The 57,242-nt window shown below is 65.2% G+C and carries 53 protein-coding genes and 3 pseudogenes (2 of these 56 only partly in view); 41 read left to right on the top strand and 15 right to left on the bottom strand.

The features are described from left to right. Positions 1-672 carry the 3' portion of a glutamate racemase gene (murI, locus tag ASC87_RS00895; RefSeq protein WP_056655156.1) on the top strand. 150 nt of this gene lie to the left of the window's left edge, so the window shows 672 of its 822 coding nt (coding positions 151-822); its start codon lies off the left edge, out of view; it ends in the stop codon at positions 670-672. Here murI and ASC87_RS00890 read toward each other — a convergent pair. Then, complete coding sequence (locus ASC87_RS00890) at positions 644-1,642, bottom strand: AraC family transcriptional regulator (protein WP_082568311.1); 999 nt, start codon at positions 1,640-1,642, stop codon at positions 644-646. The two genes, murI and ASC87_RS00890, sit on opposite strands and share 29 nt — an antisense overlap. 209 nt (positions 1,643-1,851) lie before the next feature. On the opposite strand from ASC87_RS00890, the gene ASC87_RS00885 reads away from it, so the two are divergent. Together ASC87_RS00885 and ASC87_RS00880 are read left to right on the top strand one after the other, a co-directional pair. Continuing rightward, positions 1,852-2,883 carry an alpha/beta hydrolase gene (locus ASC87_RS00885; protein WP_056655153.1) on the top strand — a complete coding sequence of 344 codons (1,032 nt, stop codon included), beginning with the start codon at positions 1,852-1,854 and terminating at the stop codon, positions 2,881-2,883. 136 nt (positions 2,884-3,019) lie between these two features. Further along, positions 3,020-3,349 (top strand): cyclophilin-like fold protein, encoded by a 330-nt coding sequence (locus ASC87_RS00880; protein WP_200954274.1) that lies wholly within the window; start codon positions 3,020-3,022, stop codon positions 3,347-3,349. A gap of 29 nt (positions 3,350-3,378) precedes the next feature. Here ASC87_RS00880 and ASC87_RS00875 read toward each other — a convergent pair whose 3' ends face one another. After that, complete coding sequence (locus tag ASC87_RS00875) at positions 3,379-7,068, bottom strand: AsmA family protein (protein WP_255358869.1); 3,690 nt, start codon at positions 7,066-7,068, stop codon at positions 3,379-3,381. A gap of 459 nt (positions 7,069-7,527) precedes the next feature. Here ASC87_RS00875 and ASC87_RS31460 point away from each other — a divergent pair, with 459 nt between their 5' ends. From ASC87_RS31460 to ASC87_RS00845, 7 genes are all read left to right on the top strand, one after another. Then, the gene (locus tag ASC87_RS31460) at positions 7,528-7,713 is read left to right on the top strand and encodes a hypothetical protein (RefSeq protein WP_157603773.1); all 186 of its coding nucleotides are present in this window, start codon (positions 7,528-7,530) and stop codon (positions 7,711-7,713) included. 134 nt (positions 7,714-7,847) lie between these two features. Beyond that, the gene (locus ASC87_RS00870) at positions 7,848-8,360 is read left to right on the top strand and encodes a hypothetical protein (protein ID WP_056655147.1); all 513 of its coding nucleotides are present in this window, start codon (positions 7,848-7,850) and stop codon (positions 8,358-8,360) included. After that, the gene (locus ASC87_RS00865; RefSeq protein ID WP_056655144.1) at positions 8,357-9,319 is read left to right on the top strand and encodes a cupin domain-containing protein; all 963 of its coding nucleotides are present in this window, start codon (positions 8,357-8,359) and stop codon (positions 9,317-9,319) included. The genes ASC87_RS00870 and ASC87_RS00865 overlap by 4 nt, the downstream gene beginning before the upstream one ends. Continuing rightward, complete coding sequence (locus tag ASC87_RS32375) at positions 9,309-10,136, top strand: hypothetical protein (RefSeq protein WP_056655141.1); 828 nt, start codon at positions 9,309-9,311, stop codon at positions 10,134-10,136. The genes ASC87_RS00865 and ASC87_RS32375 overlap by 11 nt, the downstream gene beginning before the upstream one ends. A gap of 5 nt (positions 10,137-10,141) precedes the next feature. Continuing rightward, on the top strand, positions 10,142-11,392 hold the full coding sequence (locus tag ASC87_RS00855) for an HlyD family secretion protein (protein WP_162255113.1): 1,251 nt from the start codon (positions 10,142-10,144) through the stop codon (positions 11,390-11,392). After that, entirely contained in the window at positions 11,328-13,532 is a 2,205-nt protein-coding gene (locus ASC87_RS00850) for a peptidase domain-containing ABC transporter (protein WP_235581995.1), read from the top strand. The genes ASC87_RS00855 and ASC87_RS00850 overlap by 65 nt, the downstream gene beginning before the upstream one ends. A 202-nt stretch (positions 13,533-13,734) precedes the next feature. Then, positions 13,735-16,068, top strand: a complete 2,334-nt coding sequence (locus ASC87_RS00845; RefSeq protein WP_056655849.1) for a nitric-oxide reductase large subunit — start codon at positions 13,735-13,737, stop codon at positions 16,066-16,068. 185 nt (positions 16,069-16,253) lie between these two features. On the opposite strand, the pseudogene ASC87_RS30460 reads toward ASC87_RS00845, so the two are convergent. After that, positions 16,254-16,496: pseudogene (locus tag ASC87_RS30460) on the bottom strand (reverse transcriptase/maturase family protein); the annotation flags it as partial. A 611-nt stretch (positions 16,497-17,107) separates the two neighbouring features. Here ASC87_RS30460 and ASC87_RS00835 point away from each other — a divergent pair. From ASC87_RS00835 to ASC87_RS00805, 7 genes are all read left to right on the top strand, one after another. Beyond that, entirely contained in the window at positions 17,108-17,437 is a 330-nt protein-coding gene (locus ASC87_RS00835; RefSeq protein ID WP_056655845.1) for a helix-turn-helix transcriptional regulator, read from the top strand. A gap of 13 nt (positions 17,438-17,450) precedes the next feature. Then, entirely contained in the window at positions 17,451-17,933 is a 483-nt protein-coding gene (locus tag ASC87_RS00830) for an ArsI/CadI family heavy metal resistance metalloenzyme (protein ID WP_056655130.1), read from the top strand. 7 nt (positions 17,934-17,940) lie between these two features. Further along, entirely contained in the window at positions 17,941-18,435 is a 495-nt protein-coding gene (locus ASC87_RS00825; protein ID WP_056655841.1) for an arsenate reductase ArsC, read from the top strand. 16 nt (positions 18,436-18,451) lie between these two features. Further along, on the top strand, positions 18,452-18,958 hold the full coding sequence (locus ASC87_RS00820) for an arsenate reductase ArsC (protein WP_056655127.1): 507 nt from the start codon (positions 18,452-18,454) through the stop codon (positions 18,956-18,958). A gap of 2 nt (positions 18,959-18,960) precedes the next feature. Continuing rightward, positions 18,961-19,668, top strand: a complete 708-nt coding sequence (locus ASC87_RS00815; protein ID WP_056655124.1) for an MIP/aquaporin family protein — start codon at positions 18,961-18,963, stop codon at positions 19,666-19,668. Between the two features lie 94 nt (positions 19,669-19,762). Next, positions 19,763-19,951, top strand: coding sequence for a hypothetical protein (locus ASC87_RS00810; protein ID WP_056655122.1), 189 nt, complete (start codon positions 19,763-19,765; stop codon positions 19,949-19,951). Continuing rightward, positions 19,951-20,433, top strand: coding sequence for a GNAT family N-acetyltransferase (locus tag ASC87_RS00805; protein ID WP_056655120.1), 483 nt, complete (start codon positions 19,951-19,953; stop codon positions 20,431-20,433). The genes ASC87_RS00810 and ASC87_RS00805 overlap by 1 nt, the downstream gene beginning before the upstream one ends. A 43-nt stretch (positions 20,434-20,476) precedes the next feature. Here the strand turns inward: ASC87_RS00805 and ASC87_RS00800 are convergent, their stop codons facing one another. From ASC87_RS00800 to ASC87_RS00750, 11 genes are all read right to left on the bottom strand, one after another. Further along, the gene (locus tag ASC87_RS00800; protein WP_056655117.1) at positions 20,477-20,785 is read right to left on the bottom strand and encodes a hypothetical protein; all 309 of its coding nucleotides are present in this window, start codon (positions 20,783-20,785) and stop codon (positions 20,477-20,479) included. A gap of 51 nt (positions 20,786-20,836) precedes the next feature. Continuing rightward, positions 20,837-24,160: a hypothetical protein gene (locus ASC87_RS00795; protein WP_056655113.1), complete on the bottom strand. Its 3,324-nt coding sequence runs from the start codon at positions 24,158-24,160 to the stop codon at positions 20,837-20,839. Between the two features lie 366 nt (positions 24,161-24,526). After that, a complete protein-coding gene (locus tag ASC87_RS00790) occupies positions 24,527-25,051 on the bottom strand; it encodes a GNAT family N-acetyltransferase (protein ID WP_056655110.1) in 525 nt (174 codons plus the stop codon). Next, positions 25,048-25,320 (bottom strand): DUF1778 domain-containing protein, encoded by a 273-nt coding sequence (locus tag ASC87_RS00785; RefSeq protein WP_056655107.1) that lies wholly within the window; start codon positions 25,318-25,320, stop codon positions 25,048-25,050. Before ASC87_RS00785 ends, ASC87_RS00790 begins: the two co-directional genes overlap by 4 nt. Positions 25,321-25,736: 416 nt before the next feature. After that, positions 25,737-26,795 (bottom strand): DMT family transporter, encoded by a 1,059-nt coding sequence (locus ASC87_RS00780; RefSeq protein WP_056655104.1) that lies wholly within the window; start codon positions 26,793-26,795, stop codon positions 25,737-25,739. A 4-nt stretch (positions 26,796-26,799) separates the two neighbouring features. Continuing rightward, the gene (locus ASC87_RS00775; protein WP_056655099.1) at positions 26,800-27,189 is read right to left on the bottom strand and encodes a hypothetical protein; all 390 of its coding nucleotides are present in this window, start codon (positions 27,187-27,189) and stop codon (positions 26,800-26,802) included. Between the two features lie 68 nt (positions 27,190-27,257). Further along, the gene (locus ASC87_RS00770; RefSeq protein ID WP_056655097.1) at positions 27,258-30,413 is read right to left on the bottom strand and encodes an efflux RND transporter permease subunit; all 3,156 of its coding nucleotides are present in this window, start codon (positions 30,411-30,413) and stop codon (positions 27,258-27,260) included. A gap of 15 nt (positions 30,414-30,428) precedes the next feature. Further along, a complete protein-coding gene (locus ASC87_RS00765) occupies positions 30,429-31,571 on the bottom strand; it encodes an efflux RND transporter periplasmic adaptor subunit (RefSeq protein WP_082568274.1) in 1,143 nt (380 codons plus the stop codon). Beyond that, on the bottom strand, positions 31,568-32,038 hold the full coding sequence (locus ASC87_RS00760) for a hypothetical protein (RefSeq protein ID WP_235581994.1): 471 nt from the start codon (positions 32,036-32,038) through the stop codon (positions 31,568-31,570). Before ASC87_RS00760 ends, ASC87_RS00765 begins: the two co-directional genes overlap by 4 nt. Positions 32,039-32,187: 149 nt before the next feature. Then, positions 32,188-33,444 carry a TolC family protein gene (locus ASC87_RS00755; protein WP_056655091.1) on the bottom strand — a complete coding sequence of 419 codons (1,257 nt, stop codon included), beginning with the start codon at positions 33,442-33,444 and terminating at the stop codon, positions 32,188-32,190. 114 nt (positions 33,445-33,558) lie between these two features. After that, a complete protein-coding gene (locus ASC87_RS00750) occupies positions 33,559-33,912 on the bottom strand; it encodes a hypothetical protein (protein WP_056655088.1) in 354 nt (117 codons plus the stop codon). Positions 33,913-34,168: 256 nt separating this feature from the next. On the opposite strand from ASC87_RS00750, the gene ASC87_RS00745 reads away from it, so the two are divergent. The 21 genes and pseudogenes from ASC87_RS00745 to ASC87_RS00655 all read left to right on the top strand — a co-directional run bounded on the left by ASC87_RS00745 (position 34,169) and on the right by ASC87_RS00655 (position 53,679). After that, positions 34,169-34,513 carry a hypothetical protein gene (locus ASC87_RS00745; RefSeq protein ID WP_056655084.1) on the top strand — a complete coding sequence of 115 codons (345 nt, stop codon included), beginning with the start codon at positions 34,169-34,171 and terminating at the stop codon, positions 34,511-34,513. 331 nt (positions 34,514-34,844) lie between these two features. Continuing rightward, positions 34,845-35,267: a hypothetical protein gene (locus ASC87_RS00740; RefSeq protein ID WP_157603771.1), complete on the top strand. Its 423-nt coding sequence runs from the start codon at positions 34,845-34,847 to the stop codon at positions 35,265-35,267. A gap of 144 nt (positions 35,268-35,411) precedes the next feature. Then, positions 35,412-36,227 carry a TIGR04325 family methyltransferase gene (locus ASC87_RS00735; RefSeq protein WP_082568272.1) on the top strand — a complete coding sequence of 272 codons (816 nt, stop codon included), beginning with the start codon at positions 35,412-35,414 and terminating at the stop codon, positions 36,225-36,227. Between the two features lie 303 nt (positions 36,228-36,530). After that, entirely contained in the window at positions 36,531-36,989 is a 459-nt protein-coding gene (locus tag ASC87_RS31455; RefSeq protein WP_157603770.1) for a hypothetical protein, read from the top strand. 112 nt (positions 36,990-37,101) lie between these two features. Continuing rightward, positions 37,102-37,518 (top strand): hypothetical protein, encoded by a 417-nt coding sequence (locus tag ASC87_RS30455; protein WP_082568271.1) that lies wholly within the window; start codon positions 37,102-37,104, stop codon positions 37,516-37,518. After that, positions 37,515-38,960, top strand: a complete 1,446-nt coding sequence (locus ASC87_RS00730; protein ID WP_200954273.1) for a TolC family protein — start codon at positions 37,515-37,517, stop codon at positions 38,958-38,960. Before ASC87_RS30455 ends, ASC87_RS00730 begins: the two co-directional genes overlap by 4 nt. A gap of 14 nt (positions 38,961-38,974) precedes the next feature. Next, positions 38,975-40,387 (top strand): multicopper oxidase family protein, encoded by a 1,413-nt coding sequence (locus ASC87_RS00725; RefSeq protein ID WP_056655068.1) that lies wholly within the window; start codon positions 38,975-38,977, stop codon positions 40,385-40,387. 11 nt (positions 40,388-40,398) lie between these two features. Next, entirely contained in the window at positions 40,399-40,962 is a 564-nt protein-coding gene (locus ASC87_RS00720) for a Spy/CpxP family protein refolding chaperone (protein ID WP_056655065.1), read from the top strand. Between the two features lie 6 nt (positions 40,963-40,968). Then, entirely contained in the window at positions 40,969-41,499 is a 531-nt protein-coding gene (locus ASC87_RS00715; RefSeq protein ID WP_056655063.1) for a plastocyanin/azurin family copper-binding protein, read from the top strand. A 54-nt stretch (positions 41,500-41,553) separates the two neighbouring features. Continuing rightward, the gene (locus ASC87_RS00710; protein ID WP_056655060.1) at positions 41,554-41,880 is read left to right on the top strand and encodes a copper-binding protein; all 327 of its coding nucleotides are present in this window, start codon (positions 41,554-41,556) and stop codon (positions 41,878-41,880) included. Then, positions 41,877-42,263 carry a hypothetical protein gene (locus ASC87_RS00705; protein WP_056655056.1) on the top strand — a complete coding sequence of 129 codons (387 nt, stop codon included), beginning with the start codon at positions 41,877-41,879 and terminating at the stop codon, positions 42,261-42,263. Before ASC87_RS00710 ends, ASC87_RS00705 begins: the two co-directional genes overlap by 4 nt. 162 nt (positions 42,264-42,425) lie before the next feature. Next, positions 42,426-42,686, top strand: coding sequence for a heavy-metal-associated domain-containing protein (locus ASC87_RS00700; RefSeq protein WP_082568270.1), 261 nt, complete (start codon positions 42,426-42,428; stop codon positions 42,684-42,686). 39 nt (positions 42,687-42,725) lie between these two features. Beyond that, positions 42,726-42,893, top strand: a pseudogene (locus ASC87_RS00695) (2Fe-2S ferredoxin); the annotation flags it as partial. Positions 42,894-42,982: 89 nt separating this feature from the next. Next, a complete protein-coding gene (locus tag ASC87_RS00690; RefSeq protein WP_056655053.1) occupies positions 42,983-43,321 on the top strand; it encodes a DUF305 domain-containing protein in 339 nt (112 codons plus the stop codon). 282 nt (positions 43,322-43,603) lie between these two features. After that, positions 43,604-43,861, top strand: coding sequence for a DUF2933 domain-containing protein (locus ASC87_RS00685; protein ID WP_056655049.1), 258 nt, complete (start codon positions 43,604-43,606; stop codon positions 43,859-43,861). Between the two features lie 2 nt (positions 43,862-43,863). Next, positions 43,864-46,227, top strand: a complete 2,364-nt coding sequence (locus tag ASC87_RS00680) for a heavy metal translocating P-type ATPase (RefSeq protein ID WP_082568269.1) — start codon at positions 43,864-43,866, stop codon at positions 46,225-46,227. Between the two features lie 184 nt (positions 46,228-46,411). Further along, positions 46,412-46,810, top strand: a complete 399-nt coding sequence (locus ASC87_RS00675; RefSeq protein WP_056655045.1) for a hypothetical protein — start codon at positions 46,412-46,414, stop codon at positions 46,808-46,810. 140 nt (positions 46,811-46,950) lie between these two features. Beyond that, positions 46,951-48,174, top strand: a complete 1,224-nt coding sequence (locus ASC87_RS00670) for a TolC family protein (protein ID WP_235582007.1) — start codon at positions 46,951-46,953, stop codon at positions 48,172-48,174. A 4-nt stretch (positions 48,175-48,178) separates the two neighbouring features. After that, entirely contained in the window at positions 48,179-49,672 is a 1,494-nt protein-coding gene (locus ASC87_RS00665; RefSeq protein WP_056655039.1) for an efflux RND transporter periplasmic adaptor subunit, read from the top strand. After that, positions 49,669-52,842 carry an efflux RND transporter permease subunit gene (locus ASC87_RS00660; RefSeq protein WP_056655036.1) on the top strand — a complete coding sequence of 1,058 codons (3,174 nt, stop codon included), beginning with the start codon at positions 49,669-49,671 and terminating at the stop codon, positions 52,840-52,842. Before ASC87_RS00665 ends, ASC87_RS00660 begins: the two co-directional genes overlap by 4 nt. A 549-nt stretch (positions 52,843-53,391) precedes the next feature. Then, the gene (locus ASC87_RS00655; protein WP_056655033.1) at positions 53,392-53,679 is read left to right on the top strand and encodes a hypothetical protein; all 288 of its coding nucleotides are present in this window, start codon (positions 53,392-53,394) and stop codon (positions 53,677-53,679) included. A 42-nt stretch (positions 53,680-53,721) separates the two neighbouring features. Here ASC87_RS00655 and ASC87_RS00650 read toward each other — a convergent pair. Next, positions 53,722-54,635: pseudogene (locus ASC87_RS00650) on the bottom strand (IS5 family transposase). A gap of 469 nt (positions 54,636-55,104) precedes the next feature. Here ASC87_RS00650 and ASC87_RS00645 point away from each other — a divergent pair. The 3 genes in view from ASC87_RS00645 to ASC87_RS00635 are tightly spaced (each overlapping or abutting the next) and all read left to right on the top strand, a layout consistent with a single transcriptional unit that may run on beyond the window. After that, on the top strand, positions 55,105-55,566 hold the full coding sequence (locus ASC87_RS00645; protein WP_162255111.1) for a chemotaxis protein CheW: 462 nt from the start codon (positions 55,105-55,107) through the stop codon (positions 55,564-55,566). Further along, positions 55,563-57,071 carry a protein-glutamate O-methyltransferase CheR gene (locus ASC87_RS00640; RefSeq protein WP_082568266.1) on the top strand — a complete coding sequence of 503 codons (1,509 nt, stop codon included), beginning with the start codon at positions 55,563-55,565 and terminating at the stop codon, positions 57,069-57,071. The genes ASC87_RS00645 and ASC87_RS00640 overlap by 4 nt, the downstream gene beginning before the upstream one ends. Next, positions 57,068-57,242 carry the start of a chemotaxis protein CheW gene (locus ASC87_RS00635; RefSeq protein ID WP_056655023.1) on the top strand. It continues 392 nt past the right edge of the window, so the window shows 175 of its 567 coding nt (coding positions 1-175); it begins with the start codon at positions 57,068-57,070; its stop codon lies off the right edge, out of view. Before ASC87_RS00640 ends, ASC87_RS00635 begins: the two co-directional genes overlap by 4 nt.

The following is a 57,242-nucleotide window of genomic DNA, read 5'->3' as shown; positions in this document are numbered from 1 at the left end:
CCCTACGGCGAACGCGCCGACGAGTTCGTCACCGAGCGCACGCTGGCCGTGGGCCGGCACCTGGTTGATTCGGGAGCGAAGTTGCTGGTGGTGGCTTGCAACACCGCCACCGCCGTGGCCGTGGCCGCCCTGCGCGAACGCTGGCCCGGCACCCCTGTGGTGGGCGTGGAGCCCGCCATCAAGCCGGCCGTGAAGGCCTCGGCCTCGGGGCGCATCGGCGTCATGGCCACGCCCGCCACGTTGCGCAGCGCGAAGTTCCAGCGCCTGCTGCACGCCCACGGCGCGGGCGCCTCCATCGTGCTCCAGCCCTGCCCGGGCCTCGCCGGCCAGATCGAACGCGGCGACCTCGATTCACCCGAGGTGATCGCGATGATCGAGTCGTTCTGTGCCCCGCTGCGCGCGGCCGATGTCGACACCGTGGTGCTCGGCTGCACGCACTACCCGTTCGTGCGCCGCCACATCCAGGCGGCCATGGGTCCTGCGGTGGAACTGATCGACACGGCTTGGCCCGTGTCGCGGCAGGCGGCGCGGTTGCTGGGGGCAGTAGACAGCGACTCGGTGCCGGCCGGCCGGGTGCAATTGGAGACCACCGGAGACGTCGCGCATCTGCGAAGCGTGGCCGCGCACTGGCTCGACTTCGAGATCAACTCGGTCGCAGCGGCGCCTTTTTGAGGCGCGGCGAGGTTTCAGTGTGGTACTGCACCGGGCGATTCGCTGATTTTCCAGCGTCTCCCGTCTGTACCCGCAACACGGCAATGTCTCGCTTGGGCGGAAACCCGAACAAGCGGCTGTACTCGCGACTGAACTGGGAAGGGCTTTCATAGCCGACCTTGAAGCCAGCCGTGGAAACATCCATGTACTCGCTCAGCATCAGACGCTTCGCTTCGGTCAGGCGCAGCCACTTCTGATACTGCAGCGGACTCATCCCGGTGAGTTGTCGAAAGTGCTGGTGGAATGTCGGTGCGCTCATCTGCACACGCGTGGCGAGTTCATCGACTCGCACCGGCGAGGCGTAGTTCACCTTCAGCCAGTCGATGGCTTTTGAAATGCGATGCCCGTGCCCGTCAACAGAGGCGATCTGACGTAGCCTGGCCGCCTGGTCGCTCAACAGCAGACGGTAGTGGACCTCTCGCTGGATCATTGGCGCGAGTACAGGTATCGCTTCAGGTTCGTCCAGCAGCTCCAACAGCCGGCGGAACGGCGACAGGATGGCGTCGGACGCCACGCCTATTCCCACACCCGTGCCGACAGCGCGGTCCCGCCGCGGTGGGAGGCTGCCTTGTGCAATCAACTCGGCCAGGATGCGTTGATCCAACTTCAGCGTCAGGCCCAGGCAAGGGTGGTGTGGACTCGCCTGCGTCACTTCCGAGTTCGCCGGCAGTTCCAGCGACGTGACCAGGAATCGAGAGGAATCATAGGGATAGGCCTCGCCTGCGACCCACATCGTCTTGGCGCCCTGCGCCACCAGGACGATGCTGGGCGGAACCAGGCAGCTCACCGGCGGCGCCGGGTTGTTGCGTCGAAACAGACCCACGCCGGCAATCGGCGTCGAGAAGTCGCCCGTGCCGCTCGCGTGGGACTGGATGATGCGAGCCAGAGCGGCTTGATGCGAGTCAACTGCGATGTCTTGTCGGCGAGTCATGTGGGCTCCATCCCTCAGACTTTCACTGTACCTCTCGGTGGACAGGAATTCCTGCAAAACGCCGGCAGGTCCATCGGATCAGGCAAGTAATCCAGAGGAACGACCTAACAGCAAGCAGGTGGGCAACTCAACAATGAATTCCCAACGGCGACGTCGACTCTCGCTTCGCTTCGACAACGCCATGTTGCTGACCTGACCAGGACAAGATCATGAAAAAACTCGCTGTAGCGGTGGCCCTTGCCGCCAGTTCCCTATCCTTTACTGCCATAGGTCAAGACATGTCCAACGGTGCAAACAACTTCTACCGGAGTGCCGAGGTTTCTCTTCAGAAGGTGTCGTTCAAGAACCAGTTCCAGATGAAGATCGTCGGCAATCTCTTCACGCCGAAGAACTTCGATCCGAAACGCCGGTATCCCGCGATCGTGGTTGGGCATCCCATGGGCGCAGTGAAGGAGCAGAGCTCCAACCTCTACGCACAGAAGCTGGCCGAACAGGGTTTCGTCACCTTGGCAATTGACCAGTCGTTCTGGGGTGAGAGCGAGGGCCAGCCCCGCAACGCGGTAGCACCGGACATCTATGCCGAGGCCTTCAGCGCCGCGGTGGACTTCCTGGGCACCCGGGCATTCATCGATCGTGAGCGCATCGGCGCGCTGGGCATCTGCGGCAGCGGCAGCTTCGTCATCAGCGCAGCCAAGATCGACCCTCGCATCAAATCCATTGCCACCGTGAGCATGTATGACATGGGCGCGGCCAATCGCGACGCCCTGAACCACTCGCTGACGCTCGAGCAACGCAAGCAGATCATCGCCCAGGCCGCGCAGCAGCGTTACGCGGAATTCGAGGGAGGCGACATCGCGGTCGCGGGTGGTACGGACCTGAAACTGACCGCAGACACCCACCCGATCCAGCGCGAGTTCTTCGACTTCTACCGCACCCGGCGCGGTGAGTTCACGCCCGCAGGCGCGTCCGATCAACGGACGACGAAGCCAACGGTCACGAGCAACGTGAAGTTCATGAATTTCTACCCCTTCTCGGACATCGAAACCATCTCGCGTCCCATGCTTTTCATCGCCGGTGACCAGGCGCACTCCAAGGAGTTCAGCCAGGAAGCCTACCGGCTTGCGGCGCAGCCCAAGGAGCTGTACTGGGTGAAGAATGCCGGTCACGTCGACCTGTACGATCGTACCGATTTGATCCCGTTCGAAAAGCTCACCAGCTTCTTCCGGGCAAATCTGAAGTAAGCCGGCCTCAAACCCCAGACCGGTCAGAACTCATGAGATCCGATGTGCGAGGCGCCTCTTCGATGGCCAGTGCCCTGGCACTTGTATTTTCAGCAGGAACTGCAATGGCTCAGGAGCGGATCTCGATTTCCTCGGAATGGGGCAAGGTGACGGCCACTTTGGCAGACAACGACGCAACACGGCGCTTGTGAAGCAGTTGCCGGTCTCGATCGAGATGCATGACCACCTGCGGCAAGAGAAGACGGGTGGTCTTCCGGCTGGCTTGCCGCAGGCTCCTCGCCAACAGGATTTCTCGGCAGGCACCTTGGGACTCTGGGGGCCAGATCACTTCGTCATCTACTACCGCAGAGGCCGGGTTCCCCCGCCGGGGATCGTGATTCTCGGAAAGGTCGACGGCGATGCGGCGATCTTCGACAGGCCCGGCCCGGTGAAGGTGCTCGTGGCGCGAGCCTCCCGACCGGAATGATCCGACGCGTCAACAGGGAACCGGACATCCTAAGGCGCGGACGCGGACGCGGGCGAGAAAGGCCGCGTCCGCTGCGGCAACGCGTGGATCAGCATGTCGAGCGGATGGTTGGACTTGTCGGCGCCGGCTGCGATGCGCACGCAGGGGTTGTCGGTCGCTTCGAACTTGCGCCACAGGTCATCTGCCAGCAGCGACAGGCCCATCGTGGCCCATGCGGCGGTGCCGGCAACCAGCGCGCCACTCGGGTTGAGTTGCGCGGTCGGGTGCGAAATCGTGCCACCGATCTGCGCGAGCCCGCTGGTCAGGCCGAGCAGGCTGAAGCTGAACAGTTGGCGCCGCACGGCCCGGTAGCCAAACAGTATTTGCCCCGTTTCCAGATTGATCGCACCGCTTCCCAGGATGTCCATGGGCTTGAGGCGGAAGGCGATGCCGTCGGTGGAAGTGGCAACGCCGGAGGCGATCTTGAAATGGCCGGCCGCGCATTCGAGTTCGCGCAAATCGTTGTCCCTGCGGCCGGGCACCAGCACTTCGAGGATGTTGCCCGCCATTTTTGCCAGGCCTTGTCCCGATGCGTCGGGCAGGATGCCGGGCCCGGCGGTGATCAGCACATCGCCTTGGCTGGTGGCAAGGATCTCGCGCAGCCGGCCGCCCGCGCCGGCGACCTGCGCGGTGATCGACAGGTGCGGCGCCTTGCCGCTGGGCTGGCCGGTCGTTTCGGTGTAGAGCGCCTGCGTGTCCATGTCCTTGAGCGACAGGCGCAGTGCACCGGCGGGAATGTCACGGGCCGCATCGAGGCGCAGATCGGCCCGCAGGTTGCCGTCGGCTGCCGTGCCTTTGAAAACGACCAGCCCCGACTCGAGCGTGCCGTCGGCTTCCAGCTTGCCGAGCGTGTACCGGGGCAACACGAAACGGTCCGCGCGCAGATGCAAGCGCAGGTCTTGCGCTTGCAACGGCCTCGCGTCGAGGGGCCGGTCGAGCAGCGGGGTGCCGCCGGCCTCACTGCCCAGCCACTCGGTGGTGTCGATCAGCTTCGCGCTCAGTTCGGCGCTGATGCGCGGGCGGCCCTGCCACTGGACTTGCACGCGCCCGGTCGCGTCCGACCGGCCCACCTTCGCGGAAAGGCCGTCGACGGCCAACGTGCCATGGTCGATGGTCACACGGCCTCTGGCATCGACGGGTAGCGGGGGCAGGCCCTGCTGCCCGAACAGCGCCGCCGTCTGCGCCAGGTCGGCGATCTCCACGTGGGCGTCGAGCCCGGTCGCCGCAGACGCCGTCAACTGGGTCACGACGCCATCGAGGCTGGCCTGTGCACCGGGCATCGTCGCCTGCAGCGAGAGCGGCACGTCGCGCATGGCGACCAGGCGGTGCAGCGGACCGCTGCGTGCAGCGATCTGCAGCGACTGGCCTTGCAGCGCGGTGCTCAGCTGAGCCGTGATCGTGGGCCAGGCGCTGTCGGGGGCAAGCAACTCGGCCAGCGGGCCACCGGCGATCGCCAGTTCGATGGGTGAGTCGAACGCGTGGCCGCTGGCGCGGGCCAGCACCGGGCCGCCCGGTGCTGCGTCGATGCTGGCCCGATCCACCGTCAGAGGCTTGCGCTCGCCACCCCAGGCCAGAGAGAACGGCGCGCTGCGAACGGACAGCCGGGTCTGTGCGAGCAGCGCGCGCAGGGTCTGGCCTTGCGCATCCGCCGTGATTTGCAAATCGGGGATCACGCCATCCACCACGGGGCCTTGCTTCAGCGAACGCTGCACGGCCCCCAGGTCGACGCGCTCGGACTTCGCATCGACGGCAATACCCCATGCACTGCCGCTCGCGTCGAGCGTCAGGCGGCCTTGCACCGGCATGTCGGCGGCCTTCGCGGCGCCGAGCACGAGATCGAGCTTGCCGCCCTGCAGGCGGGCTTCTGCCGCGACGTCGCTCAGCGGCAGCGCCGCGCCGGTCACACGTGCGATGGCGATGCCGACGTTCGCGTCCAGCATGCGCAGCGGTTCCAACGGCAACGGTGCGTCGAGCACGCTGCCGCTCCCCGTCGTCGGCGTGCAACTGCGGCACGGCTTGGCGAGATCGATCAGCGCGACCTTCAGGTGGCCGTCGACCTGCGGCCGGCCCTGTGTCCAGCGCATGCTGGCGTCGCCGGTGATGTCTGTGTCGGCGACGCTGGCCGCCAGAGGCTCGAACTGCAGCACGCTGTTGCGCCACTGCAGGTCGGTGACGACGTTCTTCAGCGGCAACGGCAGACCGCCGGCGTCGGCGATGCGCAGCGACAGGGCCACCTCCAGCGGATGCTCGGAAGGCGCCGCCTTGGGTTCGACGGCGAACGCGGCCTTCAGCCCGGGGTGGTAGGGGTCCAGGCGGGCCACCGTCAGCGCGCCGCTGAGTGCGGGCCGCTGCCCGAGCACCAGGGCCAGATCGCCGGAAACTGCAGATCCGAGGGCGTGGCCGTGCAGGTTCTTCGCGGCGTAGCCACGGTTGTCTTTCGTCAGGCGTGCGGTCAGGTCGACCGGCAGCGCGGGGCCGGGACGAACGCCCGCCCACACCCGCGCCGGGGCCAGCGCGTCGCCAAGGGCATGCGCCGCCAGGTCGAAGGTCGCCCCCTCCCTCGTGAGCGCGAACTTGCCCTCGGCATTGAGCGTCAGCTGCGCCAAGGTGGCCTGCAGCGCAAGAGGTTCGCCGCCCGCGGACTTGAGCAACTGCGGCAACGTCGTGCTGCGCGCCTGCAGCGAGAACGGCGTGTCGCCCAGCTGGCCTGCGGCGCTGAACTGGGTGTCGGTCTGCTCGCCGATCACGGCCTTGCCGCTGCGAACCTCGAGCCGCGAGGGTTGCATCGGCAGCCCGGCCAGCGCGAGCTGCCAGTCGTCGACCTGCAGGGTGGCATCGGCATGGCGAACGCGGGCTGCCAGCCTGTAGGGCCCCCAGGCGGGCAAGGCATGTCCCACCAGGTCGGACCACACCTCGAGGTGTTCGCCTTTCAGCTCGAAGCTCAGGTCGGCGCCCGCCAGCGAGGTCAGCGACGGCAGCTTCGCCTCGACTGACAGCAACGCACCCTTGGGTTCGACCATGAGCAACAGATGCGGTGGCTTGCCGTTGAGTGCACTGGCCAGCGAGTCGTCGGCCTTGAGGGCGACGCGCAGCGCCGTGTCGCGGTAGGTCAGCTGTCCCCGTGCCGCGAAGGGTGCGCCCTCACGCACCGTGGCCTCGGCTCGGGCGACCTGAATCGCATCAATGCGCCCGTCGGCACGCCGCCATGCGATGCGCGAGCCGGTCACCGAGATGGCATCGAAGTCGGGCAGGTGCGACGGGGCTTTCTCGCCCGGAGGCGCACCGAACGCCCAGTTGTCCTTGCCTTGCGCGTCACGTTCCAACAGCAGGTCGACCCCCTGCAGGTGCACGGCCTGCACGACCACCAGGCCATGCAGCAGCGCGATCAGATCGATGCGCACGTCACCGCTCGCAGCAGTGGCGAAATCGGGGCGCGAAGTTCCCGGCGGGTTGGCGATGCGCAGGCCCTGCACGCTCAGCGTCGGCGCGAGGGAGAGCTTGACCGACATGCGCTCGATCGACACCGCACGCTGCAGCGCGAACGTGAACTGCCGCTCCAGCGCGCGCCGGTAGACGTCGGCATCGAGCGTGCTCAGGAACAGTGCGACAGCGGCCACGGCGGCCAGCAAGAGACCTGCGCACCACAGCCAGAACGAGGCCCAACGTCGGATTCGTGGCACAGGGAGAGAGGTGGGCACTGGGCGTTGCGGTAGTCGGTCGCGAGTTTCGCTCGCGGGTGGCGCAGCCGCAAGAGGCCGTCAGCGATGGTCGATGTGGCGGAGGCGCGCAACTGGCGTTGGCCCAGCCCGATGCCCTGGGCTGACGCTCGGTCAGCCAGTCGCCGAGCACGTCACGCGCGACGTCGCAGCGACCGGGAAACCCCATTCCCTGGGCATGCAAGTTCAGCGTCGCATCCTCCGATTGGAGTATTCAGTCTTTTGCCTGACGCGATAACCTTCGCATATTCCTTTTCCAGAAGCGCGGATGACACGAAGCTTATCGCCGGGATTGCCTTCAAGTTGACGGCTGCGCTTCCAGGCAAACACTGGAGAACAAGAATTTCCGCGATTGACACTTCGTCAGTCGCGGCAATGCAGGGGCGAAAGCCGACTATTTTTTTACCACACAGGAGAAATGCAATGAACCAGTCAACACCACGTCCGACCGAAACCGGATTGCAGACCCGCTTTGCCACGGCCGAGCAAACCGAAGAACTGACGCAACTCATCGAGCTTGCGCTGGAGGATGTGGAACAGGTGTCGGGCGGTCTTGCCATTGCGCAAGTCCCGACCTGCCAGTGCGTCAACTGCTGCAGCAATCATTGACGCGCCTTGAAAAGATAGTGCCTGCCTCCTGGAAAACGAGGAGGCACGAACACCACTCCCCTCCGTGAGACACGCGCCGGCGGCATTACACCCATGCCGGCGCGCCCCTTCCACTCTTGCCGATTCAGCCCACCATGATCACGAATGAGCAATTGCGCGAAGCATTCCTGACGCCGCAGATGAAATACTACTTCGACAAGAAGCTGTCGCCATTGCCAAGCGTCGAGGTGGATGCGCGGATCGAAGAGTTGTTGAAGTATCTCAACATGTCGGTTCACAGCCCCGGAGATATTCCTTTCAGCACGGAAATCGACGACGTCTGGCACTACTGGATCCTGCAGACCGAACAATATTCACAGCTGTGCGATCGCCTGTATGGGCGCACATTCCTGCACCACACATCGAACGACTATGTCGAATACGAAGATCCCGATGCCAAGCACCGAAGAATAGAACTGCGCAGAGGCGTCGCCATCCTTGCGTCTTATGTATTCAACTACGGCCCCTTCAGCATCGACAAGGTCCGCTACTGGCCATTGGCCGGCCGACTCATGGAACTCCTCCACTGGGACCTCGACCGCTTGAACCACTGGTTGCAGGCGCCGTTCGCAACGGCTGCAGACCCTGTCCAGGGAGCGCATCCATGAATTTCGCTCAACTGATCGCGCCGTTCGACGTGCAGCAGTTCTTCCAGGATCACTGGGAGCAGCGTCCGCTGTACTTGGCGCGTGACAACGGAGCGCACCGTTTTGACGATCTGCTCGGCATTCAAGACATGGACCGCCTGCTGGCCGAGCAGGTCTTTCGCGCCGACGAATGCAAAGTGGCTCTCGACGGCCAGATCGTCGGCGCTCACACCTACATGGCGCCCCCCGGCATGCGGGTGATGGGACGGGTCGCGACCGACCATGTGGATGCCGGAAAGCTCGTCCAGTGGTTCGCAAAGGGTGCAACCCTGGTGTTCTCGCAGTTGAATCACAAATGGCCATCGCTGCAGCGGCTGAAGCAGACGCTGGAACAGGAGCTGGTCGCCACCGTGATCACCAACGTGTTCCTGTCCAACCGGCAAGCCCAGGGCTTCTCCGCTCACTACGACAGCCACGACGTCTTCGTGCTCCAACTGCACGGCAGCAAGACGTGGTCGCTCCGTGGCAGCCCAATACGCCTGCCGCTGAAATCGCAGGCCTTCGGCAAAAGCGCGGTCGACCCAGGCCCTTTGACCGCCGAGTTCACGCTGCACGCGGGCGACGTGCTGTACGTGCCGCGCGGCGTCTTTCACGAAGCGCGCACCAGCGACAGCCTGTCCCTGCACCTGACACTTGGCGTGCACCCGCATCTTTGGGTGGACTACCTGGCAGACCTGCTCCAATCGGCCGCGCAGCGCTCGGTCGACCTGCGCCAATCGGTGCCCCCCGATTGGCTCCATCGGGACGCGGCCTACCGCATGGGGCATTTGCGCCGCATCCTGGCCGAAGTGGTGGAAGGGCCGCGCCTGGATGAACTGGCAACGCGCGCGTATGCGCAGGCCGTGCAACACAAGCGCGAATCAACGCTGTCTCCCGCGGCGGGTTGGTTGCTTTCGATGGAGCACCACCATGTGCCATGAATTCGATTCATTCGTGCAGTCGATCAATGCCACGCTGGACCAGGCTCCGGATGCGCGATCCCGCACGCTCGCCGTACGTGATCTGGTGGTCCGCGCGCTGCACAGCCGCGAGTTTCACCTGGCCTGCATCGAACGGCTGCTGGACAAGATTGCGCTGGGCGATGGCGTGCGCCTCTTCACGAGCCTGCATTTCGACAGGGACCGCCTGTACTCGGTGAGGATGGTGTTCTGGCGCGGCGGCCTGGTCGCCAACCCGCATCGCCACGATCACTGGACGGTCACCGGCGTCATGCACAACACGCTGCGCTTTTGCGTCTTCGAGCTCGACGCATGCGGCACGCTGATGCCGCGGCCCATCAAACAGTTCGACGCGGCGGCGGGCGAAGTCGGCTACATCTGCACGCCCTGCATCCACAACGTCGCCAACCTGGCCGAAGCAACGGCCGTCTCGCTGCACGTGTTCAGTCACCCACGCGCGGGCGAAGCCGCGGACACGGTGGTGTTCGCGCTGCCAGGCGGGGCACCGATCGCCGCGGCGGAGGATCTCGTCGCGTCCGCTGCCGCCAGAGACCGGGCACTGTGCGATTGCGCCCCCTTGCTGGAGGCGCTCGGTGGCGATCGGGCCCGCGTTGCGCTGGCACGCATCTTCCAGGCGGGTTCGCATCGCACCAAGTTGCATGCGGTCAGGGCACTGTTGGCTTTGGATCCCGCCACGGGCGCCGCGAAGGCGCGCGAGCTTGCCGACAGCCTGCCCGAGCCACAAGCTGTCCGTTTGCGCTCGCTCTGTCATGCGATGCAGTCCACCTTGTCGGTGTGAACGCGATGCGTCGCCCTGACCTCTTTCGCCGAGCCGCTCTCGACGCCCTGAACGATGCCGCCTTGGGTGGCCTGTTGTCGGCTCAAGGGAAGTTGCGCAACGTGTGGTGCGTGCTGGCCCTCGTGCTCGCGGCTGCCGCCGTGCTCTTCGTGTGGTACGGCCAATTCACGCGCAAGGCGCACGTCAGCGGGTACCTGGTGCCTACCCAGGGGATGGTCAGGATCGTCAGTCCGCAGGCCGGCACAGTGCTCGAGCGCCGCGCAGTCGATAACCGCACCGTGCGGCAAGGCGATGTGCTGCTCGTCATCAGCAGCGAGCACGCCAACGCGCTCAGCCCGGCGCCGCAGGCAGCAGCCATCGACACCCTGCGCAGCCGCCGCGCAAGCCTGCAGCGCGAACAAGACAAGCTCGCGCAGATCGATCACCTGGCCCAGCGCGCGATCGGCGAGCGTCTGCAGGGACTGAAGGCGGAACTGGCCGAAGCACAAGCGCAGCAACAATGGCAGCGCGAGCGCGTCGCCATTGCTGCGCAGTCTTTGCAGCGCCAGGCCGACTTGGTCGCGGCGGGCTTCGTGGCCGACGCCGCGCTGGAAGCCAAGCGCAACGACGTGCTCGAGGCCCGGCGCCAGCTTGCCGGCTTGCAGCGTGACATCACGGTCTTGCAGCGCGATATCGCCGCGGCGCCCATCGAAGTCGCCGCGGGCGCGCTCAAGCAGGCCAACCACAGCGCCGCGATCGATCGCCAGATCTCCGAAGTGGACGAGCAGCTGTCGCAGACGGATTCACGGCGCATGGTCGTCCTGCGTGCCCCGGTGGACGGCACGGTGACCACGGTCTTGGCCGACGTCGGGCAAGCCGTCACGCCCGGCACCACGCTGCTGTCCATCCTGCCGCAAGGCGCGCAGCTGCAGGCACGCCTGCTGGTGCCCACTCGAGCGGCCGGCTTTCTGCGGCCGCACCAGGAGGTCGCGTTGCGCTATCCCGCATTTGCGTACCAGCGCTTTGGTCATCACATCGGCGATGTGGTGGAAATCAGCCGAAGCGTCGTGCGCCCCCAGGAAGCGAACCTGCCCGTCGCCATGGATGAGCCGGTGTACGTCGTGACGGTGAGCCTGCGGCAGCAAGCCGTTCGGGCATATGGCCGGGAATTTCCCTTGCAGCCGGACATGACCGTCGATGCCGACGTGCATCTTGAGCGACGGCGCCTGCTGGATTGGGTCCTGGACCCGGTGCAGTCCGTCACCGGTCGACTTTGAACATGCTTCAGGACCGCCCATGAACATCGAGTTCTCCTGGCGCCGCCGCGTCCCCGTGGTGCTGCAATCCGAGGCCGCCGAATGCGGCTTGGCCTGCCTGGTCATGGTGGCGGGGTATCACCAGCTTCGCACGGACCTGCCGAGCTTGCGCGCGCTTTACTCGATTTCGCTCAAAGGCACCACGCTCGCCGACTTGGCACGATGCGCCGCCAAGCTCGAGCTCGTGCCACGCGCCGTGCGCCTGGAGCTGCCCCAGTTGGCACAACTGCGCCTGCCGTGCGTGCTGCATTGGGACTTCAATCACTTCGTGGTCCTCGAACGGGTGCGGGCCCGAACGGTGACGATCGTCGACCCTGCGCGCGGCAGGCGCGAGCTCGCCATGGACGAGCTGTCGAAACACTTCACTGGAATCGCCCAGGAACTCGTGCCGGCCCATGATTTCAGGCCCGGCACGCGGCAGCATCGGATCAGCCTGAGCCGGCTCATCGGCCCGCTACCCGGCGCAGCCGCCGCGTTGGCGCGGGTGTTGCTGCTGGCGCTGGCGCTGCAGGTGTTCACCGTGCTGGCGCCCTTTCACCTGCAATGGGTGGTCGACCAGGCGCTGGTCTCGCAGGACCGCGAGCTGGTCATCGTCCTGGCGATCGGATTTGCATTGCTGGCAGTCGTCCATACCAGCATCAATGCACTGCGAGGGTGGTTCCTCGTGGTGATCGGGACCACGCTCAACCTGCAGCTGCAGTCCAACTTGTTCCGCCATCTGCTGAGGTTGCCCCTGAGCTGGTTCGATCGGCGCCACACGGGTGACGTGGTATCGCGCTTCGATGCGCTGCAGACGATTCAGCGCACGCTGACCGGCGGGTTGGTCGAGTCGCTCGTCGATGGCGTGATGGTGCTGATCACACTGGCAATGATGCTGCTTTATTCCGTGCAGCTCACCCTGGTGGCCATGCTGGCTGCCGGCCTGTACGCGCTGCTGCGCCTGGCGTTGTACCGGCCGCTGCGTGAGGCGACCGAAGAGCAGATCGTGCGGGCTGCCCGGCAGCAGACGCACTTCATCGAAACGGTGCGCGGCATGCAATGCCTCAAGCTGTTCGGACAGGAAGACCAGCGCTTGTCCCAATGGAAGAACCTCGCGATCGAGCGCTTCAATGCCGGCATCAGGGTGCAGCGCTTCGGCGTGCTCCACCAGGCGTTGAACGGATTGTTGTTCGGCATTGAGAATATCGTGACGGTGTCGCTGGCTTCCGGCGCAGTGCTCGATCGCTCCGCGCACTTTTCGGTGGGCATGCTGTTGGCCTTCGTGGCCTACAAGACGCAGTTCGTGCAGCGCATCAGTGGCCTTGTGGAAAAGGGGCTGGAGCTGCGCATGATGGGCCTGCACACCGAGCGCGTGGCCGACGTGGCGATGTGCCCACCGGAAGCGGTCCACGAGGCAGGTGCGTCCGCCGCGGCGCCTGCGCATTGGTCGATCACATTGACCAACGTGAGCTTTCGCTATGCTGAGGCAGACGCGCTGGTGATCGATGACTTGAGCCTTCGCATCGAAGAGGGCGAATCGGTGGCGTTCGTCGGCCCGTCGGGTTGCGGCAAGACCACGCTGGTCAGGTTGATGCTGGGTCTATTGACACCGACGTCGGGCAGCGTGGAGATCGGCGGCGTACCGCTGCAGCGGCTTGGCCTGGCGCGCTACCGCGGCGCGGTGGCCAGCGTGATGCAAGACGACCAATTGTTCGCCGGCTCCATCGCGGACAACATCTGCTTTTTCGACGCACGTTCCGATCAACAGCTGATCGAGGCCAGCGCGCGCGCTGCAGCGGTGTTCGACGACATCGCCGCCATGCCGATGCAATTCAACACGCTGGTGGGCGACATGGGCACGGTGCTGTCAGGGGGGCAAAGGCAACGCATATTGCTGGCGCGCGCCCTGTACCGCAAGCCCAGGATCCTGATCCTCGACGAGGCCACGAGCCACTTGGACATCCAGCGCGAACGAGCCGTCAACGAGGCGGTCAAGGCGCTGCGGCTGACCCGCATCATCGTCGCGCATCGGCAGGAAACGATTGCGAGCGCCGAGCGCGTCATCGTGTTGTCGAAGGGGCGTGTGGTCAACAGCCTGACGGTGGTCGAGGGCGCTGCCTGACTTCTTGCTGGCGGTGTTCGACGTGCGGGTCGGCGCACCGGTGGCGATGGTCAGCGTGGTGCTGCGGTTCAGCGAGCTGCGCAAGATGTCGGATCGAGCCCAACACCGACGCGTCAAACGGCCGCGTATGTCTGCTGGCGCACATACACAAGGCTGACGGGCGCGCACGATGATCGGCAATGTCCGCTTGCTGGGATCCATCATGAGTGAAGCTGCGCTGCCTCTGACCGACGACGACGACGGCCCCTTGTCGCCATGGTGGGTCCGCGCCGTGTTGATCGTGATGGCGCTCGGCTTTGCCGGCCTCATCGCGGTCACGTTGCTCGCCTACCGCAATGCACCGCCCATTCCCACGCAGGCGACGGACCCTGCGGGTTCGTTGCAATTCAGCGGCGACGACATCGCAGAAGGCCAGGCCGTGTTCCTGAAATATGGGCTGATGGCCAACGGAAGCATCTGGGGCCACGGCGCCTACCTTGGGCCGGACTACGCGGCCGAGGCCTTGCACCGGATGGGCGAAGTCACGGCGCAGTCCATCGCGCAGGCGCGTCACCAGCAGCCCTTCTCGGACCTGACGCCGTCTCACCAGGCCGCGGTGCGCGCCGAGGCGGCGGTCGAGCTGAAGACCAACCGCTACGACCCCGACACCGGGGTGTTGCGGCTGACCGCCTCGCAAGCCGCGACCCATCGAGCGCTGATCGAGCACTGGACCCGCTACTTTCACGACCCGGCGCTCAATGGGGGGCTCTCGGCCGACCTGATCACAGACCGCACGGAGCTGAGGCAGTTCACTGCCTTCGTCAGCTGGGCCGCATGGGCTTCCGTCGCCGCGCGGCCAGGCGAGGACTATTCCTATACCAACAACTTCCCCTACGACCCGAGCGTCGGCAACCGGCCGATCGCCGGGGCTCTCTTGTGGAGCGCCCTCAGCCTCACCGTGCTGCTGGCCGGCATCGCTGCGGTCCTCTTGGCCTTTGGCAAGTTCGACTATCTCGGCTGGATCACCCGCGGCCACAAGGTCAGGCCGCAACTACTGCCGGGCCAGTCCAGCGCCGGGCAGAAGGCGTTGGTCAAGTTCTTCGTCCTGGTCGCCGTGCTCTTGCTGGGGCAAACGCTGGTCGGTGGTGGTGTCGCGCACTACCGCGCCGATCCGGGCGGCTTCTACGGCTTCGACCTCGAACGCATCTTCCCCAGCAATCTGCTGCGAACCTGGCACCTGCAACTGGCGATCTTCTGGATCGCGACGGCCTACGTCGCCGCGGCGCTGTTTCTCGGGCGGTCCTTGCGCAAGGACGAACCCCGCTGGCTCGCGCCGCTGACGCACTGGCTCTTCGCTGCTTTTGCCCTGGTGATCGGCGGCAGCCTGATCGGAGAATGGCTCGGCATCTCGCAGGTGCTCGGCGATTGGTGGTTCTGGTTCGGCAACCAGGGCTGGGAATACCTGGAACTCGGCCGCGTTTGGCAATACCTGCTGGTGGCCGGTCTCCTCGCGTGGTTTGCGCTGTTGTGGACCCTGGTGCGGCCCCACGCGCTCGCGAACCCCGCCGCGCGGCCGATCGTCAGGATGTTCCTGGTCGCCGCCATCGCGATTCCGGTGTTCTACATCCCGGCGCTGTTCATCGGCGCCAAGGCCAACTACACGGTGGTTGACACCTGGCGCTTCTGGATCATCCATCTGTGGGTCGAAGGCTTCTTCGAATTCTTCGCCACGACCGTGGTGGCGCTCACGTTTTTCCAGCTCGGCCTGGCTCGCCGCAACGTGGCCTTGCGCGTGATCTATCTCGACGCGATCCTGTATTTCCTCGGTGGCCTGATGGGCACCGGCCATCACTGGTACTTCAACGGCCAGAGCACGTTCAACATGGCCTTGTCGGCCTTGTTCTCGGCCCTTGAGGTGGTTCCGTTGACCTTGCTGACGCTCGACGCATGGGACTTCGTGCGCACAACGCGCGGCCAGCGAGACACCACGGGCAAAGCCATCGAGATCCCGCACAAATGGGCCTTCTACTTCCTGATGGCGGTCGGCTTCTGGAACTTCGTCGGCGCGGGAATGCTTGGCTTCCTGATCAACCTGCCGATCGTCAGCTACTACGAAGTCGGCACGCTGCTGACGCCCGCCCATGGGCACGCGGCCATGATGGGTGTGTTTGGCATGCTGGGGATCGCGCTGTTGGTCTTCGTGCTGCGCCAAACCAGTGACGACACACGGTGGCCCGCGATCGACAGGTATGTCCGGGTCGCGTTCTGGGGCACCAACGGCGGCTTGGCACTGATGGTGGGCCTGAGCCTGTTCCCCTCCGGGCTCCTGCAACTGTGGGACGTCCTGAACCACGGCTACTGGCATGCCCGCAGCCTGGACTACATCGGCAGCGACCGTTCGCACCTGCTCGAATGGATGCGCATGCCGGGCGACGTGGTGTTCATCGTGTTCGGGGCCGTTCCGCTGGTGATCGCATCGATCAAGGGGTACCTCGGCGTGCGGGAGGACGCCAAGTCGCCACGCCCGATACTCGTCCCGGCGAAGCTGCCGGTGTAGTGCTTGCGCTTGCGATCGCACTTGCCCTGCCCGCAGTAGCAGCAGGCGCCGCTGGGGCGCTTGGGATAGGTGCCCGTCGCTGGCACGCCACGATAGACGGGATGCACTTGTACCCGGGACGGGAACACCGGAGTGAGTATCGGCGAGGGTTTTCGTGGCGTGAGCGGGATTCACGCGGGCTGCATGACCGCGTCGAAGAAGCCCGCGACATCCGCGTCGAGAATCCAGTTCACTTTCCTGCGCCCGATCCCTACCGCGAGCGCATCCAGCGCATCGTGCTGGCCGCGCCCCGGTCGGAAGTCATAGGAGAATCCCAGGAAGTCTTCTTCGTAGACTGCGTTGAGAACTTCAACCAATGCGCGCTGGACGATTTTATCCTCCAGTGCAGCGATGCCCAGCGGGCGTTGCCGCCCATCAGGCTTGGCGATGACTCCATACCGCGAAGGGCCAAGCCGGAGATCTCCCGGTTCCCGTCCCTGGTTGCGGGTCGGCCAGGAAGCGCTGGTAGACGAGCAGATCCTCATGGGTAAGCGAAGACAGTGGTTTGCCGGCCTCGACGAGCGACCACAACAGCAAGCGCTCCAGCTCTCGGCTGCAGTTGGCCAGCGTGTTCGGGCTGTCGGCGCTGCGCGCCAGCCAAGCCAGCAAAGCCTCGCGGTCGGTGTCTGCGCCGATCTGGGCGGCCTGGTGAGCGGTTGGTGCCCCCGCGGCCGGACAGTTCCTCCGCGACCACGAGGCTTTCGATCGGCTCGGGCCGGATCAGCCGGACGGCTGTGGTTGAACGCTTGGCGGGCATGGATGATGGCGGTTTTGCGGTGTGGCGCATCAAGAAATCGAGAGGCGACCACTATTTTGAGTGGGCCGGGAGACCGGCATGGAGTAAGTGGTGCAAGTCCACCGCAATGAAGGAGTAGCGATCCACATTGGCCCCGAGCCGTGCTCAGGAATCCGCGATGGGTGTCGGCGAAGCGTCGGTAGGGGGACGAAAGAATCAGCGCTGCAGCTTGTGATACATCAATAGTTCCAATATCATCGTATGATGGAAATTAAGGACGTCACCCGATCGCTTGCCGCGCTGGCCCACGACCTGCGCCTGCAGATCTTTCGCGCCCTTGTGGTCGTTGGCCAGCAAGGCATCACACCCGGCACGATGGCCGAGCACCTGGAAGTACCGGCTGCCACGTTGTCGTTCCACCTGAAGGAACTGACGAACGCAGGCCTCGTTACTCAGGAGCGTCATGGCCGTAACTTGATCTACCGCGCGTCGTTCGCACACATGAACGCGCTCCTCGGCTACCTCACCGCCAACTGCTGCCAGGGTGAGGCCTGCCTTCCGGCCGCCACCACTTCCACTGCCTGTCAATGCTGACAAAGGACCCACGATGAAGCGCTTTCACGTTCATGTTCACGTCGACGACCTTGCCGAGAGCGTCGCCTTCTACTCCAAGCTGTTCGCCGCTGAACCCGCCCGCATCGAAGGCGACTATGCCAAGTGGATGCTGGAAGACCCGCGCATCAATTTCGCGATTTCCACGCGCGGCGCCAAGGCTGGCGTCGATCACCTGGGATTCCAGACTGACGACGCTACGGAACTGGCTGAGCTGAAGGAACGGGCCGAGGCGGCAGAAATGGCATTGTTCGACGAAGGCGCGACCAGTTGCTGCTACGCGCAGAGCGAGAAGCACTGGGTCACCGATCCGCAGGGCATCGCCTGGGAGCACTTCCACACGCTGGCCAACATCCCGGTATTCAGCGAGAAGGCGGCTGAACCGTCGCAAGCGTCCGCCTGCTGTGCGCCCACTCCGCGCGGCAAGCCGATTGGTATCTCTGTGACGGCAGCCAAGCCGTCTTCCTCCTGCTGCTGAGGTGTTTGTGGAAGACAACACCTACAACGTGCTATTCATTTGCACGGGCAACTCCGCTCGCTCGATCCTTGCGGAGGCCCTGATGAACCACTATGGCCGCGGGCAGTTCAAGGCGTATTCGGCCGGCAGCCATCCAACCGGTGTCGTGAATCCGTTGGCATTGCAGGAACTGGCGAACCTGCAGCTCCCGACCGATGGCTACCGCAGCAAGAGTTGGGAAGAGTTCGCTCGCTCGGACTCCCCGCAGCTGGATTTCGTCTTCACCGTCTGCGAGAACGCCGCTGGCGAAGTCTGCCCCACTTGGCCTGGCCAGCCGATGACCGCGCATTGGGGCCTGCCGGACCCGGCGGCCGTCGACGGCGACGAGGATCAAAAGCGCGAGGCCTTTAAGCACGCGGCGGTGCTGCTCGGCCGGCGCATCCAGCTGATGCTGTCGCTGCCAATGCAGTCGCTGGACGCGATGTCGCTGCAGCGTCAACTGCGCGAGATCGGCAACCAATGAATCGGAAAGACCCGTCATGACCACAAACCTCCTCATCCTCTGCACCCACAACTCCGCGCGCAGCGTGCTCAGCGAGGGCATGCTCAACCACTGGGCCAAGAAGCTCGACAAAGACGCGCGTGCCTTCAGCGCCGGCAGCGCGCCCAGCGGTCGCCTCAATCCCTTCGCGCTGGAAGCCCTCCAGAACGCCGGCGTGGACACCACCGGCTATCACAGCAAGAGCTGGGACGAGTTCAGAAACGACGGAGCTCCCCCGCTGTCCATCGTGATCACAGTCTGCGATAGCGCCGCGGCCGAGCAGTGCCCGGTGTTCTTCGGCGGCACAGGTGGCCAGCCGGTCAAGGTGCACTGGGGCTACCCCGACCCGTCGAACGCCGAGGGCGGCGACGAAGGCAAGCGGCGCGCGTTTGAACTGACCCGCCAGGCCATCGGCTACCGCATGTTGCAGCTGTTGCAACTGCCGCTCGAAACCATGAGCAAGGCCGAGCTGCAGCAGGCCCTGGGCGAGATTTCGAGAAGCTGACCATGGACCTGCCTCGCAAGCTCGCCGGCGAAGCACTCGGCACCGCGCTGCTGCTCGCTGTCGTGATTGGCTCGGGCATCATGGCGGAGCGTCTGGCCGGCGGGAACGTGGCCTTGGCGCTCCTCGCGAACACGCTGGCCACCGTTGGCGGGCTGTACATCCTCATCGAGGTGTTCGGTCCGATCAGCGGCGCGCACTTCAATCCCGCGGTCAGTGCCGTGATGGCTTGGCGCGGCGAACTGCCGAAGGCCGCCTTGCTGCCGTACGTTGTTGCGCAGTTGGTGGGCGCGATGCTCGGCGCCTGGTTGGCCCACGCGATGTTCGACCTTCCGATTCTGCAGTTCTCGGCCAAGGTGAGGACAGGAACCGGCCAATGGATCGCCGAGGCCGTCGCCACGGCCGGGCTGCTGCTCGTGATCTTGCGGGCGCCGGCGGGACGCGCAGCACCGATGGTCGCCTCATTCATCGGCGCTGCCTACTGGTTTACGGCATCGACGTCGTTCGCCAATCCCGCTGCGGCCTTCGGTCGCATGTTCAGCGACAGTTTCGCCGGGATCGCACCAGCCAGCGCACCCGGCTTTGTCCTCTCACAGCTGGTCGGCGCCGCTGTCGGCCTTGCGATTCACAATGCCTTGGAGCCGCGCCTGCATCCGGTCGGCCACCCCAACATCATTGGGGCGTCGGGGGACGGCGAACCTGCCACCAAGTGAGCCTGCCCAAGCCGAGCGTCACGAGCTGCCACAACCCAGCCAGCGGCCCCCACGCAAAACGCTGCCTGCCCGCATCTGAACGGAAGGATCCATCATGTCGCTGAAATCCGTTTCTCTTCGCAAGGCCGACCGTGCCGACTGGCCTGCCATTAAATCGCTGCTGCTGGCCAATCAACTCCCGTTGGATGGCGCGCAGGCCCATCTGTCGACCTTTGTGGTGGCCGAGAGCGGCACGGAGGTGGTGGGTGTCGCGGGTGCCGAGGTCTACACCAGATCGTGCTGATGCGCTCCGTGGCCGTCGCGCCCGGCCTGCACCGTCAGGGCATTGGCGAGGCGATGGTCGGCCTGCTGCTGCACGAAGCCCGGCGCAGCGGCATCGCCCATGTATTCCTGCTCACCACGACGGCCACCGACTATTTCCCGCGCTTCGGGTTCACCCGTCTGCCGCGCGAGCAGGCGCCTCAGGCGCTGCAGGCCTCTGCAGAGTTCAATGGCGCGTGCCCGGCCGGCGCGGTTTTCATGGGCGTGCCCCTCATCGAAATCGTTGCAGCGAACGGTTGCTGCGGCGGGCCTGCCACATCAGGCGCCTCCGCGTGCTGCGCGCTCGACGAGGAGAAGAAGGCTCAAGGCGAATCGGGCTGCGGCTGTGCCTCCGTCGCGTCGGCAGAGGCAACGCCGGTTCCGGCCGCCGCACCTGCGTCTTGCACGACAGAATGTGGCCTCCCTGGAGCGCGGCCCAAAGCGAAGGTCGGCTGCTGTGCTTGAAGCGGCCGTGTCTTCCGACGACAACGCCAGGTAGACCGCCCGATCAGTCCCTTGGTGCGAGATCGCGAAGGATCTCCAGCGGACGAACCCAGCGCTGGAGCATCGCGATCTCCGCCAATAGCAAGCGCTCGACGCCGAGCAGCCGGGTCACCTCGAGAAGCCGGCCAACGTCCGAACTTGTGCTTTCGCTGCGCAGCCGCAGCACCGAAGGCAGATCCAACGCATGCAGCAGGTCCCCGAGGTCAGTGCGCCGCGGCGGCCAAGCCGCTAGCGACAATTGCTGCACCACCAGGCTGTTGAGTGACCGGCGCTCGACGCTGGCCAGCTTCTGGAGCTGGTCGCGCAGGCCCACAGGCAATCGAAAGCCGACGTTGACGTTGTCGATTCGTCGAAGAGAACGCTCCTAGTCGATCTGGAACCGGGGTTGCGCGGAGCCAGCCTCCGCACCGCGCCAGATGACGTACAGAGACGACACCGTCCCGCCGCCGCCCACCGCATAGCCGTGGAAGGTCGCTTCGACCCGCACCGCACGATCAAGCACCCCTCCTTGCTCCACCGGAAGTGGCCCGAGTCCAAAACGGCTCTGCGCCGACTTCACGTAGCGCTTACGGATGTCGTTCTCGATTTCGGACACATTGGACAGCAGGTGCATGCCGCCGTCGCCTGGAAACGCCACCGCCGCAAGGTTGTTTTCGGCGGCGATCGTCATCGCCGTGGCAAAGAAGGCCTCGACGATGGAGGTGCTGTCGTGCCCCGCCGCATATCGGGCCACGGGGTTCAACGCCCGGATGACCAGCGTCGGCTGGATGGAATCGATCGCGGGGATGACTTCGACGTACAGCATGGCCATGCCTGCGAGGCATCTTTGCGTGGGATCAAAGACGAGGAGGTGAGCGTGCCGGGCTTCCTTCCACATGTGGACGTCATGGCGCGTGCACAGCCCGACCGCTTCCTTGGCGAAGAAGGCAGCGGGCGTCTTCGAGACCACGGCGTGCAGCACCGTCTCGGCATGCTGCTGGCCCACCTTGGGGAACTTGCCACGCTCACGGGCGTTCCACTTGAGATAGACCGGCAGCACGCGGCTGCGCGTGGCGGCCATCGCCTGCACCAGGCGGTCGCGGTCGAGCTTGATGTCAGGCTGAATCTTCACCCCCAGGCGCTGAATCAGTCGTGCAGCCGGCTCGCCGGCAAGCCGGCGCAAGCGCACCGGTGCCTGTGAATCGAGCGCATCGGGGAGGATCGTCTCGAAGAACGTTCGCAAGTGCTCCAACTCGCCGTAGGGCACGCTGCCGCCGAGCAATCCGTCTCGGCTATCCTGCCAACGGCACAGAGACGCCGCCACCTGATCATCGCCGGACGCAATGGCGCACAGGACCGCGAGGTGATGCAGAAGCCCGTCGACGTCGGCGGCGTCATCGTCGATGCGGCTCGGCCGCAGGCCCTTGCAGGCATCGAACATGTCCGACTTCCACCGGGCGTTGAACGCATTGACCAGGCTCGGAAGGCGCGCTATGGCGCCAAGCCCCTTCTCGTCGAGTCGTGCACCGTCGCGCAGGCGGCGATGTGCCTGGCGCCAGCGCATCGGGTAGTGGTCCGCCAGGGCTAGCGCGGAGAGGTCCTGCTCATGCCCGACAAGCTCCGGCCAAAGCTGTTCGACGCCGGCGGGCGAGATGCCATACACGAGCGCCACGGCCTCGGCCTCCAGTGGGCTCAGCTGCGGAACTGCGGGACCGCGTCCTGCGACCAGATCGGCCAGCAGCGGCTTGAAAGCCTCGAGTCTCGTCCGGGCTTCTTCGGCGCTCCCGGCGTCCAGCAAGCTGGTCAGCAGCACGCCGCCAGTCAGCAACAGCACCTCTCGCATCTGCTGCACCAGCGCCGCCCGCTGCTCGTTGATCAGCCGGTCCAATGTGCGGTTGTAGGCGTCGCAGGCAGCCCGGTCAGAGTACGCCGGCCGCGGTCGCAGCTGGGCGGCAGCCCGATGTCGCCCGGCGGCATAAGCGCAGCCGACGTTGTGATTCACAACGTTGAAGCGCCGGCGTTCGAAGGCATCATCCAGCATCACGCGTTCGATATCACCCAGAGGCCCCCACAGCTTGACCTCAAGCACTCCCGGTGCGTCGTGGTAGAACCAGCGCAGGAGCTTGTCGAGCGGCTTCACCCGCTTTTCGACGATCAGGTATCGCAGGACCGAGGCTCCCAGCGGCGCGACCGCCAACATCCGATCCAGATCGAGCAGCGTGCCCAGCCGCAAGAGATCTGCGGCCACCTCGCAAGCATCCACCTTGTCAATTCGAGCGGCGCGGTTTACCCAGTCGGCCAACTCAACCACGGGCGCACCTCCGCGGCACGCAACGCCGATGTCCAGCAGGCGTGCGAAGTTGTCGAGCGACATGCGGCGGTGGTAGCACCGCTCGAAGGCCAGCACCTCCTGCGGCGCAACGACCCCATGGCGTGCCAAGCAGTCCAAGAAGGCTTCAAGGGGACCATCGTCATGCGCAAAGTCGCGCACGCGTCCGAACTCACTGGGGGTGAACGAGAACGGTGGCAGGGATAGGCGTTCGAGCGCACGCACGGGCGCAGCCGGGTCCTCGGCACCAAGAAGCAGCACCTGCTGACAATCCGCCATGCCCCGCGGCGTAGCCTGCAGGCTCAGCAGTGCCTCCGCAAGGTCGGTATTCATCTCTGAATCGCGCCGGAGCAGTTCGACAAACAGCACCAAGTCCTCGGCGGCGCGCAACCGCAACACGTCAACCAGAAAGCGCCAGCGTTGCGGTGACGCGGCCCACAGGAACTTGCCAACCCCGGCGGCGACGGTCGGTACGCAGATATCGTGCTCTTCGAGGATCACCAGGTTCTCCAGCAGGCGAACGTGTCGAAAGTTGGGATGGTCGTCCTGGCAAGCCTTGGCGATAGCCGCGCGCGGAACGCCCAGTTGCATCAGACACTGGACCACCGCCCGAGCGGAGCCCATCTGGTCCGGTGCCACCCGACGAACATGCCCCGCGTAGTGCGGCCTCGCGGGCCAGGCTGCCAACTCCGCTGGCGCCTGGATCACCTTCTCGTCGACGAGCAGTTCGATCAAGGGACCGTCGTCGGAATCGCGACGCTGGCGGAAGCACTCGAGCAACGCCGGCGCCGTGCGAACGCCGAGCTTGTAGAACGCACGCACCCAATGGACGCTGCGCGGCTCGATCTCGCGCAGCTGTCCATGGGTCACCTTGCCCTCCAGACGGAGCAGGGCGAAGTCCAGCGCATCGGTGAGGCGCAGCGACTCGCCAGACACGAAGAAGCGATGCAGGACCGCCGAGAACAGCAGCCTCCGACCGTGATAGGTCCGAACGTTCTGGAGTTCACGGCGCGCGATGCGCATCATGAGGTGCGGCGGCGCGAACGCCCCGGCCGTACTCTGCAGCAACCGACGCGACAGGGGATAAGACAAACGCAATCCGCTTGGAATGCCAAGCGCGCGTCGCACATCCGCGCTGGGCTCTTCGCTCAAGCCGCGGTCGTTGCCATGGCGCCAGTACAGCTGCTCGCGCATCGCCACGACACGGCGTCGCAGACCCTGCAGCGGGTGGCATTGATCCGTCTCTTCATCGTCCTGCCGCCAAGCTAGCCAGGCTGGCTGCGGCTCCTGCGCAACGCTCTCCAGCAGTCGGCGGCGGAATGCCCGGTAGCGTTCTTTGCCGGACGGTTGAGCCATGACCTCGTTTGCGTAGCTGTCCATTGCTTTTCCTCCCGGCCAGTACGATGCCAATCAGTTTGGCGGCAAACAGCGGCACGGCGCAAGTCTGTGTATGAGGCCGACGTTGCTGGCCAGCGGCGTGCCGCTCGGGCCGCCCGGTTGCACGACAAGCAGTTGCCGCTGCTGTTCGAACTGCTGGCGCCGTTCCCGCCCCTCCTCGCCCTCCCCCCGTCGGGCGCACGGTTTCGCTGCTCGCGCCAGCCAGCTGCCCGGCGGGTCCGGCAGGTTCGGGTCTGGGCCCGCTGGCCAGCACGGCGGCGCCGCGGCTCCCCAGCGAACTACGGGCCGAACACCAGCGCGCGCACAGTGCACGCCTCCGAGGCGGTCAAGGACGAGCTTCGCGCACGCCTACAAGAAAGATGTAGTCCTCGTGGGGCTGTTTCGTTGCTGGTCGGCCAGGCGCAGCATCAGCGTCATCGGATGCAACGGTGACACCTGGAAGCCGTAGTGCTCGTAGAACTGCTTGGCCCTGTCGTGCAAGGCATGGACCAGCACAGCGCGAACGCCGGCCTGCTGCGACACGGCCAGACTTCGGCTCACGGCGTCTTGGAGCAAGGCAGCGCCGAGCTTAATGCCCTGCGCCCGATGGTCGACCGCGAGCCTGGCCAGCACCATGACCGGCACCGGATCGGGCATGTTGCGTTTGACCGAGCCCGTCGCGTCGTGATGGGACACCGCGCCGGCGGCCAGCGCGTAGTAGCCGAAAACACGCCCCTCCGGATCCGCCACGACGAAGGTGCGACTGGCGCCGCTCAAGTGATTGGACAGCGCGCGGCGCTTGAGCCAATCGTCCAGTGCGGGCTCTCCACACTCGAACTCGGCCAATTGGTGCGTGGCGGCCAGCGGCTGGGGAACCGACAACTGCAGGCTCATGCTTGGCCGGAGTGCCAAGGCGCCTTCACCGCCATCAGTCGCTCGAGCCCCGGATTGGCGGCAGGCGCGGCATCGAGCAAGGCCGTGAATTGCTGGAACTTGTCGTCGTCCAGAGCGAAGAAGACTTGGTCGAGCACCACGGCCTGCGCGCGTTCGCAAGCAACCTCCAGCATGAAGTCCGAACGGTTCTTGCCCAGCAAGCTCGCGGCGTGGTCGATCAGGTCGCGCTGCTCGGGGAGTGCGCGCAGGTTGATGGCGGCGTCACGCATGAGCTTCTCCTTGGTGGGTGTACAACAGCTACACATCATAACCGACGTATAGCTGTTGTCAATACATTGGCTTGACTGCTCTGCGGGGGCGTGCATCGTACGCACAAGCCATGGCATCAGGCATCAGTGAGCCGACCTTCACACGATTGATGCGTACGCCAGCCTGGGCAGCAGAGGCCTTGAAGTTAGGGGCGCCTCGGGGGCCACCCAGCGTGCAACTGCCGCGCGCCATCATGCGTCGGCACGGCGCCGGGGGCCCCGCCACCGGCCGCGGCATCGACGTCGGCGACTGGAGCGGCCAGTGACTCGTCGCGCTTGACCAGGTCGCTCGGGATCTCCCTGTCGACCTTGATGGGGCGCCGCAACCACCGCGGGTGAACGGATCACGGCTCGACGTTCATCTCACGATCAGCTGGTCAATGCTCGTGTCGATGATGGGCATCCGGCACGTGCGGATGCGCATGTCGCTGCGGCTCGTGCACATGGAGATGGCTGTGCTCTCGGTCCGGCATCACATCGTGTGTGTGGTCGTGGTGCCCATCATCATGCCGATGGGCATGCTCGTGCTCCAGCCGTCCGTGAGCATGCGGATGCTCGTGCGACTCCGCGAGGTGCAGCAGCACGCCCGTGGCCATCAAGGCGCCACCGGCCAGCAGCAAGCCTGAGCCGCCGCGGTCTCCGAAAGCGAACGCCACGGCCGCGCCGATGAACGGTGCGAAGGCAAAGACCGACCCCGTGCGTGCGGCGCCGAACGCCCGCTGAGCCAGAAGGTAGAACCGCAAGCTGAGGCCGTAGCCTGTGCCCCCCACCAACAGCAGTGCGACAACCGAAGTCGCGGCCGGAAGTGGCTCGGCCAACACCAGAGCGATGGCGGTGGACGCCACCGTGCCAACGGCGGCCTTGCCGAGCACGACTTGGCTCGGGTCGCGCTCGGCGAGCGCACGGGACAACGTATTATCGGTACCCCACGCGGCTGTGGCGAGCAGGACGGCAACCAATCCCATGGTCTGCGCAGATCCGGCCCGCCCTTGATCCAATACCAGAGCAACGCCGCCAAACAGCAGCAGCACCATCGCAAGCCAGACGCGGCGGTCCATCGTCTCCCGGTAGAGCCACCGAGCCAGGAGCGCCGTGAAAAAAGCTTCCAACGTGAGCATCAACGATGCGCCGGTGCCGCTGGTGTGCTGCAGACCCCACGCCATCAGCGCCGGGCCGAGCACCGCCCCGAAGCCGGCCATCGCCAGCAGGCGAGGCCAGTCGGCGGGCAGCAGACGGGCTTCCAGTTCCGATGGCCGGCGCGAGAACGCACCGACCGTCGCGGCCCCTGCGTACAGCAATGCCGCGGTGGTGAACGGTCCGAGCCCCGCACCGAACCGCTGCACCAGCGGCGTGCTGACCCCGAACAGCGCCGCGGCCAGCAGCGCGAGCAGGCCGCCCCGGTACGCGGGCCAGCGGTGCGAAGCCTCGGCGCTCACAGCGTCACTTCACCGTGAAACGAACCGTGATCGTCTTGCGGCCCGCCGTCTTGAGCGATGCGACGACCTTGGCGCCCTTGTTGAGCTTGAGCCCCTTCGCCTCGAGCTTGTTGCCGCCCGTGGCTTCCAGGTTGGCTTCGCTCTTGGCTTCCCCATCGAGCACCGTCAGCTTGCCGGAGAGCTTGCTGGCGTCGAACGGTTCGTCGTGGTCCGTCACGTAGACCACCGCGCCGGTCGCTGCGGTCACCAGTTCGAACGACAGGTCGGCTGCCGTTTGCACGATGCCCCCGTGCTGAGGCTCGGCCGCACCATGGGCCCATGCGGCTTGGCCGGACAAGAGTGCGGCGCTGGTGAGGAACGATGCGGCAATGAGAGAGAGCTTGTTTTGCTTCATGGTCGAACTTTCATGAAATGCGGCGCGCTTGGAGAGGCGGCGCCCGAAGGCCTTGAAACCAGGCGAGATCAGAACGCTTCTTGGAGCCCTTCCGTCGACGGAGCCCCGCCACCGTCTCTGGTGTCTGCGGACAACAGGCGCTCGGTCGACCTCCTGCCCACCCACGCGTAGAGGAGCGGGGTCAGCAGCGTGTCGAGCACGGTTGAACTGACGAGGCCGCCGAAGATGACGACCGCGACGGGATGCAGGATCTCCTTGCCCGGGGCATCGGCCGCAAACAACAGCGGTGTCAGTGCGAATGCCGCGACGAGCGCCGTCATCAGCACGGGGGTGAGCCGTTCCAGGGAGCCCCGGACGATCATCGCCTGACCAAAGCCCTCCCCCTCGAACTTGCACAGGTTGATGTAGTGGCTGATCTTCAGGATGCCGTTGCGCGTGGCAATGCCGGCGAGCGTGATGAAGCCCACCATCGACGCCACCGACAGACTGACGCCGGCAAGCCACATCGCCCCCACGCTGCCAATGAGCGCGAGCGGAATGTTCGCCATGATGACGCTTGCCAGCACAGCCGACCGGTAGCGCGCGTACAGCACCACGAAGATCAAGCACAACGAGACCAGCGACAAGCCGATGATGAGTCGCGTGGCCTGCTCCTGCGCCTGGAACTGTCCTTCCAGACTGATGAAGCTTCCCGGGGGCAGTTTAGTCTCCGCAATGGCCGCTCGAATGTCCCGAACGACACGCCCCATGTCGCTGCCATCGGTGTTGGCATACACCACGATTCGGCGGCGTCCGTTTTCACGGCCAATCTGGTTCGGCCCGTCGTTCTCTTCGACAGTGGCGAATGTCGAGACCGGCAGCCGACCGGCCGGCGTGTCGATCAGCGTGCGGGCCAGGTCCTGTGGACTGCGGGCCGCGTCCGGCAGCCGCAGCACCAGTTCGTAGCGCCGCGCACCATCGACGATCTCGGCACCGTGGGCGCCGTCGGTCAACGCGCGCAGCAGGCGCACCGCCTCGCCCGGAGCAAGGCCCGTCTGCGCAAGCTTGCGCTGATCGATCCTCACGGTGATCTGAGGGATCAGCACCTGCTTTTCGACCGTGAGGTCTACCAGCCCCGGTATCGTCGCAAGGCGCTGGCGCGTCTGCTCGCCCAGGCCCCGCAGCGTGTCGGTGTCGTCCGCGAAGATCTTCAGTGCGATCTGGGCCCGCACGCCTGACAGCAGGTGGTCCAGGCGGTGCGAGATCGGTTGACCGATGGCTACTTGCGCGGGCAGCACTGACAGACGCGCACGGATGTCGGCCATGATGGCTTCGCGGCCGCGCTCGGACCGCTTCAAGTCGACGTCGATCTCGGCCGCGTGAACGCCTTCGGCGTGTTCGTCGAGTTCGGCGCGCCCCGTTCGGCGCCCCACCTGCGTGACCTCGGGCACCTCGGCGATCAGCGTCTCGGCCAACGATCCCATGCGGTTGGCCTCGGCCAGCGCCGTCCCCGGGTTGAAGACCATGCCGAGCACCAACGATCCCTCATTGAAGGCGGGCAGGAACGCCCGGGGGAAGAACGGAACGCTGGCCGCGGCGAGCACCACGGCCGCGGCTGCGCCACCAATCAACCATCGGGCCCGCGGGAACGACCAGTTCAGCACACACTCGTCCAAGCGCTTGAGACGAGCCACGAGGGGGCTGTCGCCGTGCCCGATGCGCTTCATGCGCGGCAGCAAGTAAAAGCACAGAACCGGTGTAACGGTCATCGAAACCAGCATGGACCCGAGGATCGACACGATGTACGCGATGCCGAGCGGCGAGAAGAGCCGACCCTCGATGCCCGGCAGCGCAAAAAGGGGCACGAATACCAGCACGACGATCACCGTGGCATAGACGATCCCGGAGCGCACCTCGACGCTGGCTCGCCTCACCACTTCCAGGATTGGCAGTGGGTCGGCAGCGGTGCGATTCTGCTTGAGCCGCCTCAGGATGTTCTCGACGTCGACCACCGCGTCGTCCACCAGTTCGCCCACCGCGATGGCTAGACCACCCAAGGTCATCACGTTGATCGACTGCCCGAGAAGTTTGAACGCGATAGCCGCAACAGCCAGGGACAGGGGGATCGCGATCAATGAGATGAATGTTGTGCGTGCAGACAGCAGGAACGCGAACAGCACGATGGCCACCATGATCGCCCCGTCACGCAGCGCTTCCGCCACGTTGCCGGTGGACGCTTCGATAAAGTCGGCTTGACGGAAGAGCACCCGCGGTTCGGCCAATCCGGCCGGCACCCCCTGCCGGAGTTCCTTGAGTGCCGCTTCGATGGCCCCGGTGATCTGCACCGTGTCCGCCGCAGGTTGCTTCTGGACGCTCACGATCACGGCCGGCAGGCCGTTGTAGCCTGCGTCGCCTCGCTTCATCGCCGCGGCGAAGTTCACCTGGGCCACCTGCTCGAGCAGGATCGGTCGACCGTCCTTCCATGACACCGCGATGCCCCGCAGGTCCTCAACCCGGCTGGTGCGGCCCACGTGCCGGATCAGGAACTCACGGCTGTTGAGGTCGATGAATCCGCCGCCCGCATTGCTGGAGAAGCCACGAAGGGCCTGCTCGACCTCGGTCAGGGAGACGCCGAACTGCGCAAGGCGCGCCGTGTCCGGCTCCACACGCAATTGGCGCACCTCACCCCCGATCGGGATGACCTGCGACACACCCGGGATAGACAGCAATCGAGGGCGCAACGTGAAGTCAGCGTACTCCCGCGCCTGCATCGGCGTGGCCGCGGCGCCCTTGCCTTCTGCGCTGGACAACGGCAACGCGATCAGCATCACCTCACCCATGATCGACGACACCGGCCCCATCACCGGGGTGATCTCGGCTGGCATCTGCTCGCGCACCACCGCCAGGCGTTCGGCCACGAGCTGGCGGTTGCGGTAGGTGTCGGTGCCCCAGTCGAATTCGGCGTAGACGATGGACAAGCCCACGCCAGAGGTCGAGCGTACACGGGTGACCCCAGGCATGCCGTTCAGCGCCCTTTCCAACGGAAAGGTCACCAACTGCTCCACTTCTTCAGGCGCCATGCCGCCCGCTTCCGTGAGCACGGTCACCAGCGGCTTGTTGAGGTCGGGGAAGACGTCGACCGGCGTGCGCCACGCCGTGATGCCGCCGTAGACCAGCAGCAGCGCCGCGATCGCCAGCACAAAGATGCGGTTGTGCAGGCTGGTTCGGACAATCCAGTTGAACATGTGGTCGTTCCCTGTTCAGCGGATCTGGGCGATCAGCGCGGCGCCTTCGACCACGACTCGATTGTCCGCGCCGAGACCAGTGGTCACCACCACCGTGCCTGCATCGAGCGCGCGATACCGGATCGGCTGCGGGATGTAGCGCTCGGCGCCCGATTTGATCCAGACGACCGATTCGTTTGCACTGTTGCGCACCACGGCCTGCGCTGGCAGCACGAAACCCTTGGTGCGGGACTTCTGCATCGCCACCACCGTGACCGGTTGGCCGATGGCGAGCACCGGCGCCTCGGGTTTGGCCGCCGCCTGCGCACGGAACGTCAATGGCAGCACGCCGTCGCGAAGACTGCGAGCGGCACCCAACAGCTGCAGCTGCACGCCGGGTACGTCGCGGAGCGTTGCCGTGCCGAGCGTGGCGGCCAATGATGGGTCGGATGTTGTGGCCTCGATGAGGACACGGGCCGGATCCACCACCTCGAACAACACCTCGCGAGCATCGACGATCTGGCCCAGCGTTGCATCCACCCTGGACACGACCCCTGACACCGGGGCCACGAGGGGCTCCCGCGCGCCAAGGCTTCCCCCAACCGCCTTCTCCTGCGCAAACAGGCCCTGCAGCTCCAGACGCGCGGTATCGATCTCCTTGCGCGGAACCGTTCCCTCCAGTGATTCCAGGCGCTGCACCCGGGCTTCGGCGATCCGCCGATTGCTCTTGAGTTGCGCCAGTTGGCCGCGCTGCGCTGCTTCGGCATACGGCTCGGCGTGGTGACGGACGTACGCAAGTACCTCACCTTGCTTCACCGGTTGGCCCGCGACGGGCAAACCGCGGGCGCCGGGCTCCAGTCGTCCCCCGTGCACCGACTGCACGCGCCCGCCGGCGTTGGGGTCGACGACCACGCGTCCGGCCAGTTCCACCGTGGCGGCAGCGTCACCTTCGGGGATCAGCTTGGTGCGGATGCCCAGGCGACGTTGCGCCAGCATCGGGATGTTCACGCTGCCGTCGGGCAATCGGGCCAGACCCGACATGGCAGGTGCCACAGCGCCGTCGAGGTGCTCGCCGTTCGGACCATGGGCACCTGGCGAAGCCCTGGCGCCCGCATAGACCGCGAGTCCCACGAAGAACGCCACTGCGGCTGCTCGGCAGCGGATCGAGGTCGTGTTCATTGCACACCTCCGGCGTGGCGAGTCGCGCGGGCGCTGAAGCGGCCCGCCATGAAAGCGATGGCCAGCGCGGCGACCCCGCCGAGCGCGAACCACCAGCGGCGATCGTGTTCGTGGCCATGGGCGCCGTGGTCGGCCTGGGCACCATGGTCGTCCCCGGCGGCCTCCGCCCCCCGAACCAACAGCGTTCCGTCGAGCAGGTCCGTGTCCTTGCCCGCGATCACCGTGACGACGATCGGGTGCTCGCCCGCTTCGCCCAGTCGCTTCAGCATGGCCGCGTCATCGACGGCATAGTCGCCCATGTCGGCGTGGAACTTGGCGGGGGCCTTGAGGTCGCCGGACTCGATCTCAACCTTTGCCTCCAGCACCGGCTCGTTGGTTTCGAAGCGGTTGATCAGCATCGACAGTTCGCCGCCCTGCAGGCGACCGACGAGCTCGAACGTCTCGGATTTCGTTTCGAAGCGGGGCACGTTGCCTCCTGCTACTTGCGCCTGGCCAGGCGCATCTAGGTGTTCGCCATTGGGGCCATGAGCGCCCGGCGAAGCCAAGGCGGCGTGCATGGCCGCTGCAAGGAACACGAGCCACGCCTGGCGAGGACGCAACTTGAGAGAGAAGAGATTCATGGGAGGATTCCGAGAGCAATATGATGCTTGGCCAGGGCTTGGCCAAGGGCTGACGTCAGTCGCGCCAGCTGCGCGTCCGCCAGCGCGGCGGACTGGGCGGCACGCAGCACGTCCGGCAGCGACGCCTCGCCCGCCTTGAACGCTTTGTCGAGCAGTCGCGAGCGTTCGCGAGAGGCTTGGGCTCGGGCCCGTGCGTGATCGAGTTGCACGGAAGCGCCTTCGAGGGTGGAACGCGCCATGCGCTCGTCGGCGACGAGTCGCTCCCTCACGCGTTCGAGCGCGAGCTCTGCTTGGTTCAAGTCGCCCAGCGCAGCCGCCTCGACTGGCTTGCTCCGAGCGTCGGTGCCGAACGGGACGCGCAGGCCGATGCCGATCCCGCGTTGCGTGGCCTCGCTGGAGCCCGAGGACTCCTGACGGTATCGCACGCTGACTTCGGGCGGGTCGCGCCGCGAGGCTTGCACGACCTCCAGCCGGCGGCGGGCGGCCTCGAGCGCGACTTGCGCGCGGACCGCTTCCGGGTGCGACGACACGTCGAAGGCGCCTACAGTCCCGGGCGGCGGAGAAGACTCCGGGCCGATTGGGCACGTCGGCACGCCCGTCAGAAGCGTCCAGGTGGACTCGGATGCCTGGGTCCGGCGTGCCGCTTCATCGGCGAGCGAACGCGCCTCCAAGGCGTCGGCGCGCGCCGCCAATGCGTCGGCCGGCGCCAGGTCTCCGGCTTTCACCCGGCGTTCGACGTCGTTTCCAAGCTCCGCGAGAAAGCGGTGCCGCGAGTCGGCCACCTGTTGGTCCGCCACCGCGGCCGAACATGACCAGCCTGCGTCGATGACCTGGGCGGCCAGACGCAGGCGGGCAGCGTGGGTGGAAGCCTCGGCGAGTTGCAGTTCGGCCTCGGCCACCGCGGCCCGCGCGCTTCGTTGACCGGGCCACCACACGGGCACGACGACGCCGATCTCGGCTTCCTTTCGGCCCGTGTTGTTGTGCCACCGGTCATCGAGGGTGTTCACCTCGAGCGCGGCGGCTTCCGGTGTCCAACTCGACGCGCCTTGTTGTTCGGCCCGTGCGCGGCCGGACAACGCGGCGGATTCGCGGCGCTGCAGGGAGCGCTGCCAGGCGCTTTCGAACGCGGCACGGTAGGGATTGGCGGCCGGCGCGCCATCGGCTGGCGGCACAGATTGGGCATGGGCGGCAACTGCCGCCGCGGCCCAGCAGGCCGCAGCAATGCGGCCGAAGGTCCATCTGAACGGGTTCACGGAACTCCTGACTGAACGTGGGTCGACCAGCTGCGGCCCTCACGGGCACGTGACGGCAGTGGCAGTCGACACGAGAGCGGCTCACGGGCAAGCGCGCCCGCAAGAACGACGTGTTCAGTCGAGTTGTCTAGGAGGTCGTCTGGGTCCGTCGAGGACGGGGGCTTCGACCGGCTTGTGGTCGGTTCCGACCAGGGTGGTGACCAGAGGAAGCACCGCAACCGACGGCGGTTCCGTCCAGAGCACGTAGGTGCTGAGCGACGCGTCGGCCATCAGGTGCTGGATCGACTCATCCGAGTCGTCCTGGGACAGCGAGCCATCGTCGTGGTGGTGGTGCGCTTCGCCATGCCAGTGCATCAAGGCGTGTTCGGCGTCGTCCTGGCTCTCGAACGCAGGGAGTTCACCGGCCATGGCAACGCTCTGCCAGAAGGCAGACAGCATCAGCATGACGATGATCCAGGTGCGGTGCATGGGCCCGAAGTCTAGCCTAGTGCGCAAGAAGCTTGACCGAACGGGACGTCGTGGTCCGGCTCGGCGCCGAGCGGGCGGCTCGCATCATCGAGTGGTTGATGCCGTTGGCCAACCTCCTCGGGCGGCTGCTGCAAGAAGTTTCCACCGCGCCTGCAGGCCCTCCAATCGCTCAATCTGCTTGACCGCGGTCACCACGCCCCCTCAAGCCGGTGATTCTTTGTCGTGCAAGCCTCAGTACACTCGCATGATGGCTCGCATGTTCGTCATCGTCACTGTGATATGTCTCTTCTGGCAAGCCATGGCTTTCGCCGGCACCCGCGTCGTCGTCGCCACAGATGCTGCGGAGATGCATGAGTTCATGCATTTCGCGAAGGCGAGCCATCACCACGACGCACACAGCGACGATGTCCACCAAGACGAGTCAGTGGCGTCAATGCAGCATGCGTTGGCTGATTGCAGCGCATTTCCGAGCGCGCTGACCGCTCTGCCCGAGCCCGTCGGCAAGCCCGAATCGTCTCCTCCGTTGGTGCCCGTGGTCCCATCGCTCGTTGGGACCGTTCGCGTGGGCGGGCTGGACCGCCCTCCCCGAAGCCTCACGTGAACCGGCGAGGTCGTGGACCTCGCCGGTCTGTCCACGTCGAGTTGCACGGAGTTCCCGTGGCAGTGGAGCGCTGAGCCCGCTGCCGCGGCCCCCATTTTCGTGATCTTGTCATCGGCTGTTTCCTCACGGACTCACGGCCGTGCCGGTCACGTGACCATGAGGCAATCCGCATCCTCGACGACGGACACAACGCAGTCTGAACGGACCTCCGCTCAACAGAGGTCCTGACGAAGGCGCGGCTCGTTGTGAACGGATGAATCGCCGTCGATGCTATGGCCTCCCGGCTGGCTGACCTCACGACGATTCGCCCGCGATTTAGGAACAGTGGCAAATGAAGAATCCAAAGAGGAATGTGGTGCCTTCGCGCGATGGAGTCGAAGGCACGGACGCAGTTGCATGGCCGGAGGTGTTCCGGCGCGTGATGGAGGAGCAGAGGCACAACGGCTGCCTGTGTGTCGTCTCTCGTGTCTCCCAGGACGTCGAAGGTGTCGTGACACACGTTGAGTGGGGCGTCATCGACAAGTGGCTGTGCGACTGGCTCGCCGGTCCGCAGGTCGCCGAAGTTGGCGAGGTCCTGCAGGCCGTGGAAGACGGCGGCCGGGTGTCGACGTTGTTCGCCACGGCGACAGGATTCGCCCGGGGACCGAACGTTGCCGTCGACCACACGCGCCAGTTCGCGCTGGAGCGTGACGCCCCGGCGGAGTGGAACGTCCACATGCTTGCAAGGCTGCAGCTGGCGCGTCGCCTTCATTGATGCGGCGCCCGTCCCGGACACGTACAGCCAACAAATAGCCCACAGATTGCCGTAGCGCGATGGGAGCACCGGCTCCATGTCGTGTGGACAGGCACGCCCAAAGACCGGCGCCCGACCGAGGCCCGAACTGCCAGAGGAGCTTTTATGAGTCTTGTTCAGCGCATTCATACGGCGATCGAAGTGGGTGCACGGGCACCCGTCGTGCGTCGATTCGTCGAATCATCTTTCGAACGAGAGTTCGTTGCCAATAGGGATCGCAACATGTTCTGGGGCGTCTTCGATTCCTTCGAATCGGCCGCCCGCAAGGCCGAGTGCTACGGAGTGTCTGGGTATGACAACGAGGCATCCGCCGATATGTACCTCACCCACATGAGACCGGATGCATTCGACTATCCCGCGATGTTCTGGCTTCGGAAGTCTTTTGACGCAGGCCTACGTCGCGTGTCCGATGTCGGCGGAAGCGTGGGCATCAAGTTCTATGCGTACCGCAAGTCCATTCCGCTGCCGCCTGACGTCGATTGGACTGTCGTCGACGTTCCGGCCGTGGTGTCCAGAGGCAAAGCATTGGCTGCCCAGAAGGGTGTCGACCCGGCACTGCACTTCACCGACGACCTGACACATCAACTCGACTCCGACATCCTGTTCGCCTCTGGGTCGTTGCAGTACCTTCCCAGGACTCTCGGCAGCTACTTGCGCAGCTGGAATCGACGACCCAACCGCGTGGTGATCAACATCACGCCGATTCACCCCGACAGCGCGTACTTCACGGTCAACAGCATTGGTACGGCGTTCTGCCCCTACCGAGTTCAGACCCATGCAGGGTTGATCGCGGAGCTGACCCAGCTGGGCTACTCGCTCAAGGACACATGGGCCAACCGGGGCAAGGCTCTTGAGTTGCCGCTTCGCCCCGACCTTTCGCTCGATCACTACAGAGGGTTCTGCTTCGATCTTGCTGGCTAGATCTGTGACCACAGGAAGATGCAGATCACGGCGATCAGTGCCGCCACCTACAAGACCATCGTTCGGGGTCATCGAACGCGGCGAGACCCAGCCGGCGCCGTACGTGGTCCTCAAGGTGGCCGGAGTGCTCTGGATGGGAGGCTATCAGCTCGTCCGGCGCCCCCGAGCAGGCCCTCGCTGAGGGAACGGCCTCCGACCAAGGGGAACGTTCCTGAGCCGCCTGGTCTGCAACCTTCCCCCATAGCAACGTTGGCGAAACGGCCATGCGGGCCTTACGCAAACCTCGTCGAATACACTTTTCGTATGTCATCCTGGTTTCGCACCGCCCTGATGTGGTTGCTGGTCGCTGCTCTGCCCGTGCAGAGTTGGGCGGCCGCGACCATGGTCAACTGCGGTCCGAGCCACCACCAGATGGCCAGCGAATCAGCGACTCATGGTGCGGTGCCCGGCCCCCCCGCATCGGGCCACGATTCGATGAAATCGCACTCCGGCCATTCACACGAACACCATGCGGAGGCAGGTGTGTCCGCTGCCGATGTGGATGGCAGTCGAACGGCCGACACTGATTACTCCCTGCAGAAACTGGGCAAGTTCAAGTGCAGCGCCTGTGCCTCTTGCTGCCTTGGCGTGGCTTTGCCGAGCCCCGTGCTCTCCTTTGATGCCAGGGTGTCCTCCGACACCATTGTTGCTGGCATGCCGCAAGCCGTCTCGGTCTTCCTCACCGACGGCCAGGAACGACCTCCCCGAACCATCCTCGCCTGACGCGTCCCCGACGCAGCCTTGGGCGCCCGAGCGCCTGAGCGTCGCTGCTTGCGGGGAATTCCGTTTCCGGAAGCGCTGACCCATTTGGTCGCGCGGCCTAGCGAGGATTTCCATGACGATCCATTCCCGCAGCGTCATCGCCGCGGCCCTGATATCGACCGCATCCTGGTCGGTACTAGCGCAGGCTCCTGCGCCAACCCGGCCGGCGTCCGACCCTGCCCCGAGCGCTTCTGCTCCCCAGCCCGCCGGCGGTTCAGGTTACCGCTCCGCCTTCGACGGCTATCGCCGCTTCGAAGAGCAGAAGGTCGTGCCCTGGCGCGAATCCAATGACTTGGTCGGCCGCATCGGTGGCTGGCAAGCCTACGCCCGCGAAGCCGCGGGTGGTGAGGCCATGCCGGCCGGTCACGACATGCACAAGCCGGCAACGCCTGGTGGCGTCGTTCCCGCGGCTCCCGTGCCCGCTCCGGCGGCTTCCAACCCCACGCCACCCCCCCACCACGGTGGCCACACCCCGCCCAAGACACCATGAACCCCTTCCGACATCCTTCCCGTGGTCGGCTGGGCCCCATGCACCGCCTGGCGGTGCTCGCCATCGCGGCGGGCCTCGCCGGCTGCGCCAGCACCGCGGTCAACGACAACTACGCCCAGGTTCAGGCCATGACCCGGCAGAGCGTCGGCTCCGAAGTCAAGTGGCTGACCAACGACGACGTCCGGCGCGAGGCGCAGGCGGACACCGATCGTCTGCTCTCCAAACCGCTTTCCGCCGATGATGCCGTGCGCATCGCGCTCGCCTACAGCCCGTCCCTGCAGGCCATGCTCTACGAGAGTGCGGCAGAAGCGGCCGAAACGAGCCAATCCACTCGTTTGCCCAACCCGGTGTTTGCGTTCGAACGTCTGGTGCGCAACGAAGCGGGCATGAGGGAGATCGAGATCGGCCGCGTGCTGAGCTTCTCGGTGCTGGACCTGCTGTTGCTGCCTTCGCGTCTGCGCGTGGCCGACTACCGTTACCAGGCCACCCGCCTTACCCTGGCGAGCAACGTCGTGCAGTCGGCCACGGACGCGCGGCAGGCGTGGGTAAATGCGGTCGCATCGCAGCAAGTGCTGCAGTACGCCGAGCAGGTCAAGGCCACGGCAGACGCCGGGGCGGAACTGGCTCGTCGGATGCAAGCGGTAGGAAATTTCAGCAAGCTGCAGCGGGCGCGGGAGCAGGCCTTCTCTGCCGATGCGGTGGCGCAACTCGCACGCGCACGCCAGGCTGCCCGAGCGAGCCGCGAGACCCTGGTGCGCGCGCTTGGGCTCAATGACACCCAGGCCAGCGCGTTGACGCTGCCGGAACGCCTGCCGGACTTGCCGGCGGCGCCCAAGGACGAAGCTGTCGTGGCGCAGGCTTCCCTGGACGAGCGCCTGGACGTCCGCATGGCTCGCGCCAGCCTGGAGTTCACGGCGCGCGAACAGGGTTTGACGCGCGTCACGAGCTTCGTGAACGGGCTCGAACTCGGCATCGTGCACAACAGCGAGACCGGCCGGCCACCGCAAAAGGGGTACAACTTGGAGTTGCCCTTGCCGATCTTCGATTTCGGAGACGCCGGCCGAAGCCGCTCGCAGGCCACCTACATGGTGGCATTGAACCGCACCGCCCAGCTGGCCGTGGTAGCGCGTTCCCAGGTGCGCGAAGGCTACGCCGCCTACCGCACGGCATACGACCTGTCGCGCCACTACCGCGACGAAATCGTGCCGCTGCGCAAGACCATCGCCGAGGAGAACGTGCTTCGCTACAACGGCATGCTGATCGGCGTGTTCGAACTGCTCGCCGATTCGCGCGAGCAGATATCCAGCGTCATGCAGGCCATCGAAGCCCAGCGCGACTTCTGGCTGGCTGACGCCGCCTTGCAAGCCACCCTCATCGGCAAGCCGGTCGGCGGTCCTGCCTTGGAAGCATCCTCATCCAGCAGCGCGGCTCCCGCCCACTGACCCCCCCACAGAACATGACAACCAATCGACGCAATTTCCTGATGGGCAGTGCCGCCGGCGCGGTCGTCGCTGCCAGTGTGAGCAAGGTGGCCATGGCGGCCTTGCCCGAGCCGGTGCTGCAGACCACGCCCAACACCATGCCCCCGCTCGTGCCCAACACCGGCCGGCCCTACAACCCCGTCGTCACACTCAACGGGTGGACGCTGCCTTGGCGCATGAATCAAGGCGTGAAAGAGTTCCACCTGGTGGCTGAACCGGTGGTGCGCGAGATGGCACCGGGATTCAAGGCGCACCTCTGGGGCTACAACGGCCAGTCGCCGGGTCCGACCATCGAAGTGGTCGAAGGCGACCGGGTGCGCATTTTTGTCACCAACAAGCTGCCCGAGCACACCTCGATCCACTGGCATGGCCAGCGCCTTCCCAACGGCATGGACGGTGTCACCGGGCTCACCCAGCCTGGCATCCAACCCGGCAAGACCTTCGTCTACGAGTTCGTCGCGCGCCGGCCTGGCACTTTCATGTACCACCCGCACGCCGATGAGATGACGCAGATGGCGATGGGCATGATGGGTTTCTGGATCACGCACCCGAAGGCCAAGCATCCACTGATCGACGAGGTCGACCGCGACTTCGTGTTCCTGCTCAATGCCTACGACATCGAGCCGGGGGCGTACACGCCCAAGATCATGACGATGCTGGACTTCAACCTGTGGTCCTGGAACAGCCGCGTGTTCCCCGGCATCGACTCACTCAACGTCCGCAAGAACGACAAGGTGCGCATTCGGTTCGGCAACCTGACCATGACCAACCACCCGATGCACCTGCACGGGCATGAGTTCCTGGTCACGGGCACGGACGGAGGACCCACGCCGAAGTCCACCCGCTGGTACGAGGTGACCACCGATGTGGCGGTCGGTCAGATGCGGCAGATCGAGTTCCTCGCCGATGAGGAAGGCGACTGGGCGTTCCACTGCCACAAGAGCCACCACACGATGAACGCAATGGGGCACGACGTGCCGACCATGATTGGTGTCGAGCACCGCGGCGTGGTCAAGGAGGTCAACAAGCTGATCCCCGACTACATGGTGATGGGCGAGCGCGGCATGGCCGACATGTCGGAGATGGACATGCCCATCCCCGACAACACGGCCAAGATGATGGGCGGCGAAGGCCCCTTCGGCTCGGTCGAGATGGGCGGCATGTTCAGCGTGCTCAAGGTGCGCCGCGACCAGAAGCGCGGCGACTACACCGATCCCGGCTGGTTCAAACCCCCGGCCGGCACCAACGCCTTCGAATGGACGGGCGCGTTGCCCGAGCCCTCGCGTTTTGCTTCCGAAGGCGGCCAGTCCATGCCCTCGCGAGCCAAGCCGAAGCAAGACATCGAGGTTCAGATCCGCAAGCCCGACGGCCACAGCGGTCACCACTGAAAGGTCTATTCATGAAACCCCACTATCCAGGCCTTCTGGTTGCCGCCGTTGCTGTTCTGTCAGCCGTGGGTGCCCAGGCCGATCCCGCCGCCGCCAGCTATGCCGGCGAGCATCAGCGCGCGATCAAATCCCTCTCGGACACTGATGTCGCCGGCCTGCTCGCAGGGCGCGGCGCCGGCTTCGCCAAGGCCGCCGAACTGAACGGCTATCCCGGCCCGGCGCATGTGCTTGAACTGGCAAAGGATCTCCACCTCAGCGATACCCAGGCGAACGCCACCCGTGCCCTGATGGACCAGCACAAGCGCGAGGCAGCACGGCTGGGTGCAGCCCTGTTGGACGCAGAGCGCCAACTCGACGGCCTGTTTGCGCAACGGGCGGCCACGCCTAGTGCGGTAGACCAAGCCACCGCCCGGGTCGGTGAGTTGCAGGCACAGCTGCGTGCTGAGCACCTCAAGACCCACATCACTCAGACCGCGTTGCTCGATTCCCACCAGATCGCGCGCTACGCCATCCTGCGCGGCTATGCCCCCGCTGCTGGCGCTTCCACTCCGCGTCATTCAACCCATTCGCACTGAGCCACCATGAAGACACTTCGCACCGCATTCACCCTCGCCGTTTTGGCGATGACCCACACGGTCTACGCCGGCGGCAATGCCGCCGACGGGCATTCACACGGACACGCAGACGCCATCGGCGCGCCGGGCAAAGCCGGCACGATCAGCCGCACGGTACAGGTCGACATGACCGATGCCATGCGCTTCAACCCGGCCAGCGTGGCTGTCAAACGTGGCGAGACCATACGCTTTGTGGTCAAGAACTCCGGGCAACTCAAACACGAGTTCGTGCTGGGCACCGAGAAGGAGTTGGAGGAGCACTACGAGGTGATGAAGAAGTTTCCGGAGATGGAGCACGCCGACCCCAACATGGTGACCGTGGCTCCCGGCAAGACCGGCGAGGTGATCTGGCAGTTCACCAAATCCGGCACCGTGGACTTCGCGTGCCTGCAGCCAGGCCACTACGACGCCGGCATGAAAGGCGCCATCAAAGTCTCCGGAGGCAAGGTCGCCTCCAAACCCAAGTCGACTGATGGTCACGCTGACCACAAGCACTGAGCCGCCTCACCCCTCCAATCCGCCACCCTCATTTTTTTACGACAGGAGTTCCTCATGAACAAGATCCTCATAGCTCTCTCGACTTCTTTCCTCCTCGCCGCCGGCGCTGCAGTGGCCGCCAACGATCAACCGGCAGCCACGCCAGCCGCCAGCTCCGCCGAAATGACCGACGGTGAAGTGCGCAAGGTCGACATGGAGGCAAAGAAGCTCACCTTGAAGCACGGCGAGATCAAGAACCTCGGCATGCCGGGCATGACCATGGTGTTCCAGGTCAAGGACGCGTCCATGCTGGCGAAGGTCACGAGCGGCGACAAGATTCGCTTCACGGCCGAGAAGATCAACGGCGCCTTCACTGTCACGACGCTGGAAACAGCGCAGTGAAGCACTTTGCGTTGCGGACCGCGGCCGCGATCTCGCTTGCAGTCTTGTCCTCCACGGCGAGCGCCGGGGTAATCGACATCACTTGGAACGCACAACAAGAATTCAGCCGCAAGTTGGAAGTTGCGCCCGCAAAATTCGTCGAGGTGTGCGGCAAGATGGCCGCGCCAACGACTGTGGCGTGGCAGTTCGAAACCAGCGCGGCGCTCAACTTCAGCGTGCACTACCACGAGGGCAAGGACGTGCGCTTCCCCGCGAAGCAGGATGGCACGGCCAAGCTGCAGGGCGAACTCAAGATCGAACGCGATCAGGACTACTGCTGGATGTGGACCAACAAGGGCAAAACGCCGGCGAGCTTGTCCTTCGCGTTCAAGCAGCAGTCCTAGCCGTTGCGGCCGCGCCCCGCGGCAAGGTGGCTGAATCGATGTCCCGACCCGAAGCATTGCCACTACCTGTCCGAGGGATTCTTTGCGATACCGCTTGACATTGCCACGGTGGGAACCTTCACAGTTCCAATCACCCCATTTCTTCCTGATGGAGCTTTGAAGATGAAGACGTTCCAAGTGAATGACATGACCTGCGGCCACTGCGTTGACGCTGTCACGAAGGCAGTCAAGGGCATCGATCCTGCTGCCCATGTATCGGTGAACCTCGCGACCAAGCGGTTGGAGGTCGACTTCGCAGCGGCGGATGCTCGCTCAATTCAGAGCGCCATCGCAGTGGCGGGATACACCGCAGTGGAAGAGACTGGCAGCGCTGAGCCGGTTCAGGGGGCGCGCAGTTCGAGTTGCTGCGGCAGCTGCCCCTGAGTTCAGCGTGCTTGTGGCGAGTTGCATTGGTTCAACTTCGTCCGGGAAGGCTTTGAGTCATTGAACAAGGTCGAAGAAAGCGAAGAGGATCTGCTCGACCGCGCATGGGGGCTGGAAGCGCAGTCCCGGTTGTGCTGCCAAGCGATCCTCGCCAAAGAAGACGTGACCATCGAGATCCCGAGGTCCACCGTCAACCACGACCGGTAATGAAGGCATGAAGGAGCGTTTCCAATAGCGCCGATCGCGCTGCGGCACGCGGATTGCCCAAGTACAGACCTCCACCCTAAAGGACTGCCATGATCCGCAACCCCAACCTGAAGATCACCCCTGTCCTGCTTGCGGCGGCGCTTGCTGCTGCATCGGCTTTTGCTCAATCGTCTGGCCACGGCTCTGAGCAAATGAAGAAGTCCATGGACTCCGGCATGCAAGGCATGCACAAGATGCAGATGAGCGGCGACACCGACAAGGACTTCGCGATGATGATGAAGATGCATCACCAGCAGGCGCTCGACATGGCCAAGGTGGAAGTCGAACACGGCAAGTCGCCTGAACTCAAGGCCATGGCGTCAAAGATGATCAAGGACCAGTCCAAGGAAATCGAGCAACTGAACAAATGGCTGCAGCAGAACAAGTGACGGCCATCAAGACGGTGACGCTAGGCGCTGTCGGTTGCTCAAACAAGCGAGTTCAGTCCTAGGCCGCGCACAACCTTGCTCGCGCCTTGATGTAGCGCAAGTGGTCAGAACTGCGAGCGCATAGCCTGAGGCAAACCTGCACGCGACTCTGCCGCGCTCAATTCCCAAGCTCGCGCTCGAACTGCAGATCCCGCTTGACCCTCCCACGATGGGAAGACCCATTCTCAATCGTGGGTGCCCGCGGGCGATCACCGACAACCGAACCAAGGAAGGAACGCTGACATGTCTACTGACCACGTTCACACATCCCAACCGGAGTCCAGCGGTCTGCCTCGACGTGCCGTGCGTGGCGCCATCGTCATGGCCGCGCTGATCGGTCTGTTCTTCCTTCTGCGTGAGCACTGGGCGCACCTTGCAGGCTCCTGGGCGTACCTGTTGCTGTTGGCTTGCCCTCTGATGCACCTGTTCCATCACGGGCACGGCGGACATGGCGGTCGCCACGACCACGGAACCAGCCCCCCGGACGCGAAGGATCGCTGATCATGGACATGCACATCCACGATGGCCACCAGGGCCATGCGCACAAGCCTGCAGCCCTACCCCAGGGCGCTGACACGCTGAAGGATCCCGTCTGCGGCATGACGGTGACCGAACAATCGCCGCACCGACTTGAGCACGAGGGTCGGCCGTACTACTTCTGCAGTGCCAAGTGCCAAGCCAAGTTCATGGCCGAACCAGCCAAGTTCGTGTCGCTTGTCATACCCGCACCGGCGGCGCCATCCCCACCGGCCGAGGCAGGCACGATCTACACCTGCCCGATGCACCCGGAGATTCGCCAGGATCACCCGGGCATCTGCCCCAAATGCGGCATGACGTTGGAGCCGGTTCTGCCCTCGCTTGACGACGAAGCGAACCCCGAGTTGGAGGACTTCAAGCGTCGCTTCTGGTGGACCTTGCCGCTCACGGTGGTCGTGACCTTGCTCGCCATGTTCGGTCACAGCCTTGGCTGGTTCGACATGGCGAAGCAGAGCTGGATCGAACTTGTACTGACGCTGCCGATCGCTTTGTGGGCGGGTGCACCGTTCTTCGTCCGCGGCGCTCAATCGGTGATGAACCGCAGCCCCAACATGTGGACATTGATCGGGCTGGGCACAGGAGCTGCCTTTGTCTACAGCGTGGTGGCCACTGTCGCTCCCCAAGTGTTCCCCGCTTCCTTCGTGTCCATGGGGCGAGTGGCGGTGTACTTCGAAGCAGCCGCAGTGATCATCTCGCTGACTTTGCTTGGACAGATCCTTGAGTTGAAGGCGAGATCGCAGACTTCGGCGGCCATCAAATCGCTCCTCGGCCTCGCACCGAAGACGGCACGCCGCATCGCTGCCGATGGCAGCGAGGCCGATATCCCGCTGTCGAATGTTCACGTAGGCGACCTCCTGCGCGTGCGCCCGGGCGAAAAAGTGCCGGTGGATGGCGTCGTGGTCGAGGGAAGCAGCGCGCTCGATGAATCGATGCTGACCGGCGAGCCCTTGCCCGTCACCAAGCGGCCAGGTGACAAGCTCATCGGCGCCACGATGAACACCAGCGGCGCTCTGGTGATGCGCTCCGAGCACGTCGGCTCGGCCACAGTGCTCGCGCAGATCGTCCAGATGGTCGCGATGGCGCAGCGCTCGCGTGCACCCATGCAGCGCATGGCTGACCAGGTGGCCGGCTATTTCGTACTTGGCGTAGTCAGCGTGGCCATCCTGACCTTCCTCGGTTGGGGCTTCTTCGGGCCAGAGCCCAGCTGGGTCTATGGCCTCATCTGCGCGGTGGCGGTGCTGATCATCGCTTGCCCCTGTGCATTGGGGCTGGCCACGCCGATGTCCATCATGGTGGCCACCGGCCGCGGCGCGACCAGCGGTGTGCTGTTCCGCGATGCTGCGGCGATCGAGAACCTGCGCAAGATCGATACCCTCATTGTCGACAAGACCGGCACGCTGACCGAGGGGCGGCCGACATTCGAGCGTGCCGCCGCGGTGCCGGGCATCGCCGAAGACGAGGTCCTCCGCCTAGCGGGAAGCCTGGATCAGGGCAGCGAGCATCCCCTGGCGGCGGCCATCGTCGCGGCAGCCAAGGATCGCGGTCTGGCACTCGAGAAGCCCGAGCAATTCGACTCAGAGTCCGGCATCGGCGTGCGCGGCACGGTGGGCGGCAAGGCGCTCGCGCTGGGCAACACCGCGCTGATGGAGCAATTGGGCGTCGACGTGTCGGCCCTGGCGCGCCAGGCCGAGGCGCTGCGCGCCCAGGGTGCCAGCGTGATGCACCTGTCGGTCGACGAGAAGCTGGTCGGCTTGCTTGCCGTCTCCGACCCCATCAAGGGGACCACGGCCGAGGCACTCGCCTCGCTGCGCAAAGCCGGGCTGCGCGTCATCATGGCCACCGGCGATGGCGTGACTACGGCGCGCGCCGTGGGCCAACGCCTGGGCATCGAAGAAGTACACGGCGAGGTCAAGCCTGCCGACAAGCTCAAGCTGGTAGAGAAGCTGCAGTCCGAGGGACGAACCGTGGCCATGGCCGGCGACGGCATCAACGACGCTCCCGCGTTGGCCCGCGCCGACGTGGGCATCGCCATGGGCACCGGCACCGACGTCGCGATGAACAGCGCACAGCTCACGCTGGTCAGGGGCGACTTGCGCGGCATCGCCACGGCGCGCGGCCTGTCGGTCGCGACCGTGGCCAACATGAAGCAGAACCTGGGGTTCGCCTTCGTCTACAACGCGTTGGGTGTGCCGCTGGCGGCCGGATTGCTGTACCCGTTCACCGGCTGGCTGCTGTCGCCCATGATCGCGGCACTGGCCATGAGCTTGAGCTCGGCGTCGGTGATTACCAATGCGCTGCGCCTGCGCAAGGCCGACATCGGTCCGGACTGAGACAGAGACTTCGTGCTGCACTCGGGGGGCTGCTCGTGCCCGCCTTAGACCAGCGCAACGAAATCGATGAGATGGATACAGAAGCAAACGTGACCGCAGCGCCAGTCGAACGCAGAGTTGATCCATTCTTGACGACGGTCAACGCCCCTGGCCTCTTAGAGGCCGACCCTTGTAGACTGTCCGCATGAGTTTGAACAAGGTGTACCGGCGCTGGATCGCGAGCATGCTCGCGACGGTGATGGTGTGCCTGCAGCTCGCCACTGCTGCCTACGCCTGTGTCCAGCCAACCCAGCCGATGGTGATGGCGATGGCAGAAATGCCCGACTGCGCCAACATGTCCGAGATGGACAAGCAGCAGCCGCAACTGTGCAAAGCCCATTGCGACCGCGACAAGCAGTCGGTCAACACCGCGCCAGGTGTCGTCCTCGTGGCGGCACCGGTGGTCGACTGGCTCGCCAGCCGCATGATCGCGTGGGTTCCCGTTACGCCAGCCGACGCTTTGCCGGCTGTATTCGCGGCGCACACCGATCCGCCGGTGGGATCTGCGCCGGTCTATTTGACCTTTCTCGTTCTCCGCAATTAAGTCCCGACGCGTCGCGCGCACCTGCCTGTGAGCAGTTGCGCGTGCACCTGTGACGTCCCTTGGTCTTGTGGAGAACTGTGATGCCTTCAATCCCTGATGCCGGGCCAGTCCGGCGCGTCCGTGGCGCTCGCTTGGTCGTCATGCTGGCCGCGGCCGTGGCGGTGCCAGTGGCGGTGGCCGCGAACTCGAACCCAGCGCCAACCAAACTGAGCTTGCCACAGGCCCTGTTGCTCGCCGAGCAGCGTGCGCCGAGCCTGGTGGCCCGCCAATCGGCCTTCGATAGTGCCCAGGTTGCGCGACCGGCTGCTGGCCACTTGCCAGATCCAAAGCTCACCATTGGGGTGGACAACTACCCCGTGAGCGGCCCGGACCGCTTCAGCTGGAACCGCGACTCGATGACGATGCGCCGCGTCGGACTGATGCAAGACGTGCCCAACGCGGCCAAGCGCGCAGCGCAACGCGATGGTGCCGAGGCGAAGGCGGCACGGGAACAGGCACTGTGGCAGGCCGAGCGCCTGGCGGTGAGGCGAGAGGCGGCCGCTGCCTGGATCAACCGGCACTACGCGGAGCGCAAGCTCGCCGAGTTTGCAGTCCTGGAGCGGGAGAACCAGGTTCTCCAGCAAACCTTGGCGGTCCGCATCGCCACCGGCAAGTCCATGCCGGCCGATGCGACGATGGCCCGACAAGAACTATTAATGCTGGCCGAACGGCGCGAGGAGTTGGCCTCTGCCGTCGAACAAACTGGCGTCGCACTGCGGCGATGGATCGGTGAGGCCGTGGAGCACACCACGGGGGAAATGCCGGTGATCGAGCTCGACACCGCGTCGCTGCTGGGCCGTCTAGATCGCCACGGAGAATTGATTGTCTTTGCACCCGCGCTCGCAATGGCGAGAGCCGAGGTCGACGAGGCCAGTGCCGGCACACATGGGGACTGGGGCTGGGAGGTCGGCTATGGCAACCGATCGCGCGCCTATGGCGGCATGGTGTCGTTCCAGCTCACCTTCGAGCTTCCGCTGTCATCGGCAACCCGCCAGGACCCGCAGATCGCCGCACGGCGCAAAGACATCGAGCGACTGGAGGCCGAGCGCGAGGACGTGCTGCGCCGCATCGACGCCGAGGTGCGCTCGCAAATGAGCGAACTGCAGCGTCTGGAGAGTGCGGCGCTCCGGCAACGGACGGCGGCTATGCCCCTGGCAGCCGAGCGGGTCAAGCTCACCCTGACCAGCTATGAAGCCGGCCGCGCCGACCTTGGCGCCGTTTTGGCAGCTCGCAAGGACGCAGCCGAGGTGCAACTGCGAGCCCTCGACCTCGAAGCCCAGCTGATGGCCCAGCGCGCACGCTTGGCCTACCTCGTTTCGGAGTGAACCCATGAAAACCCTCCATAAGAATCTCGTTCTGGGTGCCCTGCTCCTCGTGATCGGCCTCGGCCTCGGTATCGGTCTGAGCCGTTGGCGCGCGGGGTCTGCGTCGTCAGCCGCTCCGATATCGCCGAGCACAGCCCCCGCCGGCGAGCGCCAGGTGCTGTACTGGTACGACCCCATGGTTCCGCAGCAGAAGTTCGACAAGCCCGGCAAGTCGCCCTTCATGGACATGCAGCTGGTACCCAAGTACGCCGGCGAAGCGCCAGCGGGGGGTGTCGCCGTTGACCCGCGCGTCGCCCAGACCCTCGGCTGGCGAACTGCCGCCGTCGAGAAGATCACCACCGGCGCCGCCGTGGAGGTCGCGGCCACGGTCCAACTCAATGAGCGGGAGGTCGCTGTCGTGCAGGCCCGCAGCAGCGGCTTCGTGGAGCGCGTCGCCTCGCTGGCACCGGGCGACGTGGTGAGCGCCGGCGCGTCGATCGCTGAGCTGCTGGTACCGGAATGGAGCGGCGCACTGCAGGAGTTCCTGGCGGTGCGTGGAACCGGTGACGCGGCGCTCACCGCAGCGGCCCGGCAACGCCTGGTGCTGTTGGGCATACCGGCTTCGACCATTGATCGGGTCGAACGCACCGGCCAGGTTCAGGCTCGAGCGAGTGTGCATGCGCCGATCAGCGGCTTGCTGCAGGAACTGATGGTGCGCCCTGGCATGACGGTCTCGCCAGGGATGACGCTGGCGAAGATCACCGGGCTGTCCAGTGTCTGGCTGGAAGCCTCGCTGCCGGAGACTCAGACGGCGTTCGCGCGCCTGGGCATGCCAGCCGAAGCGCGCATGGCGGCCTTCCCGGGGGAGTTGCTCAAGGGCAAGGTCACCACCATCCTGCCCGAGGCCAACGCACAGACGCGAACGCTGAGGGTGCGCATCGAACTGCCAAACCCCCAAGGCCGGCTGCGCGCCGGCATGTTCGCACAAGTGCGCCTGGCGGGTGTGCAGTCTGAAGCGTTGGTCGTGCCCGCCGAGGCCGTGGTCCGCACCGGGCTTCGCGCGCTCGTCTATTTGGTTGATGGTCCCGGGCGCTACCGGCCGGTGGAGGTGCAGGTGGGCCGCGAGTTGGGAGACAAGCTCGAAGTGCTCAATGGCCTGCAGGCGGGGCAACAGGTCGTTGCCTCCGGGCAGTTCCTTCTCGATTCGGAAGCCAGCATGCAAGGGGTAATGCAGCGCCAAGCGTCGACGGCCACTGCCGCAGCAGCTGTGCCGACGTCGCCTTCGTCATCGATCCACCAGGGAACCGGCAAGATTCTGGAGTTGACGGCACAAGAAGTGACCCTCGATCACGGCCCGATCCCCAGCATGCAATGGGGTGCCATGCAGATGCCGTTCAAACTGCCGAGTCCCGAGGCCGCCAAGGGCCTCAAAGTGGGCGATGCGGTGCGCTTCAGCTTCTCGCAAACCAATGACGGCTTCGTGATCCAGACCCTGGAACGCAACGGAGCCACCAAGTGATTGCCGCCTTGATCCGCTGGTCGGTGAGCAACCGGTTCCTGGTGTTGCTCGCCACGCTGTTCCTGGCTGCGGCCGGGGTGATGTCGCTGCGCTCAACGCCGATTGATGCGCTGCCGGATCTGTCAGATGTCCAAGTCATCATCCGCACCAGCTACCCCGGGCAGGCACCGCAGATCGTCGAGAACCAGGTGACTTACCCACTGGCGACGACCATGCTGTCGGTGCCCGGCGCCAAGACGGTGCGGGCCTATTCATTCTTCGGTGATTCGTTCGTCTACGTGCTCTTCGACGACCGGACCGACCTTTACTGGGCGCGCTCGCGCGTGCTGGAGTACCTGAGCCAAGTGCAGAGTCGCTTGCCTGCGACGGCCAAGACGTCGTTGGGACCAGATGCGACCGGGGTGGGCTGGGTGTTCCAGTACGCGCTGGTCGACCGCAGTGGCCAGCACGACATCTCGCAGTTGCGGGCGTTGCAGGACTGGTTCCTCAAGTTCGAACTGAAGTCGGTGGCCGACGTGGCCGAGGTGGCCACCGTGGGCGGGATGGTCAAGCAGTACCAAGTGGTGCTGGACCCGGCCAAGCTGATTGCCTATGGCATCACCCACGGCCAAGTGCGCGACGCCCTGATGAATGCCAATCAGGAAACCGGTGGTTCGGTGCTCGAGATGGCCGAGGCCGAGTACATGGTGCGCGCCAGTGGCTTCTTGAAAACGCTCAGCGATTTCAAGGTAGTGCCGCTGGCGGTGCGCGGTGGCGTGCCGGTGCTGCTGGGCGATGTGGCCACGGTGCAGCTGGGACCGGAGATGCGGCGCGGCATCAGCGAGCTGGATGGTGTAGGTGAAGCCGTCGGTGGCGTCGTGATCCTGCGCAGCGGCAAGAACGCGCAGTCCACCATCGCCGCGGTGAAGGACAAGCTGGCGCAGTTGCAGGCCAGCCTGCCTAAGGGCGTCGAGATCGTCACCACCTACGACCGCAGCGCGCTGATCGAGCGGGCGATCGACAACTTGTCGACGAAACTGCTGGAGGAGTTTGCGGTTGTGGCGTTGGTCTGTGCGATCTTCCTTTGGCACTTGCGCTCAGCGCTGGTGGCCATCATCTCGTTGCCGCTGGGCGTTATGGCAGCCTTCATCGTGATGCAACAGCAAGGCCTGAACGCCAACATCATGTCCCTGGGGGGGATCGCCATCGCCATTGGCGCGATGGTCGACGCCGCGGTCGTGATTATCGAAAACGCCCACAAGAAAATCGAGGCGTGGCAGCACGCTCATCCCTCTGATGAACTCAAAGGCGAGCAGCGCTGGGAGGTGATCACCCAGGCGGCCATCGAGGTTGGACCGGCGCTGTTCTTCTCACTATTGATCATCACGCTGTCCTTCGTCCCGGTGTTCACGCTCGAAGCCCAGGAAGGCCGACTGTTCGGACCGCTTGCGTTCACCAAGACCTACGCCATGGCGGCGGCGGCCGGTCTGTCCGTCACCCTGATCCCGGTGCTGATGGGCTACTGGATCCGTGGGCGCATCCCCGACGAGCAGCGCAACCCGCTGACCCGCGGCCTGATTGCGTTGTACATGCCATCCTTGGACTGGGTGCTGCGTTGGCCCAAGCTGACGCTCGCGATCTCCGGCCTGGTGCTCGCCACCACCCTGTGGCCGCTGTCGCAGCTGGGCGGCGAGTTCCTGCCGCCGCTGGACGAAGGTGACCTGCTGTACATGCCGACCGCGTTGCCGGGGTTGTCGGCACAAAAGGCTGCCGAGTTGTTGCAGCTCAGCGATCGCATGATCAAGACGGTGCCGGAGGTTGAACGCGTGTTCGGAAAGGCCGGTCGGGCAGAGACAGCCACCGACCCGGCGCCGCTGGAAATGTTCGAGACCACGGTCCAGCTCAAGCCCCGCAGCCAGTGGCGTGCGGGCATGACGCCGGAGATGCTGGTCGAAGAACTCGACCGCACGGTCAAGATCCCGGGGCTCACCAACATCTGGATTCCACCGATCCGCAACCGCATCGACATGCTGGCCACCGGCATCAAGAGTCCGATCGGCGTCAAGGTCGCCGGCACCGACCTCAAGGCCATCGACCGGGTCACGGCCGAGGTGGAGCGCATCGCCAGGGACGTCCCGGGGGTCAGCTCGGCATTGGCCGAGCGCCTGACTGGCGGGCGCTACATCGACGTGCAGATCGATCGTGGGGCCGCAGCGCGAGTCGGGCTCAACGTGAGCGACGTGCAGGCGGTGGTGTCCGGCGCGATCGGCGGCGAGAATATCGGCGAGACCGTCGAAGGCTTGGCGCGCTTCCCGATCAACCTGCGCTACCCGCGGGAGTTGCGCGACAGCCCGGAGAAGCTGCGTAACCTCCCAGTGTTGACGCCCGGTGGCCAGCAGATCACCCTCGGCAGCGTGGCGCGCATTGAGGTGACCGACGGTCCACCCATGCTCAAGAGCGAGAACGCGCGACCCTCGGGGTGGGTCTATGTCGACACACGCGACCGTGACCTCGCCTCAGTGGTCGGCGACTTGCGCAAAGCCGTGGCGGAGCAGGTGCGCCTGGAGCCGGGCATGAGCCTGGCCTACTCCGGGCAGTTCGAGTTCATGGAGCGTGCCAATGCCCGGCTCAAGGTCGCGGTGCCAGCGACCTTGCTCATCATCTTCGTGCTGCTGTACCTCACCTTCCGTCGCCTCGAGGAGGCGGCGCTGATCATGGCCACGCTGCCACTGGCATTGACCGGCGGAGTATGGTTCCTCTACGCCCTCGGCTACCACCTGTCGGTGGCTACTGGCGTGGGCTTCATCGCGCTCGCCGGAGTGGCGGCTGAGTTCGGGGTGGTGATGCTGCTGTACTTGAAGCAGGCCCTCGAGCACCGCTTGCGTGCCGGCCTGCCTTCGGACGAGTCGGTGGTACTCGACGCGATCCGCGAAGGCGCGGTATTGCGCGTGCGTCCCAAAGCCATGACCGTGGCCGTCATCCTCGCCGGCTTGCTGCCCATCGTTTGGGGCAGTGGTACCGGCTCGGAAGTCATGAGCCGCATCGCCGCCCCCATGCTCGGTGGCATGGTGACCGCGCCACTCTTATCCTTGTTCGTGGTGCCGGCGGTTTTTTTGCTCATGCGACGACGCAAGGGAATGACGATTGAGCAGGCCACGGGGGGAAGGATCAGGACGCAACCCTTGACCTGACAGACCCCCGCCATGCATCCCACGCCGTTCCGTCTCGACGCGCAGGCACTGGCATCGCAACTCGCTGGCTTTGACGCCCGGGATGAGATTGTCTGGTTCGGAATCAAGAGTTGGTTCGAGCAGCCCGGAGCAGCCATCATCCGAGCGACCAAGCCTTGCTTCGGTGCGCCGGGAGGCGGTGGGACTTCGGCAGTCATGGCTGGAAGCTCCGTCTGCAAAGCAAGGGGGTTTTCGGCACAGCCGCTGGATCGCGAGCGCAGGGCCTTCGATTGCACGCTCGCTCGCAACGCGCATGATCCCGTCGCGTGCGGTCAGCCGCAATCAATTCGAGCCAGCGAGCGCGTCGATTGCGAGCCAGGACAGTTTGGATTGCAAGCCAAAACACGTGGCCAGAGGGGTCCGACGAAGCGCCATACCTGATCTGGCAGGACTCAACATGACGACCACGAGGAGACACCATACCCAGCTCGACGAACTGAACCCCACTCCCAGTACCCGGACGGCTCGGACGAGCTGTGGTCGGCCGACATCAAGGCCTGCCGCCACGGCGTGCAGTGGTCCACGCGGTCGGGCCACGGTACGGGCCACATCTTCGGCATCGAGTTCAAGGACGGCTACACCAAGGGCCGCAATCCTGCACTTGCAGTCAAGCAGCAGGCCTTCATCGAGTTCCTGCGCGGCGAGAACGCCAAGGATGACGAGGTGTTGTGCTGGACGCGCAAGCTCTTCACCGTCCATGAGTACGCCGCCGAAGGCAAGGCCACGGCCGCCTACCTGGCCGTGCGCGAGTCGAAGCTGCACATCGGCGTCGGCTATCGCAACGACGCTGGTGAGTAAGAGTTGGTGCCCGTCGAGTCTGAGAGCTGGCTGCATGTGCCCTCAGTCGAACGAGCGCGTGGCGTTCTTGGCAAGACCTCGGTAGCGCACCTTTGAGAAGCCCCATAGCCGTTTGACCACAGCGAATACGTGTTCGACGCGCGCGCGGACCTTGGACTTGTTTCGGTTCTTCGAGCGCTCGACTTCGTCAACCTCGCCGCCCTTGCGCACGCGCTGGTTGGTGAAGTCTTTGGCGTTGGGGGCTTTGGCCTGCATCAGAGCCCGCTGGCTGGCGTAGGCGCTGTCACCGTACACGCGCTGTTCGTTGCCGTGCAGCAAGTCAGGCAGCGGATGTTTGTCATGCACGTTGGCCGACGTCGCCACGGCGCTGTGAACCGGCCCCGTGCGGCTGTCCACGCCGATGTGCATCTTCATGCCGAAGTACCACTGCTGACCCTTGCGCGTCTGACGCATCTCCGAGTCACGTTGCTTGTCGGCGTTCTTGGTGGAGCTGGGCGCGCCGATGATCGTGGCATCCACGATGGTGCCCGTCCCCAACTTCAACCCTCGCACTTGCAGCACCTCCCCCACCTTGGCAAACAGCGCCTCGCCCAGCTTGTGTTTCTCCAGCAGGCGGCGAAACTTCAGCAGCGTGGTGCTGTCGGGGACGCGTTCGCTCCCGAGGTCTATGCCGACGAAGCGCCGCAGCGCCGTGCTGTCCAGCAGCGCCTCCTCGCAAGCCTCGTCCGCCAGGTTGAACCATGCTGCACGAAGTACATCCTCAGCATTCGCTCCAGTCCAATTGGCGGGCGGCCGTTGCCAGCCTTGGGGTAGTGCGGCTCGATCACCTCGCACAGCGCCGCCCATGGCACGATTTCTTCCATCGTCGCCAGGAACGTATCGCGCCTTGTCGGCTTGCGGTACTGCTCATATCCGTGAGCTTGATCGGCCGCCATCGCCAGGGTCTGCTGCTTCATGTTCATCTGCCTGTATCTGCTGCTGCGGCACATGCAAACCCCGTGCCACATCTGAAATTGTTCAGCGTTGCCCTAATGAACGCCGGCGACCAAGCCCGGTCCACGCTCCGCCAAGCCGGCCTGTAAGGTCTGACAGCTAGCGGCCGATGCCCGGCCGCAACATCATCCAGCTACTAGACCCGCTCAGGGACGTGGTTGGTCATGTCGGAGCGCTGCGCCATTGCGCCATGTGCTCTGGCTGACGAAGTGATGTCTGGCGGCGCCGCCAAGGACGTATGAAACGGCGCCGTCCTCACTCACCGACAAGGCCGTTGCACTGCGAGTTCGCGACGGGCACCTTTCCAAAGTCTCGCGCGGGCCTGGGTGCATTGAGGTGAGAAAAAAATGATCGACCAGATTCAAGGCCGGATCGCTCCCTCTGCGCGTGATCCACGCGCATTGTCGGCGGCGCGGACGCAAGGTCATTCACGTGAATGAGCCCAAGGCAGACCTGTCGCTGATCTGCCGAGTACACACGCGGCTTTGCGCCTTGCCGCTCGCGCATGTGGTCGAAACCATGCGGCCACTGCCGGTCGAAGCCGTCGCGGGTGCGCCGCACTTCGTACGCGGGCTCGCCGTGATCCGGGGCATGCCGGTGCCGGTTGTCGACGCGGCGCACCTGCTCGGTGAGCTGGCCGCCCCGGCCAATCGTTTCGTCACCGTCATCGCTGGTGAACGCCGGGTCGCCCTGGCGGTGGATTCCGTACTCGGCGTGCGCGAGGTCCCGACCGACTCGCTGCACCAGTTGCCCCCGCTGCTGCAAGAGGCCGGCGGGGACGTCGTCGCGGCGATCGGACTGCTCGACGCCGAGCTGTTGCTTGTGCTGAGCAGCACCCGCCTGTTACCCGACGACTCCTGGGCCGGGAACGCGGCGCTCGGAGCTATCGCATGAAAACCGCTGTGAGTGCCACTCAGGTCGAGCGTTTCAGGGCACTCGTCGCCCGCTACCTCGGGCTGAAATTCGAGGATTCAAAGACGGGCTTGCTCGCCGAAGTGCTGCAGCGTCGCATGGAGTGGAACGCCCTTCCGGCCGAGCCGTATCTGGCGCGGCTGGAGGCCAGGCAACTGCGCGGCGAGTTCGGCGCGCTCGCCCAAGAGCTGACGGTCGGGGAAACCTATTTCTTCCGCAACATCGACCAGCTTCACGCGGTGCGCGATGGCGTCCTGCCCGAGCGCGCGCGCGCGCAGGCGACGCGCCGTTGCCTGCGCATCCTGTCGGCCGGCTGCGCCTCCGGCGAAGAAGCGTATTCGATCGCGATGACGCTGCGCGACGTGCTGCCCGACCCGTCGTGGCAGCTGTGGATTCGTGCGGTGGACCTGAACCCGGCGATGATCGCGAAGGCACTGCAGGCGCGCTACGCGGGCTGGGCCCTGCGCGAGACATCGCCCGCGATGCAGCAGCGCTGGTTTCGACAGAAAGGACGCGACCTGGTTTTGGACGACGCCATCCGCGCGGCCGTGACGTTCGAGGAGCGCAACCTCAACGAGGACGACCCTGAACTGTGGCAAGCCGATGCTTATGACATCGTCTTCTGCCGCAATGTCTTGATGTACTTCACCGCGCAGAGCGCAGCGGCGGTAGTGGCACGCATCACGCGCTCACTGGCACCGGGTGGCTACCTGTTTCTTGGTCATGCCGAGACCCTGCATGGCCTGTCGCAGGCGTTCCACCTGCGGCACACGCACGGAACCTTCTACTACCAGCGCAAGGATGGGGTTGCGCAGCCTGAGCGTGCGTGCCTGCAACAGGACGACGTGGCGGTGGGCCCTGCGCTGACCGCGGTCGTGGAAGGTGCCGGCACCTGGATCGATGCGATCGGAGAATCCTCCAAACGCATCCGCGAGCTGACTCAGGTGACGATGTCGACAGGCGCCGCCGCAGGGGTTCTCGAGCCCTGGCATCTCGGACCGGCGCTCGAACTGTTTCAGCAGGAACGCTTTGCCGAAGCACTGGGCATGATGCAGGCAGTTCCGCCCGAGTCGGCGCGCGACCCGGACGTGCTGCTGCTACGCGCGGTGCTGCTGGCGCACAGCGGCCAACTCGCGCAAGCCGAAGACGTGTGCCACCGGCTGCTCGCGCTCGACGAGTTGAACGCGGGTGCGCACTACGTGCTGGCGCTTTGCCGCGAAGGCGCCGGTGACCGGCGCGGTGCCGCCGATCAGGACCAGGCCGCCATCTACCTGGACCCGACGTTCGCGATGCCGCGCATGCACCTCGGTTTGCTCGCCCGACGCGCCGGCGAGCGCGAGACGGTCAGGAACGAAATGACTCATGCGCTGGCCCTGTTGGAGCGTGAGGACGCGTCGCGTCTGCTGCTGTTCGGCGGCGGCTTTAACCGCGAAACGCTGCTCGCGCTGTGCCGCGCCGAACTGCAAGTTTGCGGGGAATCCGTATGAACGGCCACACATTGCCACTCGCGCAGCGCGCGGCCGAACTGCGGCACGATTTCGATCGCAGCTTCGCTGAGCCGCCGCGCAGCGTGCAGGCAGCGTCGCTGGACCTGCTGGCGATCCGGCTGGGCGGTGAACCCTATGCGTTGCATCTGACCACCGTCAGCGGGTTGTTCG

Source organism: Rhizobacter sp. Root1221 (assembly GCF_001425785.1).
Taxonomy (GTDB): domain Bacteria; phylum Pseudomonadota; class Gammaproteobacteria; order Burkholderiales; family Burkholderiaceae_C; genus Rhizobacter.
This window is presented reverse-complemented; position numbering and strand designations above follow the sequence as displayed.

Bases quoted from the DNA above. Each gene is read 5' to 3' on its own strand.
- ASC87_RS00835 (WP_056655845.1), top strand. From the start codon at position 17,108: ATGGAAATTAAGGACGTCACCCGATCGCTTGCCGCGCTGGCCCACGAC.
- ASC87_RS00795 (WP_056655113.1), bottom strand. From the start codon at position 24,160: ATGGACAGCTACGCAAACGAGGTCATGGCTCAACCGTCCGGCAAAGAA.
- ASC87_RS00735 (WP_082568272.1), top strand. From the start codon at position 35,412: ATGAGTCTTGTTCAGCGCATTCATACGGCGATCGAAGTGGGTGCACGG.
- ASC87_RS00665 (WP_056655039.1), top strand. From the start codon at position 48,179: ATGAAAACCCTCCATAAGAATCTCGTTCTGGGTGCCCTGCTCCTCGTG.
- ASC87_RS00715 (WP_056655063.1), top strand. From the start codon at position 40,969: ATGAAGACACTTCGCACCGCATTCACCCTCGCCGTTTTGGCGATGACC.
- ASC87_RS31460 (WP_157603773.1), top strand. From the start codon at position 7,528: ATGAACCAGTCAACACCACGTCCGACCGAAACCGGATTGCAGACCCGC.
- ASC87_RS00845 (WP_056655849.1), top strand. From the start codon at position 13,735: ATGAGTGAAGCTGCGCTGCCTCTGACCGACGACGACGACGGCCCCTTG.
- ASC87_RS00670 (WP_235582007.1), top strand. From the start codon at position 46,951: ATGCTGGCCGCGGCCGTGGCGGTGCCAGTGGCGGTGGCCGCGAACTCG.
- ASC87_RS00750 (WP_056655088.1), bottom strand. From the start codon at position 33,912: ATGCACCGCACCTGGATCATCGTCATGCTGATGCTGTCTGCCTTCTGG.
- ASC87_RS00710 (WP_056655060.1), top strand. From the start codon at position 41,554: ATGAACAAGATCCTCATAGCTCTCTCGACTTCTTTCCTCCTCGCCGCC.
- ASC87_RS00675 (WP_056655045.1), top strand. From the start codon at position 46,412: ATGAGTTTGAACAAGGTGTACCGGCGCTGGATCGCGAGCATGCTCGCG.
- ASC87_RS00865 (WP_056655144.1), top strand. From the start codon at position 8,357: ATGAATTTCGCTCAACTGATCGCGCCGTTCGACGTGCAGCAGTTCTTC.
- ASC87_RS00700 (WP_082568270.1), top strand. From the start codon at position 42,426: ATGAAGACGTTCCAAGTGAATGACATGACCTGCGGCCACTGCGTTGAC.
- ASC87_RS00785 (WP_056655107.1), bottom strand. From the start codon at position 25,320: ATGCGTGACGCCGCCATCAACCTGCGCGCACTCCCCGAGCAGCGCGAC.
- ASC87_RS00725 (WP_056655068.1), top strand. From the start codon at position 38,975: ATGACAACCAATCGACGCAATTTCCTGATGGGCAGTGCCGCCGGCGCG.
- ASC87_RS00890 (WP_082568311.1), bottom strand. From the start codon at position 1,642: ATGACTCGCCGACAAGACATCGCAGTTGACTCGCATCAAGCCGCTCTG.
- ASC87_RS00815 (WP_056655124.1), top strand. From the start codon at position 18,961: ATGGACCTGCCTCGCAAGCTCGCCGGCGAAGCACTCGGCACCGCGCTG.
- ASC87_RS30455 (WP_082568271.1), top strand. From the start codon at position 37,102: ATGACGATCCATTCCCGCAGCGTCATCGCCGCGGCCCTGATATCGACC.
- ASC87_RS00730 (WP_200954273.1), top strand. From the start codon at position 37,515: ATGAACCCCTTCCGACATCCTTCCCGTGGTCGGCTGGGCCCCATGCAC.
- ASC87_RS31455 (WP_157603770.1), top strand. From the start codon at position 36,531: ATGTCATCCTGGTTTCGCACCGCCCTGATGTGGTTGCTGGTCGCTGCT.
- ASC87_RS00790 (WP_056655110.1), bottom strand. From the start codon at position 25,051: ATGAGCCTGCAGTTGTCGGTTCCCCAGCCGCTGGCCGCCACGCACCAA.
- ASC87_RS00690 (WP_056655053.1), top strand. From the start codon at position 42,983: ATGATCCGCAACCCCAACCTGAAGATCACCCCTGTCCTGCTTGCGGCG.
- ASC87_RS00720 (WP_056655065.1), top strand. From the start codon at position 40,399: ATGAAACCCCACTATCCAGGCCTTCTGGTTGCCGCCGTTGCTGTTCTG.
- ASC87_RS00820 (WP_056655127.1), top strand. From the start codon at position 18,452: ATGACCACAAACCTCCTCATCCTCTGCACCCACAACTCCGCGCGCAGC.
- ASC87_RS00685 (WP_056655049.1), top strand. From the start codon at position 43,604: ATGTCTACTGACCACGTTCACACATCCCAACCGGAGTCCAGCGGTCTG.
- ASC87_RS00830 (WP_056655130.1), top strand. From the start codon at position 17,451: ATGAAGCGCTTTCACGTTCATGTTCACGTCGACGACCTTGCCGAGAGC.
- ASC87_RS00640 (WP_082568266.1), top strand. From the start codon at position 55,563: ATGAAAACCGCTGTGAGTGCCACTCAGGTCGAGCGTTTCAGGGCACTC.
- ASC87_RS32375 (WP_056655141.1), top strand. From the start codon at position 9,309: ATGTGCCATGAATTCGATTCATTCGTGCAGTCGATCAATGCCACGCTG.
- ASC87_RS00680 (WP_082568269.1), top strand. From the start codon at position 43,864: ATGGACATGCACATCCACGATGGCCACCAGGGCCATGCGCACAAGCCT.
- ASC87_RS00880 (WP_200954274.1), top strand. From the start codon at position 3,020: ATGGGGCAAGGTGACGGCCACTTTGGCAGACAACGACGCAACACGGCG.
- ASC87_RS00775 (WP_056655099.1), bottom strand. From the start codon at position 27,189: ATGAAGCAAAACAAGCTCTCTCTCATTGCCGCATCGTTCCTCACCAGC.
- ASC87_RS00770 (WP_056655097.1), bottom strand. From the start codon at position 30,413: ATGTTCAACTGGATTGTCCGAACCAGCCTGCACAACCGCATCTTTGTG.
- ASC87_RS00870 (WP_056655147.1), top strand. From the start codon at position 7,848: ATGATCACGAATGAGCAATTGCGCGAAGCATTCCTGACGCCGCAGATG.
- ASC87_RS00740 (WP_157603771.1), top strand. From the start codon at position 34,845: ATGAAGAATCCAAAGAGGAATGTGGTGCCTTCGCGCGATGGAGTCGAA.
- ASC87_RS00765 (WP_082568274.1), bottom strand. From the start codon at position 31,571: ATGAACACGACCTCGATCCGCTGCCGAGCAGCCGCAGTGGCGTTCTTC.
- ASC87_RS00810 (WP_056655122.1), top strand. From the start codon at position 19,763: ATGTCGCTGAAATCCGTTTCTCTTCGCAAGGCCGACCGTGCCGACTGG.
- ASC87_RS00805 (WP_056655120.1), top strand. From the start codon at position 19,951: ATGCGCTCCGTGGCCGTCGCGCCCGGCCTGCACCGTCAGGGCATTGGC.
- ASC87_RS00885 (WP_056655153.1), top strand. From the start codon at position 1,852: ATGAAAAAACTCGCTGTAGCGGTGGCCCTTGCCGCCAGTTCCCTATCC.
- ASC87_RS00855 (WP_162255113.1), top strand. From the start codon at position 10,142: ATGCGTCGCCCTGACCTCTTTCGCCGAGCCGCTCTCGACGCCCTGAAC.
- ASC87_RS00745 (WP_056655084.1), top strand. From the start codon at position 34,169: ATGTTCGTCATCGTCACTGTGATATGTCTCTTCTGGCAAGCCATGGCT.